This is a genomic window from Streptomyces solitudinis, from assembly GCF_036323765.1.
In the GTDB taxonomy this organism is placed as follows: Bacteria; Actinomycetota; Actinomycetes; order Streptomycetales; family Streptomycetaceae; genus Streptomyces.
This window is the reverse complement of sequence record NZ_JAZDCW010000011.1, coordinates 115,344-169,318: the sequence shown is the minus strand read 5'-3', so window position 1 is coordinate 169,318 and position 53,975 is coordinate 115,344. Positions and strand designations below refer to the sequence as shown.

At 74.2% G+C, this 53,975-nt stretch carries 52 protein-coding genes, 3 tRNA genes and 1 pseudogene; 47 read left to right on the top strand and 9 right to left on the bottom strand.

What is annotated here, in order from left to right:
- Positions 1-199 precede the first annotated feature (199 nt).
- From V1J52_RS23900 to V1J52_RS23880, 5 genes are all read left to right on the top strand, one after another.
- Positions 200-982 carry a fumarylacetoacetate hydrolase family protein gene (locus V1J52_RS23900; protein WP_330142035.1) on the top strand — a complete coding sequence of 261 codons (783 nt, stop codon included), beginning with the start codon at positions 200-202 and terminating at the stop codon, positions 980-982.
- Positions 975-2,462, top strand: a complete 1,488-nt coding sequence (gene gltX / locus V1J52_RS23895; protein ID WP_330142034.1) for a glutamate--tRNA ligase — start codon at positions 975-977, stop codon at positions 2,460-2,462. Before V1J52_RS23900 ends, gltX begins: the two co-directional genes overlap by 8 nt.
- Before the next feature lie 183 nt (positions 2,463-2,645).
- Positions 2,646-2,717, top strand: a tRNA-Gln gene (locus tag V1J52_RS23890).
- A 27-nt stretch (positions 2,718-2,744) separates the two neighbouring features.
- Positions 2,745-2,817: transfer RNA gene (locus V1J52_RS23885), tRNA-Glu, on the top strand.
- A gap of 28 nt (positions 2,818-2,845) precedes the next feature.
- A tRNA-Glu gene (locus V1J52_RS23880) sits at positions 2,846-2,918 on the top strand.
- 194 nt (positions 2,919-3,112) lie between these two features.
- Here the strand turns inward: V1J52_RS23880 and V1J52_RS23875 are convergent.
- Positions 3,113-3,838 carry an IclR family transcriptional regulator gene (locus V1J52_RS23875; RefSeq protein WP_330142033.1) on the bottom strand — a complete coding sequence of 242 codons (726 nt, stop codon included), beginning with the start codon at positions 3,836-3,838 and terminating at the stop codon, positions 3,113-3,115.
- A gap of 153 nt (positions 3,839-3,991) precedes the next feature.
- Here V1J52_RS23875 and leuC point away from each other — a divergent pair, with 153 nt between their 5' ends.
- From leuC to V1J52_RS23850, 5 genes are all read left to right on the top strand, one after another.
- Complete coding sequence (leuC, locus tag V1J52_RS23870; RefSeq protein WP_330142032.1) at positions 3,992-5,416, top strand: 3-isopropylmalate dehydratase large subunit; 1,425 nt, start codon at positions 3,992-3,994, stop codon at positions 5,414-5,416.
- 3 nt (positions 5,417-5,419) lie between these two features.
- Entirely contained in the window at positions 5,420-6,013 is a 594-nt protein-coding gene (leuD, locus tag V1J52_RS23865; RefSeq protein WP_330142031.1) for a 3-isopropylmalate dehydratase small subunit, read from the top strand.
- Between the two features lie 217 nt (positions 6,014-6,230).
- Entirely contained in the window at positions 6,231-6,455 is a 225-nt protein-coding gene (locus tag V1J52_RS23860) for an SCO5555 family protein (protein ID WP_330142030.1), read from the top strand.
- A gap of 124 nt (positions 6,456-6,579) precedes the next feature.
- Positions 6,580-7,215: an HU family DNA-binding protein gene (locus V1J52_RS23855; protein ID WP_330142029.1), complete on the top strand. Its 636-nt coding sequence runs from the start codon at positions 6,580-6,582 to the stop codon at positions 7,213-7,215.
- Between the two features lie 86 nt (positions 7,216-7,301).
- A complete protein-coding gene (locus V1J52_RS23850) occupies positions 7,302-7,505 on the top strand; it encodes a hypothetical protein (protein WP_330142028.1) in 204 nt (67 codons plus the stop codon).
- Here the strand turns inward: V1J52_RS23850 and cofC are convergent.
- On the bottom strand, positions 7,477-8,136 hold the full coding sequence (gene cofC, locus V1J52_RS23845; RefSeq protein ID WP_330142027.1) for a 2-phospho-L-lactate guanylyltransferase: 660 nt from the start codon (positions 8,134-8,136) through the stop codon (positions 7,477-7,479). The two genes, V1J52_RS23850 and cofC, sit on opposite strands and share 29 nt — an antisense overlap.
- 132 nt (positions 8,137-8,268) lie before the next feature.
- Here cofC and V1J52_RS23840 point away from each other — a divergent pair, with 132 nt between their 5' ends.
- From V1J52_RS23840 to V1J52_RS23830, 3 genes are all read left to right on the top strand, one after another.
- Positions 8,269-9,099: a lysophospholipid acyltransferase family protein gene (locus V1J52_RS23840; RefSeq protein ID WP_330142026.1), complete on the top strand. Its 831-nt coding sequence runs from the start codon at positions 8,269-8,271 to the stop codon at positions 9,097-9,099.
- A complete protein-coding gene (locus tag V1J52_RS23835; protein WP_330142025.1) occupies positions 9,096-10,097 on the top strand; it encodes an NAD(P)H-dependent glycerol-3-phosphate dehydrogenase in 1,002 nt (333 codons plus the stop codon). The genes V1J52_RS23840 and V1J52_RS23835 overlap by 4 nt, the downstream gene beginning before the upstream one ends.
- A 108-nt stretch (positions 10,098-10,205) precedes the next feature.
- The gene (locus tag V1J52_RS23830; protein ID WP_330142024.1) at positions 10,206-11,363 is read left to right on the top strand and encodes a D-alanine--D-alanine ligase family protein; all 1,158 of its coding nucleotides are present in this window, start codon (positions 10,206-10,208) and stop codon (positions 11,361-11,363) included.
- 9 nt (positions 11,364-11,372) lie between these two features.
- On the opposite strand, the gene V1J52_RS23825 is transcribed toward V1J52_RS23830, so the two are convergent.
- Both V1J52_RS23825 and V1J52_RS23820 read right to left on the bottom strand, forming a co-directional pair.
- The gene (locus V1J52_RS23825) at positions 11,373-11,900 is read right to left on the bottom strand and encodes a DUF3515 domain-containing protein (protein ID WP_330142023.1); all 528 of its coding nucleotides are present in this window, start codon (positions 11,898-11,900) and stop codon (positions 11,373-11,375) included.
- Positions 11,901-11,920: 20 nt separating this feature from the next.
- Positions 11,921-12,154, bottom strand: coding sequence for an Lrp/AsnC family transcriptional regulator (locus tag V1J52_RS23820; RefSeq protein WP_330142022.1), 234 nt, complete (start codon positions 12,152-12,154; stop codon positions 11,921-11,923).
- A gap of 98 nt (positions 12,155-12,252) precedes the next feature.
- Here V1J52_RS23820 and V1J52_RS23815 point away from each other — a divergent pair, with 98 nt between their 5' ends.
- Both V1J52_RS23815 and thiD read left to right on the top strand, forming a co-directional pair.
- Positions 12,253-13,245 (top strand): thiamine-phosphate kinase, encoded by a 993-nt coding sequence (locus V1J52_RS23815; RefSeq protein WP_330142021.1) that lies wholly within the window; start codon positions 12,253-12,255, stop codon positions 13,243-13,245.
- Positions 13,242-14,075, top strand: coding sequence for a bifunctional hydroxymethylpyrimidine kinase/phosphomethylpyrimidine kinase (gene thiD / locus V1J52_RS23810; protein ID WP_330142020.1), 834 nt, complete (start codon positions 13,242-13,244; stop codon positions 14,073-14,075). Before V1J52_RS23815 ends, thiD begins: the two co-directional genes overlap by 4 nt.
- 105 nt (positions 14,076-14,180) lie before the next feature.
- On the opposite strand, the gene rpmB is transcribed toward thiD, so the two are convergent.
- Positions 14,181-14,366 carry a 50S ribosomal protein L28 gene (rpmB, locus tag V1J52_RS23805; protein WP_028426177.1) on the bottom strand — a complete coding sequence of 62 codons (186 nt, stop codon included), beginning with the start codon at positions 14,364-14,366 and terminating at the stop codon, positions 14,181-14,183.
- A 276-nt stretch (positions 14,367-14,642) separates the two neighbouring features.
- On the opposite strand from rpmB, the gene V1J52_RS23800 reads away from it, so the two are divergent.
- The 3 genes from V1J52_RS23800 to V1J52_RS23790 all read left to right on the top strand — a co-directional run bounded on the left by V1J52_RS23800 (position 14,643) and on the right by V1J52_RS23790 (position 19,212).
- On the top strand, positions 14,643-16,286 hold the full coding sequence (locus V1J52_RS23800; RefSeq protein WP_330142019.1) for a DAK2 domain-containing protein: 1,644 nt from the start codon (positions 14,643-14,645) through the stop codon (positions 16,284-16,286).
- 38 nt (positions 16,287-16,324) lie between these two features.
- Positions 16,325-18,571, top strand: a complete 2,247-nt coding sequence (recG, locus tag V1J52_RS23795) for an ATP-dependent DNA helicase RecG (RefSeq protein WP_330142018.1) — start codon at positions 16,325-16,327, stop codon at positions 18,569-18,571.
- 119 nt (positions 18,572-18,690) lie between these two features.
- The gene (locus tag V1J52_RS23790) at positions 18,691-19,212 is read left to right on the top strand and encodes a hypothetical protein (protein ID WP_330142017.1); all 522 of its coding nucleotides are present in this window, start codon (positions 18,691-18,693) and stop codon (positions 19,210-19,212) included.
- A 49-nt stretch (positions 19,213-19,261) separates the two neighbouring features.
- Here the strand turns inward: V1J52_RS23790 and V1J52_RS23785 are convergent, their stop codons facing one another.
- Entirely contained in the window at positions 19,262-20,155 is an 894-nt protein-coding gene (locus tag V1J52_RS23785) for a phosphorothioated DNA-binding restriction endonuclease (protein ID WP_330142016.1), read from the bottom strand.
- 159 nt (positions 20,156-20,314) lie between these two features.
- Between V1J52_RS23785 and rsmD the strand changes: the two genes are divergently transcribed.
- The 7 genes from rsmD to mutM all read left to right on the top strand — a co-directional run bounded on the left by rsmD (position 20,315) and on the right by mutM (position 25,760).
- Positions 20,315-21,019: a 16S rRNA (guanine(966)-N(2))-methyltransferase RsmD gene (gene rsmD / locus V1J52_RS23780; protein WP_330142015.1), complete on the top strand. Its 705-nt coding sequence runs from the start codon at positions 20,315-20,317 to the stop codon at positions 21,017-21,019.
- Positions 21,016-21,525 (top strand): pantetheine-phosphate adenylyltransferase, encoded by a 510-nt coding sequence (gene coaD / locus V1J52_RS23775; protein WP_330142014.1) that lies wholly within the window; start codon positions 21,016-21,018, stop codon positions 21,523-21,525. Before rsmD ends, coaD begins: the two co-directional genes overlap by 4 nt.
- 104 nt (positions 21,526-21,629) lie before the next feature.
- Positions 21,630-22,928, top strand: coding sequence for a cell division initiation protein (locus V1J52_RS23770; RefSeq protein ID WP_330142013.1), 1,299 nt, complete (start codon positions 21,630-21,632; stop codon positions 22,926-22,928).
- Positions 22,929-23,096: 168 nt separating this feature from the next.
- The gene (locus V1J52_RS23765) at positions 23,097-23,699 is read left to right on the top strand and encodes a YceD family protein (RefSeq protein ID WP_330142012.1); all 603 of its coding nucleotides are present in this window, start codon (positions 23,097-23,099) and stop codon (positions 23,697-23,699) included.
- Between the two features lie 2 nt (positions 23,700-23,701).
- The gene (gene rpmF, locus V1J52_RS23760) at positions 23,702-23,875 is read left to right on the top strand and encodes a 50S ribosomal protein L32 (protein ID WP_027751459.1); all 174 of its coding nucleotides are present in this window, start codon (positions 23,702-23,704) and stop codon (positions 23,873-23,875) included.
- 19 nt (positions 23,876-23,894) lie between these two features.
- The gene (gene rnc, locus V1J52_RS23755; protein ID WP_330142011.1) at positions 23,895-24,761 is read left to right on the top strand and encodes a ribonuclease III; all 867 of its coding nucleotides are present in this window, start codon (positions 23,895-23,897) and stop codon (positions 24,759-24,761) included.
- Positions 24,762-24,890: 129 nt separating this feature from the next.
- Positions 24,891-25,760: a bifunctional DNA-formamidopyrimidine glycosylase/DNA-(apurinic or apyrimidinic site) lyase gene (gene mutM / locus V1J52_RS23750; RefSeq protein WP_330142010.1), complete on the top strand. Its 870-nt coding sequence runs from the start codon at positions 24,891-24,893 to the stop codon at positions 25,758-25,760.
- A 49-nt stretch (positions 25,761-25,809) separates the two neighbouring features.
- On the opposite strand, the gene V1J52_RS23745 is transcribed toward mutM, so the two are convergent.
- A complete protein-coding gene (locus tag V1J52_RS23745) occupies positions 25,810-26,835 on the bottom strand; it encodes a CAP domain-containing protein (RefSeq protein WP_330142009.1) in 1,026 nt (341 codons plus the stop codon).
- Between the two features lie 131 nt (positions 26,836-26,966).
- Here V1J52_RS23745 and V1J52_RS23740 point away from each other — a divergent pair, with 131 nt between their 5' ends.
- From V1J52_RS23740 to ftsY, 5 genes are all read left to right on the top strand, one after another.
- Complete coding sequence (locus V1J52_RS23740) at positions 26,967-27,266, top strand: acylphosphatase (protein ID WP_330142007.1); 300 nt, start codon at positions 26,967-26,969, stop codon at positions 27,264-27,266.
- A 343-nt stretch (positions 27,267-27,609) separates the two neighbouring features.
- Positions 27,610-27,819: a hypothetical protein gene (locus V1J52_RS23735; RefSeq protein ID WP_330142006.1), complete on the top strand. Its 210-nt coding sequence runs from the start codon at positions 27,610-27,612 to the stop codon at positions 27,817-27,819.
- A gap of 181 nt (positions 27,820-28,000) precedes the next feature.
- The gene (gene smc, locus V1J52_RS23730) at positions 28,001-31,606 is read left to right on the top strand and encodes a chromosome segregation protein SMC (RefSeq protein WP_330142005.1); all 3,606 of its coding nucleotides are present in this window, start codon (positions 28,001-28,003) and stop codon (positions 31,604-31,606) included.
- A 212-nt stretch (positions 31,607-31,818) separates the two neighbouring features.
- Positions 31,819-33,246, top strand: a complete 1,428-nt coding sequence (locus tag V1J52_RS23725) for a sugar porter family MFS transporter (protein WP_330142042.1) — start codon at positions 31,819-31,821, stop codon at positions 33,244-33,246.
- Positions 33,247-33,390: 144 nt separating this feature from the next.
- On the top strand, positions 33,391-34,596 hold the full coding sequence (ftsY, locus tag V1J52_RS23720) for a signal recognition particle-docking protein FtsY (protein WP_330142004.1): 1,206 nt from the start codon (positions 33,391-33,393) through the stop codon (positions 34,594-34,596).
- Between the two features lie 69 nt (positions 34,597-34,665).
- On the opposite strand, the pseudogene V1J52_RS23715 reads toward ftsY, so the two are convergent.
- Positions 34,666-35,381: pseudogene (locus tag V1J52_RS23715) on the bottom strand (bifunctional DNA primase/polymerase).
- A gap of 358 nt (positions 35,382-35,739) precedes the next feature.
- Here V1J52_RS23715 and nsdA point away from each other — a divergent pair.
- The 5 genes from nsdA to ffh all read left to right on the top strand — a co-directional run bounded on the left by nsdA (position 35,740) and on the right by ffh (position 43,351).
- Positions 35,740-37,254, top strand: coding sequence for a transcriptional repressor NsdA (nsdA, locus tag V1J52_RS23710; protein WP_330142003.1), 1,515 nt, complete (start codon positions 35,740-35,742; stop codon positions 37,252-37,254).
- A 238-nt stretch (positions 37,255-37,492) separates the two neighbouring features.
- Positions 37,493-38,782: an ammonium transporter gene (locus V1J52_RS23705; protein WP_330142002.1), complete on the top strand. Its 1,290-nt coding sequence runs from the start codon at positions 37,493-37,495 to the stop codon at positions 38,780-38,782.
- On the top strand, positions 38,779-39,117 hold the full coding sequence (locus V1J52_RS23700; protein ID WP_330142001.1) for a P-II family nitrogen regulator: 339 nt from the start codon (positions 38,779-38,781) through the stop codon (positions 39,115-39,117). Before V1J52_RS23705 ends, V1J52_RS23700 begins: the two co-directional genes overlap by 4 nt.
- A gap of 53 nt (positions 39,118-39,170) precedes the next feature.
- Complete coding sequence (locus V1J52_RS23695) at positions 39,171-41,645, top strand: [protein-PII] uridylyltransferase (RefSeq protein ID WP_330142000.1); 2,475 nt, start codon at positions 39,171-39,173, stop codon at positions 41,643-41,645.
- Positions 41,646-41,788: 143 nt separating this feature from the next.
- On the top strand, positions 41,789-43,351 hold the full coding sequence (gene ffh, locus V1J52_RS23690) for a signal recognition particle protein (RefSeq protein ID WP_330141999.1): 1,563 nt from the start codon (positions 41,789-41,791) through the stop codon (positions 43,349-43,351).
- An 86-nt stretch (positions 43,352-43,437) separates the two neighbouring features.
- On the opposite strand, the gene V1J52_RS23685 is transcribed toward ffh, so the two are convergent.
- The gene (locus V1J52_RS23685; protein WP_330141998.1) at positions 43,438-44,232 is read right to left on the bottom strand and encodes a methyltransferase domain-containing protein; all 795 of its coding nucleotides are present in this window, start codon (positions 44,230-44,232) and stop codon (positions 43,438-43,440) included.
- 271 nt (positions 44,233-44,503) lie between these two features.
- Here V1J52_RS23685 and proS point away from each other — a divergent pair, with 271 nt between their 5' ends.
- The 12 genes from proS (at position 44,504) to V1J52_RS23625 (ending at position 53,810) form a co-directional block, all read left to right on the top strand.
- On the top strand, positions 44,504-45,919 hold the full coding sequence (gene proS, locus V1J52_RS23680; protein WP_330141997.1) for a proline--tRNA ligase: 1,416 nt from the start codon (positions 44,504-44,506) through the stop codon (positions 45,917-45,919).
- Between the two features lie 158 nt (positions 45,920-46,077).
- Positions 46,078-46,668 (top strand): hypothetical protein, encoded by a 591-nt coding sequence (locus V1J52_RS23675; protein WP_330141996.1) that lies wholly within the window; start codon positions 46,078-46,080, stop codon positions 46,666-46,668.
- Positions 46,669-47,016: 348 nt separating this feature from the next.
- The gene (gene rpsP, locus V1J52_RS23670) at positions 47,017-47,460 is read left to right on the top strand and encodes a 30S ribosomal protein S16 (protein WP_330141995.1); all 444 of its coding nucleotides are present in this window, start codon (positions 47,017-47,019) and stop codon (positions 47,458-47,460) included.
- Positions 47,461-47,462: 2 nt separating this feature from the next.
- Positions 47,463-47,702: an RNA-binding protein gene (locus tag V1J52_RS23665; protein WP_330141994.1), complete on the top strand. Its 240-nt coding sequence runs from the start codon at positions 47,463-47,465 to the stop codon at positions 47,700-47,702.
- A 106-nt stretch (positions 47,703-47,808) separates the two neighbouring features.
- A complete protein-coding gene (gene rimM / locus V1J52_RS23660) occupies positions 47,809-48,330 on the top strand; it encodes a ribosome maturation factor RimM (protein ID WP_330141993.1) in 522 nt (173 codons plus the stop codon).
- Positions 48,327-49,196, top strand: a complete 870-nt coding sequence (gene trmD / locus V1J52_RS23655) for a tRNA (guanosine(37)-N1)-methyltransferase TrmD (protein WP_330141992.1) — start codon at positions 48,327-48,329, stop codon at positions 49,194-49,196. Before rimM ends, trmD begins: the two co-directional genes overlap by 4 nt.
- A gap of 126 nt (positions 49,197-49,322) precedes the next feature.
- Positions 49,323-49,673, top strand: coding sequence for a 50S ribosomal protein L19 (gene rplS / locus V1J52_RS23650; RefSeq protein WP_330141990.1), 351 nt, complete (start codon positions 49,323-49,325; stop codon positions 49,671-49,673).
- A gap of 166 nt (positions 49,674-49,839) precedes the next feature.
- On the top strand, positions 49,840-50,565 hold the full coding sequence (gene lepB, locus V1J52_RS23645) for a signal peptidase I (RefSeq protein WP_330141989.1): 726 nt from the start codon (positions 49,840-49,842) through the stop codon (positions 50,563-50,565).
- Complete coding sequence (lepB, locus tag V1J52_RS23640) at positions 50,558-51,787, top strand: signal peptidase I (RefSeq protein WP_330141988.1); 1,230 nt, start codon at positions 50,558-50,560, stop codon at positions 51,785-51,787. The genes lepB (V1J52_RS23645) and lepB (V1J52_RS23640) overlap by 8 nt, the downstream gene beginning before the upstream one ends.
- Entirely contained in the window at positions 51,753-52,571 is an 819-nt protein-coding gene (lepB, locus tag V1J52_RS23635; protein WP_330141986.1) for a signal peptidase I, read from the top strand. Before lepB (V1J52_RS23640) ends, lepB (V1J52_RS23635) begins: the two co-directional genes overlap by 35 nt.
- Positions 52,572-52,721: 150 nt before the next feature.
- Positions 52,722-53,447: a signal peptidase I gene (gene lepB, locus V1J52_RS23630; RefSeq protein ID WP_330141985.1), complete on the top strand. Its 726-nt coding sequence runs from the start codon at positions 52,722-52,724 to the stop codon at positions 53,445-53,447.
- Between the two features lie 39 nt (positions 53,448-53,486).
- On the top strand, positions 53,487-53,810 hold the full coding sequence (locus V1J52_RS23625; RefSeq protein ID WP_330141984.1) for a DUF2469 domain-containing protein: 324 nt from the start codon (positions 53,487-53,489) through the stop codon (positions 53,808-53,810).
- Positions 53,811-53,975 lie beyond the last annotated feature (165 nt).

The following is a 53,975-nucleotide window of genomic DNA, read 5'->3' as shown; positions in this document are numbered from 1 at the left end:
CCTGATGGCCCGCCTGCGCTGAGCCGGGGCGGACGCACACGGGGCCCGCCGCGGCGCGCCGCCGGCCCCGTCTTTGTCCCGCGCCCGCCCCGTGCGGCCCGTCCGCGCGGGGCGGCGGCGCCGGGTCGCACCCGGGCGGCGGCCGACCGATACGCTGGAGTGTCACTTTCCGGCAGGTCACTGAAGGGCAACGCAACCCGTGCGCATCGCCAGATTTTCCATCGACGGCAACGTCGGATTCGGCGTGGTCGAGGGGGACGCCGACACCGAGGGCGGGCCCGTTCTCGACATCATCAAGGGCCATCCGTTCGGCGAGTTCGAGCGCTCGGGGCAGAAGGTCCCGCTCAGCCAGGTCCGGCTGCTGGCGCCCGTGCTGCCGAGCAAGGTGGTCGCGGTGGGGCGCAACTACGCCGCACACGCCAGCGAGCTGCACAACACCGTCCCCGACGCGCCGATCGTCTTCTTCAAGCCGTCCACCGCGGTCGCCGGCCCCGGGGACCCCGTGGCCTACCCCTCGTTCTCGGCCGAGGTGCACCACGAGGCGGAGCTGGCCGTGGTCATCGGCCGCATGTGCCACCAGGTGCCGCGCGAGCGGGTGTCCGAGGTGGTCCTCGGCTACACCTGCGCGAACGACCTCACCGCGCGGGACATCCAGCGCGCCGAGGAGCAGTGGGGCCGGGCGAAGGGCTGGGACGGCTCCTGCCCGCTGGGGCCGTGGGTGGTCACCGACCTCGACCCCTCCGACCTGGCCGTGCTGTGCACCGTCAACGGTGAGCAGCGCCAGCTCGGCCGCACCAGCGAGATGGTCCGCTCGGTCACGGACCTGGTCGTGCACGTCTCCGAGGCCATGACCCTGCTGCCCGGCGACGTCATCCTCACCGGCACCCCCGCGGGTGTCGGCCCCCTCAACGTCGGCGACGAGGTCGCCGTCACCATCGAAGGCATCGGCACTCTCACCAACAAGGTGATCACGCGTGGCTAGCGCATCCGCTCCGGGCTCCGTCCGGGTCCGTTTCTGTCCCTCGCCGACCGGCAACCCGCACGTGGGCCTGGTCCGCACCGCCCTGTTCAACTGGGCCTTCGCCCGCCACCACGGGGGCACCCTGGTGTTCCGCATCGAGGACACCGACGCCGCCCGCGACTCCGAGGAGTCCTACCAGCAGCTCCTGGACTCCCTGCGCTGGCTCGGCCTGGACTGGGACGAGGGCCCCGAGGTGGGCGGCCCGCACGCGCCCTACCGGCAGTCGCAGCGGATGGACGTGTACGCGGACGTCGCGGCCAAGCTGCTGGACGCCGGCCACGCCTACCGCTGCTACTGCACGACCGAGGAGCTGGACGCCCGCCGCGAGGCCGCCCGGGCCGCCGGACGTCCCTCGGGCTACGACGGGCTGTGCCGTGCGCTGACCCCCGAGCAGGCCGCCGCGTACGAGGCCGAGGGGCGCACGTCCATGGTCCGGTTCCGGATGCCCGACGAGGCGGTCACCTTCACCGACCTGGTGCGCGGTGACCTGACCTTCCAGCCCGAGAACGTGCCCGACTTCGGCATCGTGCGGGCCAACGGCGCGCCGCTGTACACCCTGGTCAACCCGGTCGACGACGCCCTGATGGAGATCACGCACGTGCTGCGCGGCGAGGACCTGCTGTCCTCCACGCCGCGCCAGATCGCGCTGTACCGCGCGCTCGCGGAGATCGGCGTGGGCAGCGGCACGATCCCGGAGTTCGGCCATCTCCCGTACGTCATGGGGGAGGGCAACAAGAAGCTCTCCAAGCGTGACCCGGAGTCCTCGCTGAACCTCTACCGGGAGCGGGGTTTCCTGCCCGGGGGGCTGCTCAACTACCTGTCGCTGCTGGGCTGGTCGCTGGCCGAGGACCGGGACATCTTCTCGCTGGACGAGATGGTCGCGGCCTTCGAGATCACCTCGGTGAACGCCAACCCGGCCCGCTTCGACCTGAAGAAGTGCGAGGCGGTCAACGCCACCCACCTGCGTGAGCTTCCGGTGGCGGACTTCGTCGCGGCCTGCGAGCCGTGGTTGCGGGCGCCCCACGCCCCGTGGAAGCCCGAGGCGTTCGACCGGGCCGCCTTCGAGGAGCTGGCGCCCCTCGCGCAGACCCGCCTCACCGTGCTGTCCGACATCACGGCCAACGTGGACTTCCTGTTCCTTGACGAGCCCGTGGAGGACGAGGCGTCCTGGAAGAAGGCCATGAAGCCGGGCGCGGAGGCGCTGCTGCGCACGGCCCGCGAGGAGCTGGCCGGCGCCGAGTGGCGGGCGGAGCCGCTGAAGGCGGCCGTGCTGGCGGCCGGTGAGGCGCACGGCCTGAAGCTGGGCAAGGCCCAGGCCCCGGTCCGGGTCGCCGTCACGGGGCGGACGGTGGGCCTGCCGCTGTTCGAGTCGCTGGAGGTGCTGGGCCGCGACCGCACGCTGGCCCGCGTCGACGCGGCGCTGCGGCGGCTGGAGCCGTAGCGGACGGGCCCCGCCCGGCCCCCGGAACCTTCCTGGTGCCGGGGCCGGGCGGGGGGAACCCGTTTTGGAGCACCGGTCCCGATCGGGTAATGTTCTTCCTGTCGCCGAGCGGGGCGGGCCGGAAGGCCGGACCACCGGGAGGCGGACACCGAAGGAAACCCCCGCCAGGGGGTTGAATTCTGGTGGGGTATGGTGTAATTGGCAGCACGACTGATTCTGGTTCAGTTAGTCTAGGTTCGAGTCCTGGTACCCCAGCGCGATCTTCACTCAGCGAGATCGAATGCCCCCGTTGTGTAGCGGCCTAGCACGCCGCCCTCTCAAGGCGGTAGCGCCGGTTCGAATCCGGTCGGGGGTACTGGCTCCACTCGTGGAGCCGTGCTGGGGCCCCCGTTGTGTAGCGGCCTAGCACGCCGCCCTCTCAAGGCGGTAGCGCCGGTTCGAATCCGGTCGGGGGTACTCGATCGTCGAAGGCCCCGCACCCTGGTGGTGCGGGGCCTTCGACGTGTCGCACGCTCCGGCCGCTCCGGCGGCGCGCGTTCCCGCCCGGGCCGTGCTGCCGCCCCGGCCGGAAGCTCGTTCCGTGCGGGGCGGCCCGGAGCACTCCGGCGGGCCGCGCGGCGCCGTACGGCGTCACGTGGCGCGGTGCGGCCTCAGCTCCGGCGCAGGGCGTCCGAGAGCCGGTTCGCGGCGTCCACGATGGCCTGCGCGTGCATCCGTCCCGGGTGCCGGGTCAGCCGCTCGATCGGCCCCGAGACGGACACGGCGGCCACCACGCGGTTGGACGGGCCGCGCACGGGCGCGGAGACGGACGCCACGCCCGGCTCGCGCTCCCCGACGGACTGCGCCCAGCCCCGGCGCCGCACGCCGGACAGGGCGGTGGCGGTGAAGCGGGCCCCCTGGAGGCCCCGGTGCAGGCGCTCGGGCTCCTCCCACGCCATGAGGATCTGCGCAGCCGAACCGGCCTTCATCGGCAGGGTCGAGCCCACGGGGACCGTGTCGCGCAGGCCCGACAGCCGTTCGGCGGCGGCGACGCAGATGCGCATCTCGCCCTGGCGCCGGTAGAGCTGCGCGCTCTCGCCGGTCAGGTCGCGCAGGTGGGTCAGCACGGGGCCGGCCGAGGCCAGCAGGCGGTCCTCGCCGGCCGCCGCCGCGAGTTCGGACAGCCGGGGCCCGAGGATGAACCGGCCCTGCATGTCCCGTGCCACGAAGCGGTGGTGTTCCAGCGCCACGGCGAGCCGGTGTGCCGTGGGGCGTGCCAGGCCGGTCGCGCCCACCAGCCCGGCGAGCGTGGCCGGACCGGACTCCAGAGCGCTCAGTACCAGAGCTGCCTTGTCGAGAACGCCCACACCACTTGAGGCGCCACTAGAGTTGTCCATGCGTCGATACTCGCGTCTCACATTACGAAACGCAAGTTCACATTCCCCGGGAAGCCGCCAGTCTGGGGTGACGGCCACCATCCAGGTCACGAGCCGGATGGGGCGAAGGTCTCTATGCGTGGTCGGCGGCGTGGCCGGCCGGAGGGATTGACGATGGGACGGACGCTTGCGGAAAAGGTCTGGGACGATCACCTCGTCCGGCGTGCGGAGGGCGAACCCGACCTCCTCTACATCGATCTTCATCTGCTGCACGAGGTGACCAGTCCGCAGGCGTTCGACGGCCTGCGCAAGAGCGGACGGCAGGTACGGCGCACGGACCTGACCATCGCGACCGAGGACCACAACACCCCCACTCTCGACATCGACAAGCCGGTCGCCGACCCGGTCTCCCGGATGCAGCTGGAGACCCTGCGCAAGAACTGCGCGGACTTCGGGGTCCGGCTGCACCCGCTCGGTGACGTGGAGCAGGGCGTGGTCCACGTGGTCGGCCCGCAGCTCGGGCTGACCCAGCCGGGCATGACGGTGGTGTGCGGGGACAGCCACACCTCCACCCACGGCGCCTTCGGTGCCCTGGCCTTCGGCATCGGCACCAGCCAGGTCGAGCACGTGCTGGCCACCCAGACCCTGCCGCTGGCCCCGTTCCGGACGATGGCGGTCACCGTCAACGGCGAGCTGCCGGACGACGTCACCGCCAAGGACCTGATCCTCGCGGTGATCGCACGCATCGGCACCGGCGGCGGCCAGGGCTACGTCCTGGAGTACCGGGGCGAGGCGATCGAGAAACTGTCGATGGAAGCCCGGATGACCATCTGCAACATGTCCATCGAGGCCGGTGCCCGGGCCGGGATGATCGCTCCCGACGCGACGACCTTCGACTACCTCCAGGGCCGCCCCCACGCCCCCCAGGGCGCCGACTGGGACGCGGCGGTGGAGTACTGGCGGACGCTGCGCACCGACGCGGACGCCGTGTTCGACCACGAGGTCGTCATCGAGGCGGCCGAGCTGGCGCCGTTCGTGACGTGGGGGACCAACCCCGGCCAGGGCGCGCCCCTGTCCGCCACCGTGCCCGACCCGGCCGCCTTCCCGGACGCCAGCGAGCGGTTCGCGGCGGAGAAGGCCCTGGAGTACATGGGCCTGTCCGCCGGGCAGCCGCTGCGGGACATCAGCGTCGACACGGTCTTCGTCGGCTCCTGCACCAACGGCCGGATCGAGGACCTGCGCTCGGCCGCGGCCGTCCTCCAGGGCCGCCAGGTCGCCGAGGGCGTACGGATGCTGGTGGTGCCGGGCTCCGTCCGCGTGGCGCTCCAGGCCGTCGAGGAGGGCCTGGACCAGGTCTTCACCGCCGCCGGGGCCGAATGGCGGCACGCGGGCTGCTCGATGTGCCTGGGCATGAACCCCGACCAGCTCGCCCCGGGCGAGCGCTCGGCGTCCACGTCCAACCGCAACTTCGAGGGGCGGCAGGGCAAGGGCGGACGCACCCACCTGGTCTCCCCGCCGGTCGCCGCCGCCACCGCGGTCCTGGGCCACCTGGCCTCGCCCGCCGACCTGTCCGACCACGCCGTGCCCGCGGGAGTCTGAACGATGGAAGCCTTCACCACCCACACCGGCCGCGCCGTGCCGCTGCGCCGCAGCAACGTCGACACCGACCAGATCATCCCCGCCCACTGGCTGAAGAAGGTCACCCGCGACGGCTTCGAGGACGGCCTCTTCGAAGCCTGGCGCAAGGACCCGTCCTTCGTCCTCAACCAGCCCGAGCGGCAGGGCGCCACCGTGCTGGTCGCCGGTCCCGACTTCGGCACCGGCTCCTCGCGCGAGCACGCCGTCTGGGCCCTGCAGAACTACGGCTTCAAGACCGTCATCTCCTCCCGCTACGCCGACATCTTCCGCGGGAACTCCCTGAAGAACGGCCTGCTCACCGTGGTCCTGCCGCAGGAGACGGTGGACGCCCTGTGGGCGGCGGTGGAGGCTGATCCGCAGGCCGAGGTCACCGTCGACCTCGTGGCGCGCAAGGTCCACGCCCCCGGCGTGGAGGCGGACTTCGAGCTGGACGAGAACGCGCGCTGGCGGCTCCTGGAGGGGCTGGACGACATCAGCATCACCCTCCAGAACGATGACGCGATCGCCGCGTACGAGTCCCGGCGTCCCGCCTTCAAGCCGCAGACCCAGGCGGCCTGACACGCCCGTCCCGCACGACCGTGGTGCCCCCGTTCACCAGAACGGGGGCACCGCCTTTTTGTGGCTTTTACCCCTCTTCTCCGCCACCGAACTGACCCGGGCTCCCACAGACTTGGCCGGAAAGGTAGCCTTGGTGGCTGGATCTGCTCCATCGTCATCGAGTGGCGTGTTGGACCCCCACAGGGCGACAACTCCCCTCAGATGGCACAATCGGTACATGGGAGGCGATGACGAACTGGCGCTGTACGGTCTCGTCGCCGACCGGCTCAAGGAGGCGCACGCGAAGGTGCGTGCCCTGCACGTCCCGGAGGGCGAACGGGAGGCGCTCACCCGGCGACTGCTCGTCATCACGGCCGCGGCGAAGCACGATCTGGCCGCGGCGGCGCGGCGGCTCGAACGGCTGATGGAGGAGATCGACGGCGGCCGCTTCCCTTCTGCATGACCGGCAGTTCGTTGCGGCACAAGGGTGATTAGCCCGTTTCGTGTTTGATTTGCGGTATATATCTGCCTACCGTGCGAAAAAGCTTGAACAGATACGTTCTGGCAATGCCTCCGAAGGGGAAGACGTGAACAAGGCGCAGCTCGTTGAAGCGATCCAGGACAGGCTGGGCGGCCGCCAGCAGGCCGCCGAAGCGGTCGACCACGTGCTGGACGCGATCGTCCGTGCCGTGTGTGCGGGCGAGCGCGTCTCGGTCACCGGATTCGGCTCGTTCGAGAAGGTCGAGCGCCCCGCGCGCTACGCCCGCAATCCCCAGACGGGCGAGCGGGTTCGGGTGAAGAAGACCGCGGTGCCGCGGTTCCGGGCGGGCCAGGGGTTCAAGGACCTGGTCAGCGGGGCGAAGAAGCTGCCCAAGAACGACGTCGCCGTGAAGAAGGCGCCCAAGGGCAGCCTCTCCGGCGGCACGGCCACGAAGAAGGCCGCCACCAAGAAGGCCGCGGCGAAGAAGGCCGCAGCGACGAAGTCGGCGCCCGCCACCGCCAAGAAGGCGGCCCCGGCGAAGAAGTCCGCCGCCAAGAAGGCGCCCGCGAAGAAGAGCACGGGCACCCAGGCCGCGGCGAAGAAGTCCGCCGCCAAGAAGAGCACCGCCCAGAAGCCCGCGGCGAAGAGCGCCCCCGCCAAGAAGAGCACCGCGAAGAAGGCACCGGCCCGCAAGACGAGCGCGCGCAAGACCACCGCGAAGAAGACCGCCCGCAACCGGTGACCGCGGGCGACGAAGCCGGGCCGGGCCCTCGTGGAGAGCCCGGCCCGCGGCCGTGTCCGGGGCCGTGACGCAATAGGCTGCCCGGTATGCAGGCCACCGCGTACACCTACGACCCCCGCACGCGCACCGGCAGCGTCCTCCTCGACGACGGCACGCCGGTGCCCTTCGACGCCTCCGCCTTCGACGCGGGCGGCCTGCGGCTGCTGCGCCCGGGGCAGCGCGTCCGCATCGAGACCGAGGGCAGTGGCACCGGGCTGCGTGTCACGTTCGTGACGCTCCAGACGTTCTGAGCGTGTAGTCCCCCACCCCCAGCGCCAGGGCCGCGAGCAGGTCCGCGCCGGTGTCCACGTCCCGGCGCACGCTCTCCACCCCGCCGACCGCGAGCTCCACCGCCCCCGAGGCCAGGTGGCGGCTGCGCGATTCCCCGCCGAAAGCCGGAGCCAATTCCACGCCCGGAGCCGCCGACAGCAGCGTGGTGCCGATTCCCGCGGCGTCGGCGAGAAATGCGCGCGGGAATTCCCGTGCCGCCCGCAGGACCCGGTCCAATTCCGCCGGGCGCAGTGCGGGCAGATCCGCGTTGACCGCCGCCACCGCCGCCGGGGGGCGCGCCGCCCGCACCGCACCGGCACCGTGGACGAGCGCCGCGTTCAGACCCCGGCCGGGCACGTCGGGCACCACCCGGGCGCCGAGCGCCGCCAACTCGCGCGCGGCGCGGGCGTCGTCCGTGACAACCACCACATCGCGCACGGCGGGACAGGCCAGTGCCGCGGCCACCGTGTCCTGCGCGAAGGCCAGCGCCAGACGGGGACGCAGCAGCTCCCCGGCGGCCGTGGCGAGCCTGCTCTTGGCCCGGTCCAGGGACTTCAGGGGCACGACCAGGGACCACCGGGCCCCGGCGTCCGCGCGTCTGTCGGCAAGCATCGGGCCCATTCTCACCCGGCCGTGCGGCCCGGGGTTACGGTGTCACTCGACAGGGCCGTGGTCCAGGGCCACACTTGTGCGGTCGCCCCCGGCTCAGCGGTGCGCAGCAGGCAATGAGGAGATGGTGTCCCGGTGTCCCGCCGAAAGATCGGGTTCTGGTACCGCTTGGCGGCGGTCATCGCGAAACCGCCCCTGCTCGTCCTTTTCAAGCGTGACTGGCGCGGGGCGGAGCACATGCCCGCCGAGGGCGGATTCATCACGGTGGTGAACCACAACTCCTATCTCGACCCGCTGTCCTACGCGCACTTCCAGTACAACACCGGACGCGTTCCGCGGTTCCTCGCCAAGGTGAGCCTGTTCGGCCGCGGCTTCGTGGGCACCGTCATGCGCGGGACCGGGCAGATCCCCGTCTACCGCGAGTCCGCCGACGCCGTGGGCGCGTTCCGCGCCGCCGTCGAGGCGATCAACCGGGGCGAGTGCGTGGCGTTCTACCCGGAGGGCACCCTCACCCGCGACCCCGACATGTGGCCGATGGAGGGCAAGACGGGGGCCGCCCGCGTCGCCCTGCTCACCCAGGTGCCCGTCATCCCCGTCGCCCAGTGGGGCGCGCACGAGGTCATCCCCCCGTACGCCAAACGCAAGCGGGTGCGGCTGTTCCCGCGCCGGACCCTGCGGGTGCAGGCCGGGCCGCCGGTGGACCTCTCCCGCTTCCACGGCCAGGCCCCGACCGCCGAGGTGCTGCGCGCCGCCACCGACGCGATCATGGACGCCATCACCGAGCAGCTCGCCGACCTGCGCGGCGAGACGCCCCCCGCCCAGCGGTACGACCGCCGCGCGGCGCTGGACGCCCGGCGCGGGAAGCGGCGTACGGCCGGCCGGAGCGCCACCGGCCGGGCCGCGGCCCCCGAGGCCGTGCCGCAGCCCGAGGGGCAGCCGGTCACCGCCGAGGGGGAGCCCGCGTGACGAAGGCCGCCGTGTTCGGCACCGGTTCGTGGGGTACGGCCTTCGGCATGGTGCTCGCCGACGCGGGCTGCGAGGTGACGCTGTGGGGACGCCGCCAGGATCTGGCCGACTCCGTCAACACCGCCCACACCAACCCCGACTACCTGCCCGGCGTCGAACTGCCCGCCGCGCTGCGGGCGACGACCGACCCGGCGCAGGCCGCCCGCGACGCCGTGTTCACGGTGCTGGCCGTGCCCTCGCAGACGCTGCGCGACAACCTCGCCCGGTGGGCGCCGCTGCTGCCGCCCGACACCGTCCTGGTCTCCCTCATGAAGGGTGTGGAACTGGGCAGCACCAAGCGGATGAGCGAGGTCGTACGGGAGGTCACCGGCGCGGACGAGGGGCGCGTCGCCGTGCTCTCCGGCCCCAACCTGGCCAAGGAGATCGCCGCACGCCAGCCCGCCGCCTCCGTCGTCGCCTGCCGGGACGAGGCCGTGGCCAGGCGGTTGCAGCGGGCCTGCCACACCCCCTACTTCCGCCCGTACACCAACACCGACGTGGTGGGCTGCGAGCTGGGCGGTGCGGTGAAGAACGTCATCGGACTGGCCGTGGGCATCGCCGACGGCATGGGCCTGGGCGACAACGCCAAGGCGTCGCTGATCACCCGGGGCCTCGCGGAGACGACGCGGCTCGGCCTGGTCCTCGGCGCGGACCCGGCCACGTTCGCCGGGCTGGCCGGGATGGGCGACCTGGTCGCCACCTGCTCCTCGCCGCTGTCCCGCAACCACACCTTCGGCTCCAACCTCGGACGCGGCATGACGCTGGCCGAGACGATCGCCGTCACCCGGCAGACCGCGGAGGGCGTCAAGTCCTGCCGGTCCGTGCTGGACCTCGCCCGGCGCAACGGCGTGGAGATGCCCATCACCGAGACGGTCGTGGACATCGTGCACGAGGAGAAGCCGCCCATGGTGGCGCTCAAGGAGCTGATGGCGCGCAGCGCGAAGGCCGAGGGGCACTGAGGCCGCCGGTGCCCGTCCGGCGCCGGACGGGCGCCCGTGCCGCGGCGACACGGCCGGACGTCGCACGCCCGTGCGCCGCCGGGCGGGGCAGCCGGTAATCTCGACGCGATGAGCACGCCTATGAGCCCCAGTTCCGCCCCGCGCCCGTCGCGGAAACCCCGTGTCGCCGTCGTCTTCGGCGGCCGCAGCTCCGAGCACGGCATCTCCGTGCTCACCGCCGGTGCCGTGCTGCGCGCCATCGACCGGGAGAAGTACGACGTCCTGCCCGTCGGCATCACGGCCGACGGCCGCTGGGCGCTCGCCGACGACGCTCCCGAGCGGATGGCCATCACCGGGCAGCGGCTGCCCGGCGTGGCGGAGCTGGCCGGGACGTACCCCGGCCACGTGGCCCTCCCGGTGGACGCCACCAGCCGCGAGGTGACGTACAGCGAGCCCGGGACGGTGCCCAAGGCGCTGGGCGAGGTGGACGTCGTCTTCCCCGTGCTGCACGGCCCCTACGGCGAGGACGGCACGATCCAGGGACTGCTGGAGATGTCCGGCGTGCCCTACGTGGGCTCCGGGGTGCTGTCCTCGGCCGTCGGCATGGACAAGGAGTACATGAAGCGGGTCTTCGCCTCCTACGGGCTGCCGGTCGGCCCGTTCACGGTGCTCCGCCCGCGCGAGTGGGCGCGGGACCAGGCGGCGGCGCGCAAGAAGGTCGTGGACTTCGCCGCCGAGCACGGCTGGCCGGTCTTCGTGAAACCCGCACGGGCCGGTTCCTCCATGGGCATCACCAAGGTCCACGACGTCACCGGGCTCGACGACGCCGTCGAGGAGGCCCGCCGGCACGACCCGAAGGTCATCGTCGAGGCGCTGCTGAGCGGCCGGGAGATCGAGTGCGGGGTGCTGGAGTTCGGTGACGGCCCCCAGGCCAGCGTGCCCGCCGAGATCCCGCCGGTCACCAGCCACGACTTCTACGACTTCGAGGCGAAGTACATCGACTCGGCCGCCGGGATCGTGCCCGCGCCGCTGACCGCGGAGCAGACGGCCGAGGTGCGGCGGCTGGCCGTCCTCGCCTTCGAGGCCGCCTCCTGCGAGGGCCTGGTGCGCGCCGACTTCTTCCTCCAGGACGACGGGGACTTCGTCATCAACGAGATCAACACCATGCCGGGGTTCACACCCATCTCCATGTACCCGCGCATGTGGCAGGAGTCCGGCGTCAGCTACCCGGAACTGGTGGACCGGCTGATCCAGGCCGCCCTGCACCGCCCCACCGGGCTGCGCTGAGCGGGCGGGTCACAGCGGCCGCTCGGGCACGGCCCGCCCGACGGGCTCCGCGAGGGCGGTGAGCGCGTTGATCTCCGGCGCGTACGCGCCCGGCACCGTCAGCTCCACGAACGCGGAGCGCCCGGTGGTGGTGAAGCGGTAGCCGTCCTCACGCTCCTCCAGGAGCCAGGAGACGCCGTTCACCTCCACCGCGTCCGCGGTGGGGTTGTAGTGTTCACTGCCGGGCGTCAGCGGGCGCGGCCGTGGAACGCCGCAGCGCAGCTCGATGCCGGGGTCGCCCCAGACGGCGGTGAACACCGACACCGGCTCCCGTTCCACGCGGGCCTGCCCGGCCAGTTCCGCGGGGAGCAGCCCGGCGAGCGCGCGGCAGTCCGCGGCCACCGCGCCGGAGGGGCTGGGCACGGCGGGGCCCTTCGGCGAAGGGCCCGCGCACCCGGTGGCGGACAGGACGGCGACGGCCGCGGCGGCCAGGAGGGCGCGGCGGGTGCCCGGACGGACGCGGCGACGAGGGCGGGGACGGCGGGGGAACAGCCTCACGCCGCGAGCATACGGGGGAGCTACAGATGCACGACCGGGCAGGTCAGGGTGCGGGTGATGCCGTCGACCTTCTGCACCTCGGCGACGACGAGGCGGCCGAGGTCGTCCACCGTGTCGGCCTGCGCGCGGACGATCACGTCGTAGGGGCCCGTCACGTCCTCGGCCTGGAGCACGCCGGGCAGCGAGCCGATGACGTCGGCGACGGCCGACGCCTTGCCCACCTCTGTCTGGATCAGGATGTACGCCTGTACCACGGAACCTCCAGGGCGGCTTTGAGGATCATGGAGCTGGAAGGGACGCTACGGTATCGCGTCGTCACCACCAGCGGCGAGCATTGTGAAGGGGCAGACGGATGCTGAGTTCCCCCGGGGGGCGTCCCCCCACGCGCGGGACGGTGGGAGAGCTGGGCGAGTTCGGCCTCATCCGGGAACTGACGTCCCGGATCACCGCCACGCCCGCGGTGCGGCTGGGGCCCGGGGACGACGCGGCGGTGGTCGCCGCCCCCGACCGCCGGGTCGTCGCCAGCACGGACCTGCTGCTGGAGGGGCGCCACTTCCGGCGCGACTGGTCCACCGCCTACGACGTCGGGCGCAAGGCGGCGGCGCAGAACCTCGCGGACATCGCGGCCATGGGCGCCGCCCCCACCGCGCTCCTGCTCGGCCTCGTCGTCCCCGCCGAGCTGCCCGCCACCTGGCCCGCCGAGCTGATGGACGGCCTGTGCGACGAGTGCCACGTCGCGGGCGCGGCCGTGGTGGGCGGCGACGTGGTGCGCGGCGACACCATCACCGTGGCCATCACCGCGCTGGGCGACCTGCACGGCCGGGACCCGGTCACCCGCTCCGGGGCCCGCCCCGGCGACCTGGTCGCCGTCACGGGCTGGCTGGGCTGGTCGGCGGCCGGGTACGCCATCCTGAGGCGCGGCCTGCGCTCGCCCCGCGCCTTCGTCGAGGCCCACCGCCGCCCGGAACCGCCGTACCACGCCGGACCGGCCGGCGCCGCGCTGGGCGCCACCGCCATGACGGACGTCAGCGACGGCCTCGTCGCCGACCTCGGGCACATCGCGGAGGCCAGCAAGGTCCGCATCGACCTGTGCACCGCCGCCCTGGACGTGCCCGCCCAGATGAACGACATCGGCCAGGCCGTCGGCGTGGACCCGCTCCAGTGGGTGCTGACCGGGGGAGAGGACCACGCGATCGTGGCCACCTTCCCGCCGGGCCGCAAGCTGCCCGCCCGCTGGCGGGTCGTCGGCGAGGTCCTGCACCCCGCCGCCCTGCCCCGCGTCACGGTGAACGGCGCGCCCTGGGAGGCCGCCGACGGCTGGGACCACTTCCGAGGAGACGCATGAACACCGGCGACCCCGCCACCCCCGTCCGTGTGCTGACCGTCGCCGGGTCCGACTCCGGCGGCGGCGCGGGCATCCAGGCCGACCTCAAGACCATGCAGGCCCTCGGCACCCACGGCATGAGCGTGCTCACCGCCGTCACCGCGCAGAACTCCCTGGGCGTGCAGGGCGCGTGGGAGCTGCCGGCCGAGGCGGTGCGGGCCCAGTTCCGCAGCGTCGTGGACGACATCGGCGTGCAGGCCGTGAAGACCGGCATGCTGTCCGGCCCGCAGCTGGTCCAGACGGTGGCCGCGTTGCTGCGCACGGTGGACGTGCCCGTCGTCGTGGACCCCGTGGGCGTCTCCAAGCACGGCGATCCGCTGCTGGCGGCCGACGCGCTGGACGCGGTGCGCACCGAGCTGCTGCCCGCGGCGACCGTCGCCACGCCGAACCTGGACGAGGTCGCCCAGCTCACCGGCGTCACCGTGGAGTCCGAGGCGGACCTGCGGCGGGCCGCCGACGCCGTCCTGGCGTTCGGACCGCGCTGGGCGCTGGTCAAGGGCGGCCACCTGCCGGGCGAGGCCACCGACCTGCTCACCGACGGGGACGCCGTGTACTGGCTGCGTGCGCCGCGCCACCCGAACCGCCACACGCACGGCACCGGGTGCACGCTGGCCAGCGCGATCGCCGCCGGGCTGGCCGGGGGCCAGGAGGTGCCGGAGGCCGCCACGGCGGCGAAGGAGTACGTCACCGGGGCGATCGCCGCGGGGTTCGCCCTGGGCGCCGGGATAGGCCCGGTCGACCACGCCTGGCGCCTGCGCGACCGCCCGCGGCCGGAGACGTCCGGCGGGTGAGGACGCCTGGTGCGGGGCGCGCCCCGGCCACGGCATGCGAGAAGCCGGTCCGCCCAGGGCGGACCGGCTTCTCGCGACCGGGAGGGCCGCGCGGCGACTATCGCGTCAGCGCGAGACCTTGCCGGCCTTGATGCACGAGGTGCAGACGTTGAGGCGCTTCGGCGTCCGACCGACCACGGCACGCACGCGCTGGATGTTGGGGTTCCAGCGACGCGGGGTGCGGCGGTGCGAGTGGGAGATGCTGTTGCCGAAGCCCGGCCCCTTGCCGCAGACGTCGCAGTTGGCAGCCACGGGTCACTCCAAAGACTTCAGATTCACGTACGGTGGGTCCTGGCCTCGCGGAGATCAGACCGCTCGGAGCGGAACTCACCGGCAGTGCCAGGGGGAAAGACGGCTGCCCGATGCTTCGCTTCAGGCAACCGAAGCAGCATACAACGACTGCTTACGGACACAGAAATTAGCATGCCCGCTCCGCTCCCCGCCTCCCGCCCCGGCCCTGTCCTGCGGCTACGCTGCCCCGAACGCCACGCCCGGCAGGACGCGCACGCCGACCGAGGAGGACCGCCGGTGCCGCACACGTTCGACGCCGCCGCGGTCCGCGACTGGTGCGCGCGGGCGCTGGACGCGCTCGGCAGCGACCGGGAGGCCATCGACGCGATCAACGTCTACCCGGTCGCCGACGCCGACACCGGCACGAACCTGTACCTCACCGTCGAGGCCGCCGCGCAGGCCGTCGAGGCCGCCTGCGCGGGGGAGCCGACGACGGCCGAGGCCGTCGCCGCCATGGCGCACGGCGCCCTTCTGGGGGCGCGCGGCAACTCCGGCACGATCCTCGCGCAACTGCTGCGCGGCATGGCCGAGGGCATCGCGGCGGGCACCGGCCTGTGCGGCGCGCTGGAGCGCGCCGCACACCTGGCCAGGGACGCGGTGGCGCACCCGGTGGAGGGCACCATCCTCACCGTCGCGGCGGCGGCGGCGACGGCGGCCCGCGAGGCCGCGCCCCCGGCGGGCGGCGGCGGTGACGGCACCGGGCGGGACCGTCCGGACGACGCGGCCGTGGCCCGCGCCGCCTGCGAGGGCGCCCGCGCCGCGCTCGCGGCCACCCCCGGACAGCTCGCGGCGCTCGGCGGCGCGGGCGTCGTGGACGCGGGCGGGTACGGGCTCCACACGGTGCTCGGCGCCCTCCTCGCCGCGCTCACCGGGGAACGCCCCGCGCGGCCGCCGACCACCGTCCCGGACGCCGGGCAGCCCCGGCCCTCCGGCGGCGCGGCGGCCCCCGCACCGGCCGGGGGCTGCGCGGGGGCCGCCGCGGCGGGTCCGGAGTTCGAGGTCATCTACCTGCTGGAGGCGCAGGAGGCCGCCGTGGCGGCGCTGCGGCACCGGCTGGACGCCCTCGGCGACTCGCTCGTCGTCGTCGGCGGGGACGGGCTGTGGCACGTCCACGTGCACGTGGACGACGCGGGGGCCGCCGTGGAGGCGGGCCTGGAGGCGGGCCGTCCGCACCGCGTCCGCATCACGCACCTCACCGGGCGCGCCGCCGCGCCCGCGCTCGCCGAACGCGCCGTGGTGGCCGTCGTGCCGGGCGACGGGCTGGCGCGGCTGTGCACCGAGGCGGGCGCCACCGCGGTCACCGTGCGCCCCGAGGAGCCGCCCGGCAGCGGCGAGCTGGCCGCCGCGGTGCGCGGCGCCCGCGCCCGCGAGGTGGTGCTGCTGCTCGGCGGTGCGGAGCTGCGCCACACCGCCGCGGCGGCCACCGAGCAGGTCCGCACCGAGGGCGTGCGGGTGGCGATCATCCCCGCCCGCTCCCCGGTGCAGGCGCTCGCCGCCCTCGCCGTGCACGAGCCGTCACGCCGCTTCGACGAGGACGTCGTCGCCATGACGTCGGCGGCCGGCGCGACCCGTTTCGCCGAACTGGCCGTCGCCGAGCGGCAGGCGTGGACCACGTGCGGCGTGTGCCAGGCCGGTGACGTGCTCGGCCTGATCGACGGCGACGTCGCCCTCATCGGCACCGACCTCACCGCCGCCGCCACCGAGGTGCTGGAGCGCATGCTCGCCGCCGGCGGCGAGCTGGTCACCCTGGTGCTCGGCGCGGGCGCGCCCGAGGGACTGGCCCGGCACCTGCGGGAGCGGGTGCGCCGCGGCCACCTGGGCGTGGACACCGTCGTCTACACGGGACGGCAGCCCTCCCCGCTGCTCATCGGCGTGGAATAGCGGCACTGTCACACCCGTAGGCGAGGATGGACGGCACGATGGACACTGCGTCGGCACTGGGCGAACCCCTGAAGAAGACGGTCGGCGGCACCACCGCGAAGGTGCTCGCCGATCACCTCGGCCTGCACACCACCGGGGACCTGCTGCACCACTACCCCCGCCGCTACGCCGAGCGCGGCGAGCTGACGCGCCTGGCCGAGCTGCCGCTGGACGAGCACGTCACCGTCGTCGCCCAGGTCGCCGACGCCCGGCTGCTGTCGTTCAACCGGGGCAGGGGCCAGCGCCTGGAGGTCACGCTGACCGACGGCAGCGGGCGCCTCCAGCTCGTCTTCTTCGGCAGGGGCGCCTACGCCCACGAGAAGAAGCTGCTGCCCGGCCGGCGCGGCATGTTCGCGGGCAAGGTCTCCGTCTTCAACCGCAAGCTCCAGCTCGCCCACCCCGACTACAAGCTCCTGGACGAGGACAGCGACCGCGCGGCGGCCGAGAAGTTCGCCCGCGCCCTGCTGCCCCTCTACCCGGCCTGCCGCCAGTTGTCCTCGTGGCAGATCGAGCAGGCCGTCGACACCGTCCTCACCTCCATGGCCGCCATCGGCTGGGCGGGGCTGACCGACCCGCTGCCGGAGGCCCTGCGGGAGGGACGCGGCCTGCTGCCGCTCGCCGACGCGCTGCGCGCCGTCCACCGCCCCGCGTCCCACGCGGACGTGCACGCCGCGCGGGACCGGCTGAAGTGGGACGAGGCGTTCGTCCTCCAGGTGGCCCTGGCCCGCCGCCGGTCCGCCGAGGCCGCGCTGCCGGCCGTGCCGCGCGAGGCGTCCCGCGACGGTCTCCTCGCCGCGTTCGACGCCCGGCTGCCGTTCACCCTCACCGAGGGCCAGCGGCAGGTCAGCGCCGAGGTCTTCGCCGACCTGGCCACCGCCCACCCCATGCACCGCCTGCTCCAGGGCGAGGTCGGCTCCGGCAAGACGATGGTCGCGCTGCGGGCCATGCTCGCCGTCGTGGACGCGGGCGGCCAGGCCGCCCTGCTCGCACCGACCGAGGTGCTCGCCCAGCAGCACCACCGCTCGGTGGTGGAGATGATGGGGGAGCTGGCCGAGGGCGGCATGCTCGGCGGCGCGGAGCTGGGCACGAAGGTGGTGCTGCTGACGGGTTCCATGGGCGCGGCGGCCCGCCGCAAGGCCCTGCTGGACCTGGCCACCGGCGAGGCGGGCATCGTCATCGGCACCCACGCCCTCATCGAGGACAAGGTGCGCTTCCACGACCTGGGCCTGGTGGTGGTGGACGAGCAGCACCGGTTCGGCGTCGAGCAGCGCGACGCCCTGCGCGCCAAGGGCGCGCAGCCGCCGCACCTGCTCGTCATGACGGCCACGCCCATCCCGCGCACCGTGGCGATGACCGTCTTCGGCGACCTGGACGTCTCGGTGCTGGACCAGCTCCCCGCCGGGCGGTCCCCGATCGCGTCCCACGTCGTGCCCGCCGCCGACAAACCGCACTTCCTGGCCCGCGCCTGGGAACGGGTCCGCGAGGAGGCGGAGGCCGGACACCAGGCGTACGTCGTCTGCCCGCGCATCGGGGACGAGGAACCGGGCGCGGACCGCGCCGCGGGACAGGACGCGGCGGACGGCGGGGCGGGGGACGGACCCGAGGACGGCGCGGACGGCGGGGCGGAGCGCCGCCCGCCGCTGGCCGTGCTGGAGGTCGCCGGACGGCTCGCGGACGGACCGCTGGCGTCCCTGCGGGTGGAGGCGCTGCACGGACGGATGGCGCCCGACGCCAAGGACGACGTCATGCGCCGCTTCGCGGCCGGCGAGGTGGACGTGCTGGTGGCCACCACCGTGATCGAGGTGGGCGTCAACGTCCCCAACGCCACCGTCATGGTGATCCTCGACGCCGACCGCTTCGGCGTCTCCCAGCTCCACCAGCTCCGCGGCCGGGTGGGCCGGGGCGCGGCGCCGGGGCTGTGCCTGCTGGTGTCCGAGGCCCCGGAGGGCAGCGCCGCCCGCGGCCGCCTCGACGCGGTGGCCGCCACGCTGGACGGTTTCGAGCTGTCCCGCATCGACCTGGAGCAGCGCCGTGAGGGCGACGTGCTCGGCCAGGCCCAGTCCGGGGTGCGCTCCAGCCTGCGCATGCTCACCGTCATCGAGGACGAGGACGTCATCGCCGAGGCGCGTGCGGAGGCCACCGCCCTCGTCGCCGCCGACCCGGGGCTCGACGCCCACCCGGAGCTGCGGCTGGCGCTGGACGCGCTGCTGGACGAGGAGCGCGAGCAGTACCTCGACAAGGGCTGAACCGGGCGCCCGGGGGTCCGTCCCGCGCCGGCCGACTGTCAGTGGCGGCTGGGAGAATAGGACCAGTCCGAGCCAATCCATAAGAGGATGGGCCAACTTGGACGACTTGGGGGCTCTTCATGGCATTCCGGCACATCAACGAACTCCCGCTGGGCGACAAGGTCTTCCGGATCGAGCTGGCCAGCGACGACGACGCCACCGTGACCCTCGGCCTCACCGGCTGGCACGAGGCCACGCCCGACACCCCGCTGGCCTCCGGCACGCTCACCCTGCCGCTGGCCGACGTGCCCGCCCTGCGCATCGCCGTCAACCGCGCGCTGCGCGCCCTGGCGCTCGCCGCCGACGTCTCCGAGCCCATCCCGGACCGGGACGTCCTGCGCGAGCTGTTCCCCGGCCACGGCGCCCCCTGGGTGCCCGCGCACGAGGAGGACCTGACCCGCCGCTTCCACGCCGGTGAGACGATCGCCCGCATAGCCGCCCGCTTCGGCCGCACGCCCGACTCGGTGCGCACCAAGCTCCGGGAGCTGGGCCACGACCCGCGCCGTCCCGAGGACTGCCCGCCCGACGGCTGCCTGTCCTGGTCGCGCTACGCCTCCCCGGCCCTGGTCGGCGCCGCCCCGCAGGAGGCGGCGGGGAGCTGACGGCCGCCCCGGCGGTCCTCGTGGCGCCGCCGCCGCGGGGCCGCCGGGCTCAGGCGGCCAGCCGGGGCTCCCCGCGGAAGACCTGCGCGGTGTGCCAGGCGATGTGCTCGGCCGCCACCGGCTCCGCACCGGGCTGCGGCCCCGCCAGCTCCCGCCCGGCCAGGGCGATGACCTGCGTACGGGCGGTGTCGCTGCGGCCGGTGAACTCCCGGGAGACCATGATGCGCCGCCCGGCGTCCAGGCCGAGGACGCCCTTGTCGAGCAGCTTGTGGTGCAGCGCGCACAGGCACAGCCCGTTCGCCGGGTCGTCCGGCCCGGCCAGCGCCCACCAGCGCACGTGCGCCGCCTCCAGCCCGACGGTCGTCCCGCCCAGCAGTCCGTCGTAGCCGCAGAAGGCGCACCGGAACTCGTAGGCGGCGAGCACCCGCCCCCGCAGCGCCGGGTCCCGGCGGCGGCCGTCCGGCTCCTTCGGCCAGGCCGGCCGCGCCGCCCCGGCGAGGTCCAGTCCCGCGTCGGCGGCGATGTCGGCGTGCAGGGACGGCGGGAAGTGCGCGTCCAGCAGCGCGTGGGCGAGCTGCCCGAGCAGCGCCGGGTCCCGCCGGAGCGCCTCGCGCAGCCCGGGCGCCAGCCGCCCGGTGGCGCCCTCGGCGCGCAGCGCGCCCACGCCCGAGCCCGGACTGCCGTGCCCGGACTCCGTGCGCACCTCCCACAGCCCGTCGCTGACGAGGTGGTGGAAGGGGTAGCCGGGGGAGGTGGCGCGGCGGGGGCCGTAGGCGTCCAGCAGGCGGCGCAGGTCGCGCTCCACGTCGGTGAACGCCAGCGCCGCGCCGGCGTCCCGCTGGAAACGGCTGAGCGCGTACAGCAGGAGCAGCGGCTTGTGCGGCGCCCGCTCCCCGGCGCGGGCCCACCGCCGCAGCCCCCGTACCCGCCCCAGCCAGTCCACCCGCTCAGCCTAATGGCGGCCTTCGCGGGGCCGCTGGCGGCCCGGCACAGCCCGCGGCCGGAGCCCGGCGGGTCCGCCGGGCGCATCCCCGGGGGCCGGGCGCCGGGGGTGCCGGGTGGACGGCTCGCGGCGGCGGAGTGAGCGGCGCACGACGGCGCGGTGGGCGGTGCGCGGGGCGGCACCGGGCGGCGGCGGCCTATCGTGGGAGCGGCGCGGCACACCCCCGTCCCGCCGGACCACGCCTGGCCCCCGTTCCCTCCCGTAAGGACGCCCACGACCATGACCCGCGTCATCGCCGGAGCCGCAGGCGGACGGCGGCTGGCCGTGCCGCCGGGCCAGGGCACCCGGCCCACCTCGGACCGCGCCAGGGAGGGCCTCTTCTCCAGCTGGGAGGCGCAGCTCGGCGGCTGGTCCGGGCTGCGGGTGCTCGACCTGTACGGCGGCTCGGGCGCCGTCGGCCTCGAAGCGCTGTCCCGGGGCGCCGCCCACGTGCTGCTCGTGGAGGCCGACGCCCGTGCGGCGCGCACGATCCGGGAGAACGTCCGCGCCCTGCGTCTGCCGGGCGCCGAGGTGCGCGCCGCGCGCGCCGAGCAGGTCCTCGCCGGACCGGGGCCCGAGGAGCCCTACGACGTCGTCTTCCTCGACCCGCCGTACGCGGTCGGCGACGCCGACCTGCGCGAGATCCTGCTCACACTCGCCGGGAAGGGCTGGCTCGCGGCCGGCGCCCTGGTCACCGTGGAGCGCAGCACGAGAGGCGGCGAGTTCCGCTGGCCGGAAGGCTTCACCGCGCTGCGTGCGCGGCGCTACGGCGAGGGAACGCTCTGGTACGGTCGCGCCGCCCGGCATGTTACCGCCGCGTCATGAACAGCTCGGAGAGCGAGGAAACGCCAGTGCGCCGCGCCGTCTGTCCGGGGTCCTTCGACCCCATCACCAACGGGCATCTCGACATCATCGCCCGTGCCGCCAAGCTCTACGACGTCGTGCACGTCGCCGTGATGATCAACAAGAACAAGCGCGGCCTGTTCACCGTCGAGGAGCGCATCGAACTCATCGAGACGGTGTGCGCGGAGTACGGGAACGTGCAGGTCGAGGCGTTCCACGGGCTGCTGGTCGACTTCTGCAAGCAGCGGGACATCCCCGCCATCGTCAAGGGCCTGCGCGCGGTCAGCGACTTCGACTACGAACTCCAGATGGCCCAGATGAACAACGGCCTCTCCGGCGTGGAGACCCTGTTCGTGCCGACGAACCCCACCTACAGCTTCCTGTCCTCCAGCCTGGTCAAGGAGGTCGCCACCTGGGGCGGCGACGTCTCCCACCTGGTGCCGCCGCAGGTGTTCGCGGCGCTCACCGAGCGGCTGGCCGGGCAGTGACGTTCCGCCGGTAGCGCCCCGGCGCCGCACCGCTGCGCCCGGGCCGCCGCTGCCCGGTCCCTCGCGGTGTCGCTCCGGCCGCCCGTGCCCGTACAGTCCCTCCCGTGGACGTACAGCTAAGACTCGACGACATCGTCGCGGCGGTCCGGAACGCGCGGGCCATGCCCATGTCCGCCTCGTGCGTGGTCAACCGTGCCGAACTGCTCGGCCGCCTGGAGGAGCTGCGCGAGGCGCTGCCCGGCTCGCTCGCCCAGGCGCAGGAACTGCTCGGCGGCCGGGAGCAGATGGTCGCCGACGCCCGCGAGGAGGCGCAGCGCATCATCGAGGCCGCCCGCTCCGAGCGCGGTTCGCTCGTCTCCGGCACCGAGGTCGCCCGGCGCTCCCAGGAGGAGGCCGACCGCATCCTGGCCGAGGCCCGCCAGGAGGCCGCCCAGATCCGCGCCGAGGCCGACGACTACGTCGACAGCAAGCTCGCCAACTTCGAGGTCGTGCTCAGCAAGACCATCGACTCCGTGGGACGGGGCAAGGACAAGCTCCTCGGCCGGGTGCCCGGTGAGGACGCCGCGGACGACGAGCCGGAGCGCCCCGCCGACCCGGGCGAGCTGCGCGAGCGGGCCGACGCCTACGTCGAGGCCCAGTTCCGCGCCTTCGAGGCGGTGCTGACCAAGACGCTCGACGCGGTGGGCCGGGGCCGCACCAAGCTCTCCGGGCACCGTCCGATCGACGAGCTCGGCGCCCACCTCGCGGCGCAGGACGAGGCCGGGGCCGAGGACCACCACCGCGTGCACGTCACCGACGCGGAGTACCTGGCGGGCCTGGCCGAACCCCAGGCGGACGCGCCGCCGCCGGCGGACCGGCCGGACGCCGCCCCCGGGCCGGCGCAGTCCGCCCCCGGGGCGCAGCCGCAGGACGCCTCCTCCTACGCGCCGGCCCCCTCCTACGCCCAGGGCGGCTACGAGCAGGGCGGCGGCTACGCGGACGGCACGTACCAGCAGGGCGGGTACCAGCAGGGCGGGTACGCGCAGGACGGCTACGGGTACGGGGGGGACGGCTACGGCCAGTCCCAGCAGGACCACCACCAGCAGGGCTACCCGCCCCAGCCCGGCGCCGTCCCGCACGACCCGTACGCCGGGCAGCCGGACCCGTACGCCGGGCAGCACGCCACGGCCCAGGGCGGGTACGCCCAGGACGGCTACGCCCCGCAGGGCTATCCGGAGCCGTACGGGCAGGGCGCCCCCTACCCGCCGGAGCAGGGCTACGCCGGGCAGGACGGCTACCCGCCGCAGCCCGGCGGCTATCCGTCCGGGCAGCAGCCGGGAACGCAGCCGCTCGACGAGACGAGCCTCTTCGACACCAGCATGATCGACATGGACCAGTTGCGCCGCTACGAGCAGGGCCGGTAGCCGAAGCGTCCCGATTGGGCCGTTCGCCGCAGGTGAAGTATCCTGGCTCATCGGTCGCACGCACGCCTGCGGCTTCCGGCTGCCCGGGGGAACCGCCGGGTGCGCCGCAATCCTCCCGATGAAAGCAGGAGAGCCCTGAACGCCCCCCTCGACCACCGTGCCCCTCTCGTGTTCGACACACGCGAGCTGGGCCGTCGTCCCGGTGCGCTCAAGCGGCTGACCCGTACGGTGCCCGCGCCCAAGGACCTCGGTACCGAGGTCATCGGGGTGCCCGAGGGCGCGTCCGTGGAGCTGGAGCTCCGGCTGGAGGCGGTCATGGAGGGCGTGCTCGTCACGGGTACCGCCCGTGCACCGCTGACCGGGGAGTGCGTAAGGTGTCTGGAGCCGCTGGAGCAGGAAGCCGAAGCGGAATTCCAGGAGCTGTTCTCCTACCCCGACGCCGACGACCGGAACCGCTTCGCGGACACCGGTGACGACGCCGAGGACGAGGACGACACGCTCCGCCTGGAAGGGGATCTGTTCGACCTCGAACCCGTGCTGCGGGACGCGGTCGTGCTGTCGCTTCCGATGCAGCCCGTGTGCCAGGAGGACTGCCCGGGGCTGTGCCCGAGCTGCGGCGCACGGCTCGCGGACGATCCCGACCACGGGCACAACGAGGCCGCCGACATCCGGTGGGCGGCCCTGGAGGGACTCGCCGAGGACATCCGCCACGGCGAGAAGGACAACGTGAACGGCACCGCCCCCGGTGCCGACGAGAAGCAGGAGAAGTAGCCGTGGCCGTTCCCAAGCGGAAGATGTCGCGCAGCAACACGCGCCACCGCCGGTCGCAGTGGAAGGCTGCGGTCCCCAACCTGGTCAAGTGCGAGCGCTGCCAGGAGCCGAAGCTTCAGCACATCGCGTGCCCGAGCTGCGGCACCTACAACAAGCGTCAGGTCCTCGAGGTCTGATCGGCGGGTGGCAGGCTTCATGTCAGACGCCAGTACGCCCAAGCGGGCAACGGCGCATCTGGCGGATGCGGCCTCGTCCCACACGCTTCTGGAAGGGCGGCTCGGGTACCAGCTTGAGTCCGCCCTTCTGACGCGTGCGCTGACGCACCGCAGTTACGCCTACGAGAACGGCGGTCTGCCGACGAACGAGCGCCTGGAGTTCCTCGGGGACTCCGTGCTCGGCCTCGTGGTGACCGACACGCTCTACCGGACCCACCCCGACCTGCCCGAGGGGCAGCTCGCCAAGCTCCGCGCGGCCGTGGTCAACTCACGCGCCCTCGCGGAGGTGGCCCGGGGCCTGGAACTGGGCTCGTTCGTCCGGCTCGGCCGTGGCGAGGAGGGGACAGGCGGCCGCAACAAGGCGTCGATCCTCGCGGACACCCTCGAAGCGGTCATCGGTGCCGTCTACCTCGACCAGGGGCTGACGGCGGCGGACGAGCTGGTGCACCGGCTGTTCGACCCGCTGATCGAGAAGTCGGCGGGCCTGGGCGCGGGCCTGGACTGGAAGACCAGCCTCCAGGAACTCACCGCCGCCGAAGGGCTCGGGGTGCCCGAGTACGTGGTCACCGAGACGGGCCCCGACCACGAGAAGACCTTCACGGCTGCCGCCCGCGTCGGTGGTGTCGCGTACGGCACCGGCACCGGCCGCAGCAAGAAGGAAGCGGAGCAGCAGGCCGCCGAGACCGCGTGGCGGGAGATCCGCGCCGCCGCCGACGGAGCGGCCCCGGCTCCCGGCACCGTGGACGCCCAGGGCGCCCCCGTCGCCGGAGCGCCGGGGGAGGACGCCGAGGCGGCGCCCGTCAAGGAGAGCGCCGACCGCACCGCGTCCGCCGACGCCCGCCGCTGAGCCCCGCGTCCGCCCGGCGGACGCGGGCAGCCGCACCGCCGTCCGCCGCGTGCCGGTACCCACCGGCGCGCCGGCGGTGGGTACCGGCTTCTTCGATGCCGGCCCGGTGAGGACCGAGGAGGGGAGACCGTGCCCGAGCTGCCCGAGGTGGAGGTCGTCCGCCGTGGCCTGGACCGCTGGATCAGCGGCCGGACCGTCGAGCTGGTCACCGTGCTGCACCCCCGTGCCGTGCGTCGGCACGTCGCGGGCGCCGAGGACTTCGCCGCCCGCCTCGTGGGCCAGCGCGTCGGCACGGTGCAGCGGCGCGGCAAGTACCTGTGGCTGCCGCTCGGCCGGACGCCCGCCGAGCCGGAGTGCGCCGTCCTGGCCCACCTGGGGATGAGCGGCCAGCTCCTGGTGCAGCCCGCCGCCGCGCCCGACGAGCGCCACCTGCGGGTACGGATCGCGTTCGCCGACCGGGACCAGGGGGAACTGCGCTTCGTCGACCAGCGCACCTTCGGCGGGCTCTCGGTGCACCCGGTGCTGCCCGGCGGCCTGCCGGACGTCATCGCGCACATCGCCCGCGACCCGCTGGACCCGGCCTTCGACGAGGACGCCTTCCACACGGCACTGCGTGCCAGGCGCACCACGCTCAAGCGGGCCCTGCTCGACCAGTCGCTGATCAGCGGCGTCGGGAACATCTACGCCGACGAGGCCCTGTGGCGGGCGCGGCTGCACTACGAGCGCCCGACGGGGACGCTGACCCGGCCCCGCACCGCCGAACTGCTCGGCCACGTCCGGGACGTCATGACGGCCGCCCTGGCCCAGGGCGGCACCAGCTTCGACAGCCTGTACGTCAACGTGAACGGCGAGTCGGGGTACTTCGACCGCTCGCTGGACGCCTACGGCCGCGCGGACCTGCCCTGCCGGCGCTGCGGAACGCAGATCCGCCGCCGCCCCTGGATGAACCGCTCCAGCTACCACTGCCCGCGCTGCCAGCCACCACCGCGCACCCGCTGACCGCCGCCCCTGCGGCACACCCCCGGACCACGGCAGCCGCGCGAACGGCTCAGAAGCCGAAGTTCTGGGTCCACCAGGGGCCGCCGGAGGCGAAGTGGCCGCCGACGCCGAGGGTCTGGAAGTCGCAGTTCAGTATGTTCGCGCGGTGGCCGGGGCTGTTCATCCACGCCTCCATCACCGCCTCCGCGTCGGCCTGCCCCCGTGCGATGTTCTCGCCGCCCATGTGCGAGACGCCCGCCGCCTCGGCACGGTCCCACGGGCTGCGGCCGTCAGGGTCGGTGTGCGAGAAGAAGCCGCGCTCGGCCATGTCCCGGCTGTAGTCGCCGGCCAGCGCCGCCAGCCCGGGGTCGGCCCGCAGCGCGCTGCACCCGGCGGCGGCCCGCTCCTGGTTGACGAGGGTCAGCACCCGTGCCTCCGCCTCGGAGTGGACGCCCGGTTCCTGCGGCTGGGGGGCCGGCCGCTGGGTCTCCTCGCGTCCGGCCGGGGGCGTCGTCTCGCGGCTGGGGCCGGTGTCGGCCGCGGGCGGCGCGGTGGTGGTCCGGCGCTCCGGCTCCGGTGCCGGCTTCGTCGCGGGCGGGCCCGGCTGCGTGGTGGAGGCGTCGGGGGTCGCGGAGGGCTTCGGGCTCTTCGAGGCGTCGGGGGACGTGGAGGGCTTCACGCTCGGGGAGGCCGAGCGGCGGTCGTCGCGGCTGGCCGCGCTCTCGTCCGGCCGGGGGCTCGCCGAGGTGCCGGCGGTCTCGGCGTCGGGCACGCCGTCGGCCTGCACGGAGGTGGCCGGTCCCTCGTCGCCGTCCAGCCGCAGGCCGCCGACGCCGGGTACGAGGCCGCTGCCCACGGCGACGGCGCCGAGGGCCATCGCGGCCGAGACGCCGAGCATCCCGGTCCGCACGGGTGCCGCCTTGCGCCTGCGGTGAGAGCCACGCCGTCCGGCTCCGCTCCCGTCCGCGTCGCCCAGCGTGCCCCGGTACAGCTCGGTGGACGGCCCGGGCACGGCTGCGGGCGCGTGCGGGGCGGCGTGGCCGGGCGCGGAGTGGCGCGCGGCCGCGGCGGGGTTGACGCGTCGATGGCGGCCCATGGGGTGCAGTCCTCACGTACTCGACGGCGGTCGCTTCACCCGATCGAGTGAAGCCCGTTCCGGGGGAATGTACGCCATCCCCCGGAAGGCGGAAGTGCGCCGGTGTGAAGAGACTGGATAGCGTGCGTCACATGAGCACGGCGGGACATGACGCGGACGACGTACGGATGACGGCCTGGGTGCGCGGGCAGGTGCAGGGCGTCGGCTTCCGCTGGTACACGCGGGCGAACGCGCTGCGCGTCGGAGGACTGACCGGTTTCGTCGCCAACCTGCGCGACGGACGGGTGCAGGTGGTGGCGGAGGGGCCGCGGGCGGGCTGCGAGGAGCTGCTCGCCTGGCTGCGCGGCGCCGACACGCCCGGCCGGGTGGACGGCGTGACGGAGATCTGGGACGCGCCCCGTGGCGGCTACCGGGGATTCGAGTCCCGCTGAGGAACCGCTCGACCCGCCGGTGAGAGCTTGCTCACGTCGAGGTGGGCGGAACTGGTTGCCAATCGCCGCCTGACGTGGAAGGCTGCCGACACAAGTGATCCACAAGTGGCTCCTGCGGACGTGCGGGGCCTGAGCTCCGGCGCTTCGGCGCCGTCCGAGCCGGGCCGACCGCGCACACGGCATGTGATCGTGTTGACCGTGAAAACTTTTGGTGAGACGCTTGAACTACCCCGCACCTTGTCTGTTTGGCCCTGAAATCGGCGCCGGACGGTTCCGGGTGCTCTTTCCCTCACAACCCACCACCGCGACGCGGTCGGTTACTCAGTGTGGAGGACCATCCATCATGGCAAAGGCGCTTCTCGGTTACGTCGGCGGCTCCGACCCCCGAGTCCTCGCCGAGATGCGACGGCTTCAGCAGCGCGTCCAGGACCTGGAATCCGAGCTCATCCGGATGCAGGCCGAGAACGACGCGCTGTCGGCTGCCGCACGTCACCACGGCGACTCGCTGCTTGACAGCATCGACGTACCCCAGGGCGAGCCTGCTCTCACCTGACCCGCTGCCGGGCAGGTGGGCGGCTGACGCTCACCGTCTTGCAGAACTGCGAGGGACGCTTCGGCGTCCCTTCGTCATGTTTTCCCCCGTTTCGCCCCCCGGGTGTCGGCTGCTCGTTACCGACTGATGTGCCCGGCACCCTCAGCGGCGAAACCGGACCACACCGGTAAAGTCACACGCCGTGCACCTCAAGAGCCTGACCCTGCGCGGGTTCAAAAGCTTCGCCTCCGCCACGACGCTGCGGTTCGAACCCGGCATCACGTGCGTGGTGGGGCCGAACGGCTCCGGCAAGTCCAACGTCGTGGACGCCCTGTCGTGGGTCATGGGCGAACAGGGCGCCAAGTCGCTGCGCGGCGGCAAGATGGAGGACGTCATCTTCGCCGGGACCGCCGGGCCCGCCGGGCGGGCGGCGCTCGGCCGCGCCGAGGTGTCGCTCACCATCGACAACGCCGACGGCGCCCTGCCGATCGCCTACTCCGAGGTCACCATCACGCGGATCATGTTCCGCAACGGCGGCAGCGAGTACCAGATCAACGGCGACACCTGCCGCCTGCTGGACATCCAGGAACTGCTGTCGGACTCCGGCATCGGCCGCGAGATGCACGTCATCGTCGGACAGGGCCAGCTCGACGGCGTCCTGCACGCCGACCCGACGGGGCGCCGCGCCTTCATCGAGGAGGCCGCCGGCGTCCTGAAGCACCGCAAGCGCAAGGAGAAGGCGCTGCGGAAGCTGGACGCCATGCAGGTCAACCTCTCCCGCGTCCAGGACCTCACCGACGAGCTGCGCCGCCAGCTCAAGCCACTGGGCCGGCAGGCCGCCGCCGCCCGCCGGGCCGCCGTCATCCAGGCCGACCTGCGCGACGCCCGGCTGCGGCTCCTCGCCGACGACCTCGTCACCCTCCGGGAGGCGCTGCGGGCCGAGGTCGCCGACGAGGCCGCGCTCAAGGAGCGCCGGGACGCCGCCGAGTCGGCCCTGAGGGACGCCGCCCGGCGCGAGGCCAATCTGGAGGAGCGCGTACGGCGGCTCACGCCCCGGCTCCAGGAGGCGCAGCAGACCTGGTACGAGCTGTCCCAGCTCGCCGAGCGGGTGCGCGGCACGATCAGCCTGGCCGACGCCCGCGTCACCAGCGCCCGGGCCGCCCCCGCCGAGGAGCGCCGCGGCCGCGAACCGGAGGACCTGGAGCGCGAGGCGGCGCGCGTCCGGGAGCAGGAGGCGGAACTGGAGGCCGCGCTGGAGGCCGCCGAGCGTGCCCTGGAGGACACCGCGGAGCACCGCGGCGAGCTGGAACGCCGGCTGGCCCAGGAGGAGCGGCGGCTCAAGGACGCGGCCCGGGAGATCGCCCGGCGCCGGGAGGAACTGGCCCGGCTCGGCGGGCAGGCCGGAGCCGCCCGCAGCAAGGCCGCCTCCGCGCGCGCCGAGATCGACCGGCTGAGCGCCGCCCGGGACGACGCCGCGCGGCGTTCCGCCGCCGCGCGCGGGGAGTACGAGGCGCTGCGGGCGGAGGTGGCCGGGCTCGACGAGGGTGACGCGGAACTCGCCGCCCGCCACGAGGCCGCCCGGCGGGAGCTGGCCGACGCGGAGGCGGAGCTGAGCGGCGTCCGCGACGCCCTGGCCGCCGCCGACCGGGAACGCGCCGCCACCGCGGCCCGCCGCGACGCGCTCGCACTCGGCCTGCGCCGCAAGGACGGCACCGGTGCCCTGCTGGCGGCGCGGGAGCGGTTGGCCGGGCTGCTGGGCCCCGCCGCCGCGCTGCTCAGCGTCGCCCCCGGCTACGAGGTGCCCGTCGCCGCGGCGCTGGGCGCCGCAGCGGACGCCGTGGCCGTCGCGTCGCCCACCGCCGCCGCGGAGGCGCTGCGGCTGCTGCGCAAGCAGGACGGCGGACGCGCGGCCCTGCTGGTCGGGGGCGCCGCACCCGGAGCGGAGGCGGCGGCGGACGGCGCGACGGACGGCCGGAGGGACGCGGCGGAGGACGCGGCGGGCGGTCCGGCGTGGGCCGCGCGGCTGGTGCGCGGGCCCGAGGAGCTGATGCCCGCGGTGCGGCGGCTGCTGCACGGCACCGTCGTCGTGGACACCCTGGAGGACGCCGAGGAGCTGCTGCGCCGCAGCCCCCGGCTCACCGCCGTCACCGCCGAGGGTGACGTGCTGGGCGCCCACTTCGCGCACGGCGGTTCCGCCGGGGCCCCCAGCCTGCTGGAGGTGCAGGCCGCCGTGGACGAGGCCGCCGTGGCGCTGGAGCGGCTGGAGGCGCGCTGCTCGGAGCTGACCGGGGCCAGGCAGCGGGCGCAGGAGCGGCGCCGGGAGTGCGCCGCCGCCGCCGAGGAGCTGGACCGCCGGCGCGGGACCGCCGAGCGGGAGAAGTCGGCGGTGGCCGCGCGGCTCGGGCAGCTCGCCGGCCAGGCCAAGGGGGCGGCGGGGGAGGCCGAGCGCTGCGAGGTGGCCGTGGTGAAGGCCGAGGAGGCCCTGGAGCAGGCCGACGGGCACGCCGCCGAGCTGGCCGAACGGCTCGCCGTCGCCGAGGAGGCCGCGGAGGAGCTGGAGGAGCCGGACACCGCCGTCCGTGACCGGCTCGCGGCGGACGGGGCCAACGCACGGCAGACCGAGATGGAAGCCCGGCTCCAGGCGCGCACCCACGAGGAGCGGGTCCGGGCGCTGGCCGGGCGGGCGGACGCGCTGGACCGGGCGGCCGCCGCCGAACGGGAGGCCCGCGCACGGGCGGAGCGCCGGCGGGCCCGGCTGCGGCACGAGGCGGAGGTGGCCGAGGCGGTGGGCGCGGGCGCCCGGCAGCTGCTGGCCCACGTCGAGGTGTCGCTCGCCCGCGCCGGGCAGGAGCGCGCGGACGCCGAGCGGGCCAGGGACGAGTGGGACCGGGAGCTGACCGCCGAGCGGGCCAGGGGCCGGGAGCTGAAGGCGGAGCTGGACAAGCTGACCGACTCCGTCCACCGGGGCGAGGTGCTGGGCGCGGAGAAGCGGATGCGCGTCGAGCAGCTGGAGACCAGGGCGCTGGAGGAGCTGGGCGTCGAGCCCGGCGTGCTCGTCGCCGAGTACGGGCCGGACCAGCCGGTGCCGCCGTCCCCGCCGGCGGACGGCGAGGAGCTTCCCGAGGACCCGGAGCACCCGCGCAACCAGCCGGTGCCCTTCGACCGGGCCGGGCAGGAGAAGCGGCTGCGGGCGGCCGAGCGGGCCTACCAGAAGCTGGGCAGGATCAACCCGCTGGCGCTGGAGGAGTTCGCGGCGCTGGAGGAGCGCCACCAGTTCCTCAGCGAGCAGCTCGACGACCTGAAGAAGACGCGGACCGACCTGCTCCAGGTGGTGCGGGACGTGGACGAGCGGGTGCGGCAGGTGTTCACCGAGGCGTTCCACGACACCGCGCGCGAGTTCGAGGGCGTGTTCTCGCGGCTGTTCCCCGGCGGTGACGGGCGTCTGGTCCTCACCGACCCCGACGACATGCTGGCCACCGGGGTGGACGTGGAGGCACGGCCGCCGGGCAAGAAGGTCAAGCGGCTGTCCCTGCTGTCGGGCGGCGAGCGTTCGCTGACCGCCGTGGCACTGCTGGTGTCGATCTTCAAGGCCCGCCCGAGCCCGTTCTACGTGATGGACGAGGTGGAGGCCGCGCTGGACGACACCAACCTGCAACGGCTCATCGGCATCATGCGGGAGCTGCGCGAGGCGTCCCAGCTGATCGTGATCACGCACCAGAAGCGCACGATGGAGGTCGCCGACGCGCTGTACGGCGTTTCCATGCAGGGGGACGGGGTATCGAAGGTGATCAGTCAGCGGCTGAGCTGAGTCCCGGTCCCGTCCTAGCTTCACCTCTTGAATGCATCGCCCAGGTTGCAGGGGTGCAAATAGTTCACCACCGGGTATTGACTTCGAAACTTGAAGGCATAGTCTCTGCGAGGTCGCTTTAACGTTCAGCTGGTGGTGCGCGGTCAGGCGTGGGCCACTGGGAGAAAGCGACGAGCCCCCACGCCCGGCACCGCCGCCGGGCCCCGCAGGAGATCACCGTGACCAGCACCGAGAAGGCCGAGCCCTCCGCCCCCGGACGGCCACCGCACCTCACCTTCGTCATCTTCATCGCCGCGTCGGCCGCCATGGGCGGCTTCCTCTTCGGCTACGACAGCGCGGTCATCAACGGCGCCGTCGAAGGCATCAGGGGGAGGTTCTCCGTCGGAGACACCACCCTCGGAGCCGTCATCGCCATCGCGCTGCTCGGGGCGGCGCTCGGGGCGATGATCGCCGGACGGCTCGCCGACCGCATCGGACGGCTGCGCGTCATGCAGCTCGCCGCCGTCCTCTTCGCGGCCAGCGCGATCGGGTCCATGCTGCCCTTCGCCCTGTGGGACCTGGCCATCTGGCGCACCCTGGGCGGCGTCGCCATCGGCATGGCCTCCGTCATCGCCCCGGCCTACATCGCCGAGGTCGCCCCCGCCCAGTACCGCGGCCGGCTGGCCTCCTTCCAGCAGGCGGCGATCGTCCTCGGCATCGCCTGCTCCCAGCTCGTCAACTTCGGCCTGCTCACCCTCGCCGACGGCGACCAGCGCGGCGAACTGCTCGGCCTGGAAGCCTGGCAGATCATGCTCGGCATCGAGGTCGTGCCCGCGCTCGTCTACGGCCTGCTCGCCCTGCGCATCCCCGAGTCCCCGCGCTACCTGATCTCCCAGGACCGGGCGGAGGACGCCAAGCGGGTGCTCGCCCAGGTCGAGCCCGAAGGCACCGACCTGGACGCCGAGGCCGCGAAGATCGCCGCCCGCATGCGCCGCGAGCACAAGCCCAGCCTGCGCGACCTCACCGGCGGCCGGTTCGGCCTCCTGCCGATCGTCTGGATCGGCATCGGCCTCTCGGCCTTCCAGCAGCTCGTCGGCATCAACGTGATCTTCTACTACAGCTCCTCGCTGTGGCAGTCGGTCGGCATCGACCCGACGGGCTCCTTCTTCTACTCGTTCACGACGTCGATCATCAACATCGTCGGCACCGTGATCGCGATCCTGTTCGTCGACCGCGTCGGCCGCAAGCCGCTCGCCCTCGTCGGCTCGGCCGGCATGGCCCTCTCGCTGGGCACGGCCGCCTGGGCGTTCTCCTTCAAGACCGGCACGGGCGACGACGTGTCCCTGCCCGACACCCAGGGCGCCGTCGCCCTGGTCGCCGCGCACTCCTTCGTCCTCTTCTTCGCCCTCTCCTGGGGCGTGGTCGTCTGGGTGCTGCTCGGCGAGATGTTCCCCAACCGCATCCGCGCCGCCGCGCTCGGCGTGGCCGCGGGCGCCCAGTGGGTCACCAACTGGGCGATCACCGCGAGCTTCCCCGCGATGTCCGAGTGGAACCTGTCGGGCTCCTACATGATCTACACGGCCTTCGCCCTGCTCTCCATCCCGTTCATCCTCAAGTGGGTGCCCGAGACGAAGGGCAAGGCGTTGGAGGAGATGGGCTGACCGGCCCCGCCGCCCACTCCGCGCCCCGCTGCCCCGGCTCGCCCGAGCCGGGGCAGCGCCGTGCGGGAACGATGGCCGATACTGGACGGGCCGCGACGCCAGCGTCGGACCCCGCCCGCAGACAGGCAACGAACTAGGGAACCCATGGACATCGTCATCCTCCTCGTCGTCATCGCCGTGGTCGCCCTCGGCGCCATCAGCGGCCTCGTGATCAGCGGGCGCCGGAAGAAGGAGGTGCCGCCCCCGGAGCAGGGAGCGCCGACGATCACCGCGCCGCCCGCCGAACCGCGGGTCGGCGACGACGCCGAGGACACCGCCGAGGCGCCCCACCGCACGATCGACGACGTCGGGCTGCCCGCGGCCGACACCACCTCCGTCGTCGTGGAGCCGGAACCCGCCGCCCCGCTGCTGGAGACCCCGGAACCCGCGGCCGGCCGCCTGGTACGGCTGCGCTCCCGGCTCTCCCGCTCGCAGAACACCCTCGGCAAGGGCCTGCTGACGCTCCTGTCCCGCGACCGCCTGGACGAGGAGACCTGGGAGGAGGTCGAGGACACCCTCCTCGGCGCGGACGTCGGCGTGGCGCCCACCCAGGAGCTGGTGGACCGGCTGCGCGAACGCGTCAAGGTCCTGGGCACCCGCACGCCCGACGAGCTGCGCGGGCTGCTGCGCGAGGAACTGCTGACGCTGCTCGGCCCCGAGTTCGACCGCACGGTCCGTACCGAGACCTCCGGCGCGCAGGACCGGCCCGGGGTCGTCCTCGTCGTCGGCGTCAACGGCACCGGCAAGACCACGACGACCGGCAAGCTCGCCCGGGTGCTGGTGGCCGACGGCCAGTCCGTCGTGCTGGGGGCCGCCGACACCTTCCGCGCCGCCGCCGCCGACCAGCTCCAGACCTGGGGCGAGCGGGTCGGCGCGCGCACGGTGCGCGGTCCGGAGGGGGGCGACCCGGCCTCCGTCGCCTTCGACGCCGTCAAGGAGGGCACGGCCGAGGGTGCCGACGTCGTGCTGATCGACACGGCGGGGCGGCTGCACACCAAGACCGGCCTCATGGACGAGCTGGGCAAGGTCAAGCGCGTCGTGGAGAAGCAGGGCCCGGTGGACGAGGTCCTGCTCGTGCTCGACGCCACCACCGGGCAGAACGGTCTGGTGCAGGCGCGGGTCTTCGCGGAGGTCGTGGACATCACCGGAATCGTGCTGACGAAGCTCGACGGCACCGCGAAGGGCGGCATCGTCGTGGCCGTCCAGCGGGAGCTGGGCGTGCCGGTCAAGCTCGTCGGCCTCGGCGAGGGCGCGGACGACCTGGCGCCCTTCGAGGCGGAGGCGTTCGTGGACGCGCTCCTCGGCGAATGAGCCCCGGCACGCGGCCCGGGTACCCCGAGGCGGGCACCCGGGCCGCGTGCGGCGGGCCGGAGCGGCGGGTCAGAGCGGGGTGCGGCCAAGCGAGCGCGTCATGGCGGCGAGCGTGCCGAGCAGCAGCCGGGCCTGCGGCAGGCGCCCGGCCGCGTCCAGCGTCGGGGGCCGCAGCCACCGGACGGGCCCGAGCCCGGCCAGATCCGAGGGCGGGGCGGTGATGTACTCGCCCCGGCCCAGGCAGCGCAGGTCGAGCCCGGCGTCGTCCCAGCCCAGCCGGTAGAGCAGCCGCGGCAGCTCGGAGGCGGCCCCGGGGGCGACGAGGTACCAGGCGCGGCCGTGCGGGGTGACGGCCACGGGGCCGACGGGCAGGCCCATGCGTTCCAGCCGGACGAGCGCCCGGCGCCCCGCGTCCTGCGGCACGTCGAGCACGTCGAAGGCGCGCCCGGTCGGCAGCAGCAGCGTCGCGTCCGGCACCTGGCTCCACGCCGTGCCGGCCTCGGCCAGGGTGGCCCCGGCCGGAACCTCCAGCGAGGCGTCGAGCGGATGGGCGCCGGGTGCCGGGCAGACGGGCGATCCGCAGGAGCAGGACGGACCGGTGGCGCCGCGTACCGCGCGGGCCCCGGGGACCACCGGCCATCCCCACAGCGCCGTGTACTCCGCGACGGCCGTGCTCGCCGGGGCGCGGTGGTGCCGCCCGGCGGTACCGTGCCCCGGCCGCCACCGGCGGCGCGTCGTCAGCCGCATCTCACGCATCTCCGCATGCCGCCGATCGTGAAGCCCATGTCTTCTCCAACGGGTTCGCCGGGCCGATGGTTACGCCGCACGCACGACGCCTGCACGGAGAGCGATGACCAGGGGCGCGTGCCGGTTGGTCAGAAGGCCGCCGGGGTGGCGCGCCAGGGGACGTGCGCCCCCGCGCGCTTCGCTCCATCGAGTGGTGATCGCCGTAGGCCCAGTGAACCGTGTGGACCACTCGTTAGGTTCATGCGAAGGGGTGGCGAATGGTGGCGCTTCACGGTCGCCTCTCGGCGCCCCCGTGACCGTAGGATTACGTTCGGTGCACGCGAACGCCGTGCAGACACGGCTTCGGTCCATGCCGGGGGGACGGGCCGGGCCCTGGAGAAGTGGGGGCCTCATCACGTGGGCGGCAACGGCAGCAGCGGCGGCACCGCTGAGAAGCGGCCGAACGAGCAACTGGGCTCGTGGTTCGCGCGAAGCGGCTGGTCGAAGGGGGAACTGGCCCGGCAGGTCAACCGCAGGGCGCGGGAGCTGGGCGCCCACCACGTCAGCACCGACACCTCACGGGTGCGGCGCTGGCTGGACGGCGAACAGCCGCGCGAGCCCATCCCGCGCATCCTGTCCGAGCTGTTCTCCGAACGCTTCGGCTGCGTCGTGGCCGTGGAGGAGCTGGGCCTGCGCCAGCCCCGGCAGGCGGCGGCGGCCTCCGGCGTCGACCTCCCGTGGGCCGGGCCGCAGACGGTCGCCCTGCTCAGCGAGTTCTCCCGCAGCGACCTGATGCTGGGGCGGCGCGGCTACCTCGGCACCTCCCTCTCCATGTCGGCGGGGCCCGCCCTGATCGAACCCATGCAGCGCTGGCTCGTGCCCGTCTCCGGCGGCGCGCCGGGCGCCTCCGGCACGCTCGCCCCGCTGCCGTCCCAGGGCACCGCCCGGCGCGCCGCCCGGCTCTCCGCACCGGAGATCGGGCTGCTGGAGGAGACGACGGAGATGTTCCGCACCTGGGACGCCCAGTGCGGCGGCGGGCTGCGCCGCAAGGCCGTCGTGGGCCAGCTGCACGAGGTGACCGACCTCCTCCAGGACGAGACCCACACCGAGCCCGTGCGCCGCCGCCTGTTCTCGGTGACCGCCCAGCTCGCCGAGCTGGCCGGGTGGATGAGCTACGACATCGGCATCCAGCCGACCGCGCAGAAGTACTTCGTCCTCGCCCTGCACGCCGCCAAGGAGGCCGGGGACCGGCCCTTCGGCTCGTTCGTGCTCTCCAACATGGCGCGCCAGATGATCCACCTGAACCGGCCCGACGACGCGCTGGAACTGATCCACCTGGCCCAGTACGGCGGCCGCGACGGCGCCACCGCCCGCACCCAGGCCATGCTGTATGCGATGGAGGCCCGGGCACACGCCAACATGGGCCAGCCCAAGCAGTGCCACCGCGCGGTCCGGCTCGCCCAGGAGTCCTACGCGGACATCGACGCCCAGGACCACGACCCGAACTGGATCGGCTTCTTCTCCGAGGCCGAGCTGAACGCCGAGAACGCCCACTCCTACCGCGACCTCGCCTACGTCGCCGGGCGCAGCCACACCTACGCCCGGCTGGCGCAGGAGCCCATGGAACGGGCCGTCGAGCTGTTCGGCCGGGAGTGCCGGGGCAACGCCGCGGGCCCGCACCGCAGCTACGCGCTGAACCTGGTCGGGCTGGCCACGGTGCACCTCATGCGCCACGAGCCCGAGCAGTGCGCGCACCGCACCGAGCAGGCCATGCAGGTCGCCAAGCGGCTGCGCTCGGAGCGGGTCAACACCCGCATCCGCAAGACGGCGGCAGGCGCGTACCGGGAGTACGGCGACGTGGCCGAGGTCGTCGCCCTCGCCGACCGGCTGGCCGGCGAACTGCCCACCGCCGAGGCCGCCACCGCCGTGTGACGCGGCCGTCGCCCGCGCGGCCCGCCCGCCTGCCGCGCGGGCGGGCGGCCGGACGGGCGGCCGCACCGCCCCGGCCCGGCCCGGCACCACCGTTCATCCCGGCGTAACACGGCCGCCGTCTTCGTCACGGCACCGAAACAGCGGGACGCATCACAGGAAACGGAGCTTGAGGAGCCTGATCGCATCCTGAGCCCCAGATCCCGCCCGCACGGGTCGTGACACCGAGGAGACGTCCACATTGAACGGCGCGGATACCGCATTCGTCCTCATCAGCGCAGCCCTGGTCATGCTGATGACGCCCGGACTGGCCTTCTTCTACGGTGGCATGGTCCGGGTCAAGAGCGCGCTCAACATGCTGATGATGAGCTTCATCGCCCTCGGCATCGTCAGTGTGCTCTACGTCCTGTACGGCTACTCGCTGGCCTTCGGCACCGACACCGCCGGAATCATCGGCAGCCTGGGGCACCTCGGCCTGAGCGGCATCACCCCCGAGACGCTGACCGGCGGTGACGAGGGCATCCCGGTCCTCGCCTTCGTCCTGTTCCAGCTCATGTTCGCCGTCATCACCCCGGCCCTGATGAGCGGCGCGCTCGCCGACCGCGTCAAGTTCAGCGCCTGGGCGGTGTTCATCACCCTGTGGGTGAGCATCGTCTACTTCCCCGTCGCGCACTGGGTGTGGGCCGAGGGCGGCTGGCTGTTCGACATGGGCGTCATCGACTTCGCCGGCGGCACGGCCGTCCACATCAACGCGGGGGTCGGTGCGCTGGCGGCCGTCCTGGTCGTCGGCAAGCGCATCGGCTTCAAGAAGGAACCCATGCGCCCGCACAGCCTCCCGCTGGTGCTGCTGGGCGCCGCCCTGCTGTGGTTCGGCTGGTTCGGCTTCAACGCCGGATCGGCGCTCGCCGCCGACGGCACGGCGGCCAGCATGGCGCTCAACACCCAGGTCGCCACGGCGACGGCCATCCTCGGCTGGCTGCTGTACGAGCGCCTGCGGCACGGTGCGTTCACCACGCTGGGCGCCGCCTCCGGCGCCATCGCGGGCCTGGTCGCCATCACCCCGGCCGGCGCCGACGTCAACGTGATGGGGGCCATCGCCATCGGCCTGGCCGCCGGCCTGGCCTGCTCCTGGGCCGTGAGCTGGAAGTTCAGGCTGGGCTACGACGACTCCCTCGACGTGGTGGGCGTGCACCTGGTCGGCGGCCTCATCGGCACGCTGCTGGTGGGCCTCCTGGCCACCGAGGGCGGCGGCCTGACCCAGCTCGGCAAGCAGGCGCTCGGCGCCGTCGCGGTGATGGCGTTCACCTTCGTCGTCACCTGGGTGCTGGCCAAGATCGTCGATGCCACGATGGGCCTGCGGGCCAGCGAGGACGACGAGATCGCCGGCGTCGACCAGGCGTACCACGCCGAGACGGCGTACGACTTCAGCCAGGTCGGCACCTCCTCCGCCCGCTCCGTCGCCCCCGCCGGACCGGCCGGCGACGCCACCGCCCCCCAGGGCACCCGCCCGTCCAAGAAGGTCGACGCATGAAGCTCATCACCGCAGTCATCAAGCCGCACCGCCTCGACGAGGTGAAGGACGCCCTCCAGGCGTTCGGAGTCAACGGGCTGACCGTCACCGAGGCCAGTGGGTACGGCCGCCAGCGCGGCCACACCGAGGTCTACCGGGGCGCGGAGTACACCGTCGACCTCGTGCCGAAGATCCGCATCGAGGTCCTGGTGGAGGACGACGACGCCGAGCAGCTCATCGAGGTCGTCGTCAAAGCCTCGCGCACCGGCAAGATCGGCGACGGGAAGGTGTGGAGCGTCCCCGTCGAGACGGCGGTGCGCGTGCGCACCGGCGAGCGCGGTCCGGACGCGCTCTAGGCACCACGGCGACCGGCTGACCGACCATCGGACGCAGGGAACAGGGGAACCGGATGACGGCCGAGGCCACGAACACGACCGGAACGGAACCCCGCGACAGTTACGCGGCGGCCCGGCTGCGCCTCCTGAAGGGGGAGCGGTCCGGGCCGCCGCGCCGCGCCGCGCTCGCCGCGCTCACCGACCGGTGGCTCGCCGGGCTGCTCGGCCGGACACCCGGCGGCGTCGCCCTCGTGGCCGTCGGGGGCTACGGACGCGGCGAACTCTCCCCGCGCAGCGACCTCGACCTCCTCCTGCTCCACGACGGCAGCCTGGACGGCGGCGAACTGGCCGCGCTCGCCGACCGCGTCTGGTACCCCGTGTGGGACCAGGGCCTGGACCTCGACCACTCCGTGCGCACCCCGGACCAGGCCCGCAGGACGGCCGCCGACGACCTCAAGGTGCAGCTCGGCCTGCTCGACGCCCGGCACCTGGCCGGGGACGCCGGGCTCACCGCCGTCCTGCGCACCGAGCTCCTCGGGCAGTGGCGCGCCGACGCCCCGCGCCGCCTGCCCGAGCTGCGCGAACTCGGGCAGGAACGGGCCCGCCGTCAGGGCGAGTTGCAGTACCTGCTGGAACCCGACCTGAAAGAGGCCCGCGGCGGCCTGCGGGACGCCACCGCGCTGCGCGCCGTCGCCGCCTCCTGGCTGGCCGACGCCCCCCGCGAGGGCCTGGCGCGGGCCCGCAGCACCCTGCTCGACGTGCGCGACGCGCTGCACCTGACCACCGGACGGGCCACCGACCGGCTCGCCCTGGAGGACCAGGACCAGGTCGCCGCGGCCCTGGGCCTGCTGGACGCCGACGCGCTGCTGCGCACCGTCTACGAGGCCGCCCGCACCCTCACCTACGCCCAGGACGTCACCTGGCGCGAGGTCGGCCGCGTACTGCGGGCCCGCAGCGCGCGGCGCGGACTGCGCGCCCTGGCCGGCGCCCGCGGCGCGCGGCGCGGCGCCCCCGAGCGCACCCCGCTCGCCGAGGGCGTGGTGGAACAGGACGGCGAGGTGGTGCTCGCCCGAACCGCCCGGCCCGACCGCGACCCCTGCCTGGTACTGCGCGCCGCCGCGGCGGCGGCCCAGGCGGGACTGCCGCTGGCCCTGGCCACCGCGCGCACCCTGGCCGGGCAGGCCGCCCCGCTGCCGGTGCCCTGGCCCCCCGAGGCCCGTGAACTGCTGGTCACGCTGCTGGGCGCGGGACGGGCCACCGTCCCCGTCTGGGAGGCGCTGGAGGCCGAGGGGCTGATCGCCGCGCTGCTGCCGGACTGGGAGCGGGTGCGCTGCCGCCCGCAGCGCAACGCCGTGCACACCTGGACGGTGGACCGGCACCTGGTGGAGGCGGCCGTCCAGGCGTCCGCCCTCACCCGCCGCGTCCACCGTCCGGACCTGCTGCTCGTCGGGGCCCTCCTGCACGACATCGGGAAGGGCTGGCCGGGCGACCACTCGGTGGCCGGCGCGACCATCGCCCGGGACATGGCCGCCCGCATCGGCTTCGACGCGGCGGACGCGGACGTCCTGGCCACCCTCGTCCGCCACCACCTGCTGCTCGTGGAGACCGCGACCCGGCGCGACCTTGACGACCCGGCCACCGTCCGCGCCGTCGCCGACGCCGTGGGCACCGGCGGCACGCTGGAACTGCTGCACGCCCTGACCGAGGCGGACGCGCTGGCCACCGGACCCGCCGCCTGGTCCGTGTGGCGCGGCACGCTCGTCTCCGACCTGGCCGCCCGCACCGGCGCCCTGCTCGCCGGGGAACCGCCGGGCGGGCCCGGGGCGGCCGGGGACGGCCGGGTCCTCAGCGCGGAGGCCGAGCGGCTCGCCGTCGAGGCCCGGCGCACCGGCGGCCCCGTCCTCACCCTGAGCGCCCGCGCCGAGGGCCCGGTGGACGGGCCCGGCGGGCCCGGGGCCGCACCGGCCGCGGAGGCGGCCGGACCCGTCGGCGTCGAACTGCTCGTCGCCCTGCCCGGGCAGCCCGGGGCGCTGTCCGCCGTGGCCGGGGTGCTGGCCCTGCACCGGCTGACCGTCCGCGCCGCCGACCTGCGCGCCACCGACCCGGCGGGGCTGGGGCCCGTCCTGGTGCTGACCTGGCGGGTCGCCGCCGAGTACGGTGCCCTGCCGCGGGCCGACCGGCTCCGCGCCGACCTGCGCCGCGCCCTGGACGGGTCCCTGGACGTCGCCGCGCGGCTCGCGGAACGGGAGCGGGCCTACCGGGGCAGGCGGCGCGGTGCGGCGGCCCCGCCGCCCCGGGTGGCTGTCGCGCCCGGCGGCTCGCAGCGGGCCACCGTCGTCGAGGTCCGCGCCCAGGACGCGTCCGGGCTGCTCCACCGCATCGGGCGCGGCCTGGAGGAGGCGGGCGTCACCGTGCGCAGCGCGCACGTCTCCACGCTCGGCGCCAACGCGGTGGACGCCTTCTACGTCACCGGGCCGGACGGCGGCCCGCTGGGCGAGCCGGAGGCGGCCGGACTGGTCCGCGCCCTCCAGCGCTCGCTCGGGGGCTGACGGGCGGCTGACCGTTCCCCGCCGGTGCGGATACCCTTGGGCGATGCGTGCCGCGACGCCCCCGCTGGGACGGCCGGTCCAGCCGGGACACCGCGGCACGTCCCGACCGCCGGCACCGATGTACGTGAGGATTCGCGACCGCCGTGTTCGACACTCTCTCCGATCGCCTCGCAAGCACCTTCAAGAACCTCAGGGGGAAGGGCCGCCTGAGCGAGGCGGACATCGACGCCACGGCGCGCGAGATCCGCATCGCCCTGCTGGAGGCGGACGTCGCGCTGCCCGTCGTGCGCGCGTTCATCAAGCAGGTCAAGGAACGGGCCCAGGGCGCCGAGGTCTCCCGGGCGCTGAACCCCGCGCAGCAGGTCATCAAGATCGTCAACGAGGAGCTCCAGGGCATCCTCGGCGGCGAGACGCGGCAGCTCCGCTTCGCCAAGCACCCGCCGACCGTCATCATGCTCGCCGGCCTCCAGGGCGCGGGCAAGACGACGCTGGCCGGCAAGCTCGGCCACTGGCTGAAGGGCAAGGGCCACGCCCCGCTGCTCGTCGCGTGCGACCTCCAGCGCCCCAACGCCGTGAACCAGCTCTCGGTCGTCGCCGAGCGGGCCGGTGTCGGCGTCTACGCCCCCGAGCCGGGCAACGGCGTCGGTGACCCGGTCAAGGTCGCCAAGGACTCCGTCGAGCACGCCAGGACCAAGCAGTACGACGTGGTGATCGTCGACACCGCGGGCCGCCTGGGCATCGACCAGGAGATGATGCGGCAGGCCGCCGACATCCGGGACGCGGTGCGCCCGGACGAGGTGCTGTTCGTCGTCGACGCCATGATCGGCCAGGACGCCGTCAACACCGCCGAGGCGTTCCGCGACGGCGTCGGCTTCGACGGCGTCGTGCTCTCCAAGCTCGACGGCGACGCGCGCGGCGGCGCCGCCCTCTCGATCGCCCAGGTCACCGGGCGCCAGATCATGTTCGCCTCCAACGGCGAGAAGCTCGACGACTTCGACGCCTTCCACCCCGACCGGATGGCGTCCCGCATCCTCGGCATGGGCGACGTGCTCAGCCTCATCGAGAAGGCCGAGCAGACCTTCAGCCAGCAAGAGGCCGAGAAGATGGCCGCCAAGCTGGCGAAGGGGCCCAAGGAGTTCACCCTCGACGACTTCCTCGCCCAGATGGAGCAGGTCCGCAAGATGGGCTCCATCTCCAAGCTGCTCGGCATGATGCCGGGGATGGGCCAGCTGAAGGACCAGATCAACGACCTCGACGAGCGGGACGTGGACCGCACCGCGGCCATCATCAAGTCCATGACGCCCGGGGAGCGGCACGACCCGACGATCATCAACGGATCCCGCCGCGCCCGGATCGCCCGCGGCTCCGGCGTGGACGTCAGCGCGGTGAAGTCGCTGGTGGAGCGGTTCTTCGAGGCCCGCAAGATGATGTCCCGCATGGCCCAGGGCGGCGGCATGCCGGGGATGCCGGGCATGCCCGGGATGCCCGGCGGCGGCGCCGGGAAGAAGAAGGCCAAGCAGCAGAAGAAGGGCAAGGGCAAGCGCCAGTCGGGCAACCCGATGAAGCGCCGCCAGGAGGAGCAGGCCGCCGCGGACCGCAGGGCGGCGGGCGACGAAGGGGCCGCCTTCGGGCTGCCCGGCGCCGGCCAGGACCCGGGCGACTTCGAACTGCCCAAGGAGTTCCGGGACCTGCTGCCCCCGAAGTAGGCGGCACGCACGACGCCCGGCTTACGCCGGACGGGTGAGTGGTGGCTCGTCCGGGCCGCCCCTCACCCGTACGTCCCGGACGGTGCTCAGACGCGGGCGATGACGTAGCGGAACAGGTTCGGCAGCCACACCGTGCCGTCGGGGCGCAGGTGCGGGTGCAGCGCCTCCGCCAGCTCCTTGCCGACCTGCGCCTCGTCGGTGGCCCGTACGGCCGCGGCGTAGAAACCGGTCGACAGCAGCCCGCGCACCGCGCTGTCCAGGTCCGCGTAGCCGAACGGGCACGACACCCGCCCGGAGCCGTCGGGACGCAGTCCGGCCTGCCGGGCCAGCTCCTCCAGGTCGTCCCGGCCGCGCGGCTGCCAGCAGGCGCTGTGGTGCGGCGGCTCGGCGAGCCGGGCGGCGACGCGCAGGGCGGGCGCCGCCGCGCAGCGCTCGGCCGGGCCCCAGTCGGCCAGCACCACCGCCGCGCCCCGCTCCGCCCGCCGAGCCGCCGCGGCCAGCGTCCCGGCGTCCGGCCGGGCGTCGAAAGCCGTCACCAGTGTGTACGGGCGGCCCCTGGCGGCGTCCGCACCGGCCGGATCGCCGTGCGCCAGCCGCACGTCCAGCGGTTTGCCGCCCCACTGCGGCTCGTCCAGCAGCCGCGCCCTGGCCAGGGCGAGCCGCTGCTCGTCGGTGTCCACACCGGTGACCTCCGCGCCGCGGCCGCCCGCGAGCAGCAGGGCCAGCCCCGAGCCGCAGCCCAGGCCCAGCAGCCGGGTGTGCTGGCCTACCTCCAGCCGGTCGTACACCGCCTCGTAGAGCGGCACGAGCATGCGTTCCTGGATCTCCGCCCAGTCACGGGCGGCACGTGGAAGGTGCTGAGGCAGATACGTCGCTGTCATCACAGGCGCCCCTATCGGTCCGCGTGTCCGTCTGTCCGGCAGTTCCGCGCCGGCCCTGCCGCCCGTCCCGCTGCCGGGTGTCCGCGCAGCCGTCCGTCCCCCCGAGGGTGCGGTGCGGGCCGTCCCCGCGCGAGCCGCTCCCCATGCCAGGGAACTGCCGATCCGCCCCGGCGTCCAGTGGACGCCGCCGGCCACTTCGGGCCGTCCGGGCCCCGGGCCCCGGGGCGGGCGGATTCACGGTTTGGCCGCGCGCCGCCGTAACATGCCCGCCATGGCAAAGGCTCCCGTACTCACCCCCCAGGCGGACGACTTCCCGCGCTGGTACCAGGATCTGATCACCAAGGCCGAACTGGCCGACAACGGGCCGGTGCGCGGCACCATGGTGATCCGGCCGTACGGGTACGGGCTCTGGGAGCGGATGCAGCAGGAGATGGACGCGCGGATCAAGTCCGCCGGCGCCCAGAACGCCTACTTCCCGCTGTTCATCCCGCAGTCCTACCTGACGCGGGAGGCCGAGCACGTCGAGGGTTTCGCCCCCGAGCTGGCGGTCGTCACCCACGGTGGCGGCAAGGAGCTGGAGGAGCCGGTCGTCGTCCGGCCCACGTCCGAGACGATCATCAACGAGTACTTCTCCAAGTGGGTCCAGAGCTACCGTGACCTGCCGCTCCTCATCAACCAGTGGGCGAACGTGGTCCGCTGGGAAATGCGTCCCCGCATCTTCCTCCGGACGAGTGAGTTCCTCTGGCAGGAGGGCCACACCGCGCACGCGACGTACGAGGACGCCCGCGACTACGCCGCCCGCATCCACCGCGACGTCTACGCGGACTTCATGGTGAACGTCCTCGGCATCGACGTCGTGCTGGGCCGCAAGACGCCCAGGGAGCGCTTCGCCGGGGCGATCAACACGCTCACGCTCGAAGGCATGATGCGCGACGGGAAGGCCCTCCAGATGGGCACCAGTCACGAGCTGGGCCAGAACTTCGCCAAGGCGTTCGACACCCAGTACCTGTCCAGGGACGGCGGCCGCGAGCTGGTGTGGCAGACGTCCTGGGGCGTGTCCACCCGCATGGTCGGCGGCCTCATCATGAGCCACGGCGACGACAACGGGCTGCGGGTGCCGCCGCGCCTCGCGCACGTCCAGGCCGTCGTGCTCGCCATCAAGGGCGACGACGCGGTGCTGGCGCAGGTGCGCGAGGTGGGCGACCGGCTGGCCGCCGCGGGCGTGCGGGTCCAGGTGGACGACCGCACGGACGTCCCGTTCGGACGCCGGGCGGTGGACTGGGAGCTGAAGGGCGTCCCCGTGCGCGTCGAGATCGGCCCGCGCGACCTGGAGAACGGCACGGCGATGCTCGTCCGGCGGATCGCCGGGGGCAAGGAGCCGGTGCGCGCCGAGGCGCTGGCCGAGCTGCTCCCGAAGGTGCTGGAGGAGGACCAGGCGCTGCTGCTGCGCGAGTCCCGGGAGCGCCGGGAGGCGGCCACCAGCGACGTCCGCACCGTCGAGGAGGCCGCCGAGGTCGCCACGTCCGGCGGCTGGGCCCGCATCCCGTGGGCCGAGCTGGGCCCGGAGGGCGAGGCCCGCCTCGCCGAGCAGGCCGTCTCGGTGCGCTGCCTGGTCGCCGAGGACGGCTCCGTGCCCGCGTCCGACGACGCCCCGGGCACGGTGGCGCTGGCCGCCCGCTCGTACTGACGTCCGCGCGGGGCGGGCGGCCCGGGGACGCCCCGGGCCGCCCGCCCCGCCGCCCGGTCCTTCACGCGGGCTTGACGCGGTACTGACCCGTACGTGCACATTCACGGGAATGGCCCCGTAATCGGAACACTCGGCCCCTCCGGCTCGTTGGGCACGACGTGAGCACGACACCACCTGTTCTCGCCGCCGAGCTGGCATCCGCGTGGGCCGACATCCAACGTCACCACCCGGAGCTGCCGGATCTGGCCGCACCAGAAGCACTGATCGGGGAGTCCTCGTCCGCCTGCGGCGCCGACCTCTCCTTCGAGCGCCTGCTCCACGAGGCCGTCCACGGAGTCGCCGCGGCACGCGGCGTCCGGGACACCTCACGGGCGGGCCGCTACCACAACCGCCGCTTCCTGGCGATCGCCGAGGAAATGGGCCTGGAGCATCCCGACGAGCCGCATCCCAGCAGCGGGTTCTCGCTCGTCGTGATGGTCCCGGAGACCAGGAAGCGCTACCGGTCCACCGCCGAACGGCTGCACCGCGCGCTGCGGGCCCACCGGGCGGCCACCCACACCGACACCTCGCGCTCCTTCCGCGGGCCCGCCGCCCGGCACGGCTCCTCCGGGGGCGGCGTGCGGGTGAAGGCCGTCTGCGACTGCGGGCGGAACGTGCGGGTGGTCCCGTCCGTGCTGGCCCAGGCCCCGATCATGTGCGGGGCGTGCGGCAAGCAGTTCCGCATCCCGGAAATCATGGCCGTCGGCTGAGCGCGCGGCCCAGCGGGCAGGACGTATACGGCTGGCCCCCCTCGACGGCCGTACCCACAGCCCGCCCGTGCCGGTGGCGACAGCCCGCAGACGGCGCACCGGCACGGCGGCCGCACCCACGCTGACGCCGTCACACCGCCGGGCGGCCACGGCCCGCCCGGCGGGTCCCGCACGCCCCGGCCCGGGCGAGGCGGCGCCGCGCCGTGTGGCACAATAGGCGGCTGTACTCGACAGTCGTCCGGACCCTCTCTCCCTCGGCTGACGCGTCCACCGGGCACCCGGGTGCCGCAACCCCACGTGGCGATCCCGCCGTGACCCACCCCGTCAAGACCAGGAGACACCACACCCGTGGCAGTCAAGATCAAGCTGAAGCGTCTGGGCAAGATCCGTTCGCCTCACTACCGCATCATCATCGCCGACTCCCGCACCCGCCGCGACGGCCGGGCCATCGAGGAGATCGGCCTGTACCACCCGGTGCAGAACCCCTCGCGCATCGAGGTCGACAGCGAGCGCGTGCAGTACTGGCTGGGTGTCGGCGCGCAGCCGACCGAGCCGGTCATGGCCATCCTCAAGGTCACCGGTGACTGGCAGAAGTTCAAGGGTCTGCCCGCCCCCGAGCCGATGAAGGTCCCCGAGCCGAAGGCCGACAAGCGCGCCCTCTTCGAGGCCGCCGCGAAGGAGTCCTCCGACGAGCCCAAGGGTGAGGCGATCACCCCGAAGGCCAAGAAGGGCGACAAGGCCGACAAGGGTGCCGACGCCGCCGCGCCGGCCGCCGAGTCCACCGGGGCCTGAGCATGCTGGAGGAAGCCCTCGAGCATCTGGTCAAGGGCATCGTCGAGCATCCCGACGAGGTGCAGGTCGCCTCGCGCAACCTGCGCCGCGGGCGTGTGCTGGAGGTCCGGGTCCACCCCGAGGACCTCGGCAAGGTGATCGGCCGCAACGGCCGCACCGCCCGCTCCCTGCGCACCGTCGTGGGGGCGCTCGGTGGCCGGGGCATCCGTGTCGACCTGGTCGACGTGGACGCCGTCCACTGACGCGGAACGGCACCGCTGAGCACACACAGCACCGGCACGGGCCGGGAACGGCTGAGCCGTTCCCGGCCCGTGCGCGCGTTCACCGACCGGAGAAGGAACAGAGCACGTGCAGCTGGTAGTCGCGCGGATCGGCCGCGCCCACGGCATCAGGGGCGAGGTCACCGTCGAGGTGCGGACGGACGAGCCCGAGCTGCGGCTCGGCCCCGGCGCGGTCCTCGCCACCGAACCGGCGTCCGCCGGGCCGCTGACCATCGAGAGCGGCCGCGTGCACAGCGGCCGGCTGCTGCTGCGGTTCGCGGGCGTCGCCGACCGCTCCGCGGCCGAGGCCCTGCGCAACACCCTCCTCATCGCCGAGGTCGACCCCGACGAGGTCCCCGACGACCCGGAGGAGTTCTACGACCACCAGCTCGTCGACCTCGACGTCGTCACCCGCGACGGCACCGAGGTGGGCCGGATCGCCGAGATCGCCCACCTGCCCGGACAGGACCTGCTCGTCGTCCGCCGCCCCCAGGGCGGCGAGGTGATGATCCCGTTCGTCACCGCGTTCGTCCCCGAGATCGACCTGGCGGAGCAGCGCGCCGTCATCGCCCCGCCGCCGGGCCTGCTGGACGAGGGCGAGTCGCTGTGAGGCTCGACGTCATCACCATCTTCCCCGAGTACCTGGAACCGCTGAACGTCTCGCTCGTCGGCAAGGCCCGCACCCGCGGGCTGCTCGACGTGCGCGTCCACGACCTGCGGCAGTGGACGCACGACCGGCACCACACCGTGGACGACACCCCCTACGGCGGCGGTCCCGGCATGGTCATGAAGCCGGAACCGTGGGGCGAGGCGCTCGACGCGGTGACCGCCGGCGCGGGGAAGGGGGACGCGGGGGACACCGGCGCGGGAGACGGGGACGGCCCGGCGGGCGGCGACGCCGTCGCGCCCGTGATCGTCGTGCCGACGCCCAGCGGGCGGCCGTTCACCCAGGAACTGGCCGCCGACCTCGCCGCGCGCCCGTGGCTGGTGTTCACCCCGGCCCGGTACGAGGGCATCGACCGCCGCGTCATCGAGAGTTACGCCGAACGGTACGACGTGCGCGAGGTGTCCATCGGCGACTACGTGCTCGCCGGGGGAGAGGCACCCGTCCTCGTCATGGTCGAGGCCGTGGCCCGGCTGCTGCCGGGCGTGCTCGGCAACGCCGAGTCCCACCGCGACGACTCCTTCGCGCCCGGGGCCATGGCCGGCCTGCTGGAGGGGCCCGTCTACACCAAGCCGCCGGTCTGGCGCGGGCGGCAGGTGCCCGAGGTGCTCTCCAGCGGGCACCACGCCCGCGTCGCCCGCTGGCGCCGCGACCAGGCGCTGGCCCGCACCGCCGCCCACCGCCCCGACCTGATCGCGCGCTGCGACCCGGCCGCCCTGGACGGCCACGACCTGCGGGTGCTCGCGGAACTGGGCTGGGACGTGCGGCCCGACGGCCGATTTGGGCGGTCCGGGCAGAGCGTGGAAGAATAGGCCGCTGGCCACGCCCGGGTGCGCGACCCTGCCACAGGGGGATCAACGCCCGCCCCGGCCGGCACCTTCGATCACCGACGACATTCCGCGGCTGACCTGTGGCAGCGGCGAGGAAAGCAGACGAGCATGTCCCAGCTTCTCGACAACGTCGACGCGGCGTCGCTGCGCAGCGACATCCCCGCCTTCCGCCCCGGCGACACCGTCGACGTCCACGTCCGCGTCATCGAGGGCAACCGCTCCCGTGTGCAGCAGTTCAAGGGCGTGGTCATCCGCCGCCAGGGCTCCGGTCTCCGCGAGACCTTCACCGTGCGCAAGGTGAGCTACAGCGTCGGTGTCGAGCGCACCTTCCCGGTGCACACGCCGGTCGTGGAGAAGATCGAGGTCGTCACCCGCGGCCAGGTCCGCCGCGCCAAGCTGTACTACCTGCGCGAGCTGCGCGGCAAGGCCGCCAAGATCAAGGAGAAGCGCGAGCGCTGAGCGGTACGCTCCCCGCGTGACGCGACGGCCGGGCCCCTGTGCGCAGGGGCCCGGCCGTCGTGCTGCGCGCCCGCTGCTCCACCGCGGGCCCGGCCCCGGATAGGCTGCTGCCTTCCGGCAGGCACACCACCGCGCCACACCACCGGGACGAGAGGGAAGCGGCCCCATGACGGACACCCGGCGCACCGCGGCGAGCGGTGCCCCACCGCCGGCCGTCGCGGCGCGCCGGTGGCGCCCGGCGCGCGGACCGGCTCCCGGGCTGCCGGGCGCGCTGCGGCGCCGCACCGCGTGGGCGGCCGGGCTGCTCGCCGCGGTGCTGCTGTGCGGCAGCCTCGCCGTCCAGCCCTTCGTCGTCGTGAGCGGCTCGATGGAGAACACGCTGCGCACCGGTGACCGGGTGCTCGTGAACAAACTGGCCTACCGGTTCGGCGACGTCCCCGCGCGCGGGGACGTCGTGGTCTTCGACGGGACGGGCACGTTCACCGCCGAGGGCCCGCGGCCGGGTGCGCTGACGCGGATGCTGCGCACCACGGCGGCGGCGGCGGGCCTCGCCGAGCCCCCGGGCAACGACTACGTGAAGCGCGTCATCGGCACCGGCGGGGACAGGGTCACCTGCTGCGACCCGCGGGGGAGGATCGAGGTGAACGGCGAACCGCTGACCGAGCGCTACCTCCGCCCCGGGGACCAGGCGTCGTCCGTCCCGTTCGACGTCGTCGTGCCGGACGGCCGCCTGTGGGTCATGGGCGACCACCGTTCCGGCTCCAGCGACTCCCGCGACCACCTCGGCCGCCCCGGCGGCGGAACCGTCCCCGTGGAGCGGGTGATCGGACGGGTGGACGCGGTCGGCTGGCCGCCCACGCGGTGGACGGCCGTCCACGGCGGGCATGGGTAGCCGCGGCAGGCCGCCGGGCCCGGCGGGCACCCCGGCGCGGCGCCCCGCGCCGCACGGCGAGGCCGCGGGCCACGGTGACGGCCGCCGGCCGCGCGGGGGCGCGGAGCCCGGCGGGAGCGCGCCGGACGGTGGCGGGCGGACGGCCCGGCGCCGGGCCGAGCGGCGGCTCAGGCGCCGCCGCAGGCTCTCGGCGACGAAGGAGATCCCGCTCCTCGTCGGCATCGCACTGCTCATCGCCCTGGTACTGAAGACCTTCCTGGTGCAGGCGTTCGTCATCCCGTCGGGTTCCATGGAGCAGACCATCCGCGTGGACGACCGGGTGCTGGTGGACAAGCTCACCCCGTGGTTCGGCTCCCGCCCCGAGCGGGGGGACGTGGTCGTCTTCGAGGACCCGGGCGGCTGGCTGGACGGGCACGCCCAGGGCGGGCCGCGCGACGACCCGCCGGTCGTGAAGCAGGGCAGGGCCTTTTTGACCTTCATCGGGCTGCTGCCGTCGGACGACCAGCAGGACCTGATCAAACGGGTCGTGGGCGTCGGCGGCGACCGGGTGGTGTGCTGCGACGCGGGCGGCCGGGTCACCGTCAACGGCACCCCGCTGGACGAGCCCTACCTGCACCCCGGCAACCTGCCCTCCGAACTGCCCTTCGACGTGACCGTGCCCCCGGGCCGCGTGTTCGTCCTGGGCGACCACCGGGCCAACTCCGCCGACTCCCGGTACCACCTGCGGGACGCCGGGCAGGGCACCGTCCCGGAGGACCTGGTCGTGGGGAAGGCCGTGGTCATCGCCTGGCCCCTCGGGCACTGGGCCCGGCTGGAGGAGCCCGGCACCTACGCCTCGGTGCCCGACACGGCGGACCCGCGGGCCCCGGCGGTGCCCGCCATGGCGGACAATGGCCCGACGGGACCCGGCGGTGACGCCGGGTCCCGAGGAGACCGCGGAACGAACGAAATCGTGCCGCTCCCGAGCCCTGCGGAACTCACGCTCGTTATGGGAGTGACGGTCCTGCGCCGCAGGTCCGTCAGGCGGCAGTACAGCGTTAGGAGAGAACGTGGGGGACGTGGCGGTCGGCGCCCGGTCCGGGTCCGGCGGGGACGAGCCGGAGGAGCGGCCAAAGGGGCGGCACGGCGACCGTTCCGCGCACGGGGCACACCCGCCCTCCGAGGACACCGGCGGCCCCGGCCCCCGGGTGCCCGGAGCGCGCGGCGGCGACGGCGGCGCTGAGGGCGGCGGCGAGCACGACGGAGAGGACGGCGACGGCGAGGACGGCGGGGAGCCCAAGCAGCGCTCCCTGTGGAAGGAGCTGCCGCTCCTCCTCGGCATCGCCCTGGTGCTGGCCCTGCTGATCAAGACGTTCCTGCTCCAGGCGTTCTCCATCCCCTCCGACTCGATGCAGAACACCCTCCAGCGCGGGGACCGCGTCCTGGTCGACAAGCTCACGCCGTGGTTCGGGGGGGAGCCCGAGCGCGGCGAGGTCGTCGTCTTCGAGGACCCGGGCAGCTGGCTGGGCCCCGTGACGGCCGAGCCGAACGCGGTGCAGCGGGCGCTCAGCTTCATCGGCCTGATGCCGTCGGCGGACGAGCAGAACCTGATCAAGCGCGTCGTCGGCGTCGAGGGCGACCGGCTGGAGTGCCGCAGGGACGGCCAGGTGACGGTCAACGGCGAGACGCTGGACGAGTCGGCCTACCTCTTCCCGGGCAACACACCCTGCGGCGACCGCCCCTTCGGGCCGCTGACCGTTCCCGAGGACCACGTGTGGGTCATGGGCGACCACCGGCAGAACTCGGAGGACTCCCGCTACCACACGGGAGAGCCGGGCGGCGGCGCCGTGCCGGTGGACAAGGTCGTCGGACGGGCCGTCGTCCGGGCCTGGCCGGTGGACCGCTGGGGCACGCTCCCGGTGCCCGACACGTACGGAGGGCTGGCCGCCGCGGCCCCCGCCGCGCTCGGCCTCGCGGGTGCGCTGCCGCTCCTGCTGTGGCGCAGGAAGCGGCCGGCCGGCCGCTGAGCACCTCCCCGGACCTCCCCGCCGCCCGCCGCCCGCCGCCCCGGGCGCGGGGTGCCCGGGCGGACGTCCGGCACCCCGCACGGGGCTGACCGGGAACGGAACCCGCGGGTAGGGTGCGCCGGAGGCGTCCGCGACCGTGGGGAGCACCGGATGAGCAGCGCACCGACGGACGGCACGGCGCCCGCGCCCGGACGGGCGGGCGCCGTCCTGTCGGCTGCCGCCGTCGCCGTGGGCTGCGTGCTCTTCCTGGGCGCGTTCGTCCTCGCGGCCCTGTTCTACCGGCCCTACGCCGTCCCCACCGGCTCCATGGCCCCCACCGTCGACGCGGGCGCCCGCGTGCTGGCCGAACGGATCGACGGCGGGCAGGTGCGCCGTGGCGACGTGGTCGTCTTCGAGGACGCCCAGTGGGGCGGCATGCCGATGATCAAGCGCGTCGTCGGGGTCGGCGGCGACGAGGTGGCCTGCTGCGACGCGCGGGGGCGGCTGACGGTCGACGGCACGCCCGTGGACGAGCCCTACGTGGCCGGGACCGCGTCCGCCGCCGCGTTCCGCACCACCGTGCCCGAGGGCACCCTCTTCCTGCTCGGCGACAGCCGCGGCGAGTCGGTGGACTCCCGCGCCCTCCTCGCCGACGGCGGCCACGGCGCGGTGCCGCGCGACGCGGTGCGCGCCCGGGTCGACGGAGCCGTCTGGCCGCTGGGCTCGGCGGGCGCGCTGGAGCGCCCCGGCGGATTCGCCGCCCTGCCCGGCGGCGTCTCGGAACCCGGGCCGCTGCGCGCGCTGACGTGGGCCCTGGGCGCCGGAGCCGCCCTGGTGCTGGGCGGGGCCGCCTACGGGCCGGTAGCGCGGCGCGCCGGACGGCGGCAGCGGCCCTGACGCACAATGGGGGGACGCACGGCTGAAGGGGAACATGCCATGAGCGCCGAGGACCTCGAAAAATACGAGACCGAGATGGAGCTGAAGCTCTACCGGGAGTATCGGGACGTCGTCGGGCTCTTCCGCTACGTGATCGAGACCGAGCGGCGGTTCTACCTCACCAACGACTACGAGATGCAGGTGCACTCCGTCCAGGGCGAGGTGTTCTTCGAGGTGTCCATGGCCGACGCCTGGGTGTGGGACATGTACCGGCCGGCCCGCTTCGTCAAGCAGGTCCGGGTGCTGACGTTCAAGGACGTCAACGTCGAGGAGCTGAACAAGAGCGATCTCAACCTGCCCGAGGACTCCGGGTTCGGCGGCTGAACGTTCTTGCCCGTCCGCCCGTCCGCCCGTCCGCCCGTCCGCCCGTCCGCCCGTCCGCCCGTCCGCCCGTCTGCCCGCCCGGTGCCCGGCAGCCGGCCGCACCCGGGAGGGTGACGGAGTTATCCCCATGTGCGGCGTTGTCCACGGAAAACCGCTGTTTTTCCC

What these genes read in the sequence shown, in the direction of transcription:
- cofC (WP_330142027.1), bottom strand. Translation starts at nt 8,136, where the DNA reads ATGCTTGCCGACAGACGCGCGGACGCCGGGGCCCGGTGGTCCCTGGTC.
- V1J52_RS23830 (WP_330142024.1), top strand. Translation starts at nt 10,206, where the DNA reads ATGAGCACGCCTATGAGCCCCAGTTCCGCCCCGCGCCCGTCGCGGAAA.
- recG (WP_330142018.1), top strand. Translation starts at nt 16,325, where the DNA reads ATGGACACTGCGTCGGCACTGGGCGAACCCCTGAAGAAGACGGTCGGC.
- V1J52_RS23695 (WP_330142000.1), top strand. Translation starts at nt 39,171, where the DNA reads ATGACGGCCGAGGCCACGAACACGACCGGAACGGAACCCCGCGACAGT.
- rnc (WP_330142011.1), top strand. Translation starts at nt 23,895, where the DNA reads ATGTCAGACGCCAGTACGCCCAAGCGGGCAACGGCGCATCTGGCGGAT.
- lepB (WP_330141985.1), top strand. Translation starts at nt 52,722, where the DNA reads ATGAGCAGCGCACCGACGGACGGCACGGCGCCCGCGCCCGGACGGGCG.
- V1J52_RS23685 (WP_330141998.1), bottom strand. Translation starts at nt 44,232, where the DNA reads ATGACAGCGACGTATCTGCCTCAGCACCTTCCACGTGCCGCCCGTGAC.
- V1J52_RS23860 (WP_330142030.1), top strand. Translation starts at nt 6,231, where the DNA reads ATGGGAGGCGATGACGAACTGGCGCTGTACGGTCTCGTCGCCGACCGG.
- V1J52_RS23790 (WP_330142017.1), top strand. Translation starts at nt 18,691, where the DNA reads ATGGCATTCCGGCACATCAACGAACTCCCGCTGGGCGACAAGGTCTTC.
- leuD (WP_330142031.1), top strand. Translation starts at nt 5,420, where the DNA reads ATGGAAGCCTTCACCACCCACACCGGCCGCGCCGTGCCGCTGCGCCGC.
- V1J52_RS23735 (WP_330142006.1), top strand. Translation starts at nt 27,610, where the DNA reads ATGGCAAAGGCGCTTCTCGGTTACGTCGGCGGCTCCGACCCCCGAGTC.
- leuC (WP_330142032.1), top strand. Translation starts at nt 3,992, where the DNA reads ATGGGACGGACGCTTGCGGAAAAGGTCTGGGACGATCACCTCGTCCGG.
- V1J52_RS23815 (WP_330142021.1), top strand. Translation starts at nt 12,253, where the DNA reads ATGCTGAGTTCCCCCGGGGGGCGTCCCCCCACGCGCGGGACGGTGGGA.
- thiD (WP_330142020.1), top strand. Translation starts at nt 13,242, where the DNA reads ATGAACACCGGCGACCCCGCCACCCCCGTCCGTGTGCTGACCGTCGCC.
- lepB (WP_330141989.1), top strand. Translation starts at nt 49,840, where the DNA reads ATGACGGACACCCGGCGCACCGCGGCGAGCGGTGCCCCACCGCCGGCC.
- proS (WP_330141997.1), top strand. Translation starts at nt 44,504, where the DNA reads ATGGCAAAGGCTCCCGTACTCACCCCCCAGGCGGACGACTTCCCGCGC.
- coaD (WP_330142014.1), top strand. Translation starts at nt 21,016, where the DNA reads ATGAACAGCTCGGAGAGCGAGGAAACGCCAGTGCGCCGCGCCGTCTGT.
- V1J52_RS23850 (WP_330142028.1), top strand. Translation starts at nt 7,302, where the DNA reads ATGCAGGCCACCGCGTACACCTACGACCCCCGCACGCGCACCGGCAGC.
- V1J52_RS23625 (WP_330141984.1), top strand. Translation starts at nt 53,487, where the DNA reads ATGAGCGCCGAGGACCTCGAAAAATACGAGACCGAGATGGAGCTGAAG.
- ftsY (WP_330142004.1), top strand. Translation starts at nt 33,391, where the DNA reads ATGGACATCGTCATCCTCCTCGTCGTCATCGCCGTGGTCGCCCTCGGC.
- V1J52_RS23875 (WP_330142033.1), bottom strand. Translation starts at nt 3,838, where the DNA reads ATGGACAACTCTAGTGGCGCCTCAAGTGGTGTGGGCGTTCTCGACAAG.
- V1J52_RS23740 (WP_330142007.1), top strand. Translation starts at nt 26,967, where the DNA reads ATGAGCACGGCGGGACATGACGCGGACGACGTACGGATGACGGCCTGG.
- V1J52_RS23665 (WP_330141994.1), top strand. Translation starts at nt 47,463, where the DNA reads ATGCTGGAGGAAGCCCTCGAGCATCTGGTCAAGGGCATCGTCGAGCAT.
- rplS (WP_330141990.1), top strand. Translation starts at nt 49,323, where the DNA reads ATGTCCCAGCTTCTCGACAACGTCGACGCGGCGTCGCTGCGCAGCGAC.
- lepB (WP_330141988.1), top strand. Translation starts at nt 50,558, where the DNA reads ATGGGTAGCCGCGGCAGGCCGCCGGGCCCGGCGGGCACCCCGGCGCGG.
- V1J52_RS23745 (WP_330142009.1), bottom strand. Translation starts at nt 26,835, where the DNA reads ATGGGCCGCCATCGACGCGTCAACCCCGCCGCGGCCGCGCGCCACTCC.
- V1J52_RS23700 (WP_330142001.1), top strand. Translation starts at nt 38,779, where the DNA reads ATGAAGCTCATCACCGCAGTCATCAAGCCGCACCGCCTCGACGAGGTG.